A 55,417-nucleotide genomic window follows, 5' to 3' on the forward strand; every position below is an offset into this window, starting at 1 on the left:
TGCTTCATCGGAAAACTCGGCGGGTGGCGTTCGGGTATTTTGCCAAAATCAGGAAGTCTTTTTCAGAGTTTCCTTAGCACCCACGCCGACGATGGGCGCGAAGCGGTGCTCACACTGCTGGAGCCCGGCAGTTGGTTTGGCGAGATTTCCCTGTTCGACAACCAGCCCCGCACTCACGATGCCTGGAGCCAAGGCGACTGCCGCTTGCTGATGATCCCCAAGGCCGGCTTTCAGCAACTGCTCGCCGAGCAACCAGCGCTTTACCCACACTTTGTGCAGCTGCTGTGCTGGCATATCCGCCTTAGCTTTTCGTTATTAGAGGACAACGCGTTTCTCAGTCTGGATGCGCGATTGGCCAAGCGCTTATTGATGCTCGCCGAAGGCTATGGCCGCACTGAAGCCAATGGTTTGCGCCTGCAACTGCATGTTTCACAAGAAACCTTAGGGCTGATGCTGTCGAGTAGCCGGCAAAGCATCAACAAGCTGCTTAAAGAGTGGGAGCGCCAAGGCTGGATCAGCCTGCACTACGGCAGTTTGACCCTGCATGACACCGCCGCACTCAGCCAACTGGCGGCCAGCAGCACATTAGGTGCGGGGGGTTAAGCCAGCTGAGTGGCCAATTCGGCCAACCAGGCGGCGGAGTCTTCCACCGGGGTGACGCTTTCACTGGCGTCCAAACGCAGCATCGGCAGCGCTTCGCTCAGGCCGAGCTCGGCAAACAGTAGCTCATGCAACTGCTCACCACCGGCACAAAAGGTATCGCCGTAGGAGGCATCCCCCAACGCAATCACCGCCGCGGGCTTGCCCATCCACTGCGGAAAGCGCTCGCGCAATTCGCAAAACAGCGGCATCAGGCTGTCCGGCAACTCACCCATGCCCGTGGTCGACGTCACCGCCAGCAGGGCATCAGGTGCAAACGCCAGCAACTCATCCAGACTCACCTTGGGCTTGTGCCACGCCTCAAGGCCTGCGGCGTTGAGTTGTTCGGCAGCGGCGTGCGCTACCTCTTCCGCCGCGCCGTACACGGACCCGGATAAAATCGCGATTTTCATCTGCACCTCAATTGCGTCATGTAAGCGCGCTATTATGCCAAAAGCACTGCGCCGCTGATGCGTCGCCGCGTTATGCTGTTAACCAACACGGACACTGTTAAGGATTACCCCATGATCAGCGCCAAACTTCTGCAACGAATGATCAACGCCTCTAACGACGGCATTGTGATTGCTGAGCAAGAAGGCGATGACAATATTCTGATCTACGTAAACCCTGCTTTTGAGCGCCTGACCGGCTACAGCAGTGACGATATTTTGTATCAAGACTGCCGCTTTTTGCAGCGCGGCGACCGCGACCAAGCAGGCCTGCGCGAAATTCGCGCGGCGATTAAGGCCGGCCAGCCTAGCCGCGTGACCCTGCGCAATTACCGCAAAGACGGCAGCGCCTTCTGGAACGAACTGTCGATCACGCCGGTGTTTAACGAAGCCGACCAACTGACCTACTTCATCGGCATTCAAAAAGACGTCACCCGTGCCGTCAACGCCGAGCAGCGGGTCAGCGAGTTGGAAGCAGAAATTAGCGCGCTAAAGGCCCAACTGGCGAACAACCACTGATCCTGCGCCACGATTTTGCCAGCAAACTTTTGATCTGAAGCCCATCACAGTTAGCCCAAGCCCGCTTGTCGGCAGCTTGGGCGACATCGCATACTTGTACTCATTCTCAATTGACCCGCAGCTTCACTGCGTTGGATTTCATCATGGGCCGCCGCGGCTTGCTCGACGAAGACGAGCTGAATTTTCTGCTGGAAGTCATGGACACCCGCCTCCCTGACGGCATCCCCCGCCACCCTCAGTTCACCGTCAATGGCGGCGACGCCGGTAACGCCATGCTGGTGCGCTTGGCCGCCAGCTCTGAATTGCAGATGACGGCGCTGTTTCGCAGCCACAAACTGGTTTTCCCTCTGCACTTGGTACAAGACGAGTTCGGCAAACTGACCTTAGAGTTGCGCCCACCGCGCATCTACGAACAAGGCCCGACGACGCGCCAGTGGCGCTTGCAGCCCCATCTACCGCTGCGTTTGCTGAGTGTCGACGGCGAACAAACCACCCTGCACATCGAGCAGATTTCCCAATCGGGCGCGCTAATTCACGGCAGCAACGGCACCCCTGAGCACCTCAAAGCGTTTATCGAGCTGCCCAGCAGCAAACGCGTGCCGGTGTCGGCAGTCAAAGTGCGCGATATTGGTAGCCAGCAGGCGGCGTACTTGCTCAGCTATGACGAGCAAGAACAGGAAGATCAAATCAACAGTTTTATTTTCGACCAGCATCGCCAACAGCACCCCGAGCTGTCGATTGACGAACACCTGGCCGACATGGGCATCTCGCAGTTCTAAGCCCGCGCCGTCAGTGGCATTGACTCACGCGAATGACTCACGCAGCCACTCAGCGCGCCTAAGTATCCAGCTGCTCTTGCAGCCAGCGCTGGGTGCGCTGCGCCAAGCTATGCCATTGCGCGCCCAAACAGGCGATACCGAGCGCTTGCAAACGCGCTTCAGCCAGCTCGGCACCCGCACCGGCCAAGCCCAGCTCGCAATCAAGCGCCATGTTGAGTTTTTCTAATGGCTTATCCAGCCAGTCGGTCGCGAACGGCTTTTGCGCAAACACCACCGCCACTTGCGGCTTTACCCGCGCGCAGACCAAGGCCAATTCGGCCAACGGCTGCTCTGCGCTGAGCAACTGCACCGTTACGCCGGCCTCTTGTAACGCCAGCCCCGCCAGCAACCACTCCAGCTCATGGCTCTGCCCAGCCGGCGCGCAGAGTAAAACTTGGATCACCTCACCGCGCCGCCCAAGCTGCAAGCGCTGCAGCACGCGACCACGCAAAAAAGTGTCGAGCATTAGCCACTGACTGCGCTTGCCGTATTGCTCCTGAGCAATCAGTAATCGCTGCCACACCGGCAACAGCACCTCGGTGAACACCGCGAGCGGGCTGTACAAGGCAAATAACTGGCCGTAGTGACGCTCCAGCTCACGCTCAGAAAACCCTTCGACGGCTTGCAACACGCGCAATTGCCACGCCTCGTACTCGCCGCTGGCTTGCACCGGCTCGCTGGCCGGCTGGTTGTGCTTGGCCAGCAGATCGCCAATTTTGCTGACCGCCACGCCGCGTTCAATCCACGCCATGATGTTGCGCACCCGCTCAACATCTTCCATGCAATACAGGCGGTGACCGCTCTCGGTGCGCGTCGGCACAATCAGCGCGTAACGGCGCTCCCAAGCACGCAAAGTCACCGGATGAATGCCGGTTAAACGCACCACTTCACGAATAGGAAAGAGGTCTTGCTGGGGCGATGGCGACGAGCTCTTGGACGCAGACATAAACAGTACCCTGACACGGTAGGCCGATTGTAACCCAGCACAAACCGGTGTTGAATGTACAAATACTGTACAAGGATTAACCCATGCCTGCTTGGCCTTTAACCCTGTATTACGACAGCCACTGCCCTTTGTGTGCGCGTGAAATCGCGCATTTGCGCCAGCACGCCTCAACCGAGCGTCTTGTCCTGGCGGACATTCATGCAGACAACTTTGAGCAGCCCACCGACTTACCAGCCGGGGGCGACCTGAGCCAACGCCTGCACGCGCGCTTTGCCGACGGGCAGTGGCTAGAAGGCTTTGACGCCACTTACTGGAGTTGGCACGCCGCAGGCCTCGGCCACTGGGTGAAACCGTTAAGCTGGCGCTGGCTCAAACCGTTCTGGCGCGTAAGCTACCGCCTGTTCATCATTCTGCGCCCGCACTTGGCCTGGCTGCCGCACCCAGACGGCCAGCGACAATGCGCCATCGACGCGCAAAACACCTGTGCGAGCGACCAGAGAGAACCGCGTTAAGCGTCTGATTAACTCACCGTCACACGGCTGGACTGGCGGCGGCGTTACACTGAGTCAGTCAGTTATCGGCCAAAAAACTCGTAAAAAGTTGTACACATACTGATTTAGGTATAAATTTTAATCATTCATCCAGCGGATCAATCCATGAGCGCACCCATTTTGATCACCGGCGCCTCGCAGCGCGTTGGCCTGCATTGCGCCCAGCGGCTGATAGAAGATGGCCACGATGTCATCATCACCTATCGCCGTGAACGCGAGCAGATCACCGCCTTACGCGCCTTAGGGGTGCGCACTCTGCAAGCCGACTTCGGCAGCACCGCCGGCATCATGGCGTTTATTGATAGCCTGCACCGCGAAACCGCAAGCTTACGGGCCATCGTGCACAACGCCTCCAGTTGGCTAAAAGAATCCGCCGGCGATGAAGCGGCCATTTTCCAGCAGCTCTTTAGCGTACACATGCTCGCGCCGTACTTGATCAACCTGCATTGCCATGACCTGCTTAGCCGCGGCGAAGGCTTGCGCGACATCGTGCACATCTCCGATGACGTGACGCGCAAGGGCAGCGCCAAACACACCGCCTACTGCGCCAGCAAAGCCGGGCTTGAAAGCCTGACCCTGTCGTTTGCTGAGCGCTTTGCTCCGCACATCAAGGTCAATGGCATTGCACCGGCCTTGTTGATGTTTAATCCCTACGACAGCCCTCAGTATCAAGAGCAAGCCTTGGCCAAATCCGCCTTGGGCATCGAGCCAGGCCCCGAGCCACTCTATCTCGCCCTGCGCAGCTTGCTCGACAACCCTTACCTCACCGGCACCACAGTGCCGCTCAATGGAGGACGCCATGTCCACTAAACTGCCCAACGCGGCCACCCAAGCGCTGGCAGACCACTACCAGCACATCCTGCAAGGCATCGGCGAAGACCCCGCCCGCGAAGGTCTGCTCGATACGCCTAAGCGCGCCGCCAAAGCCATGCAATTTCTGTGTAACGGCTACGACAAAACCCTTGATGAAGTGGTCAACGGCGCGCTGTTTGAGTCGGACAACGACGAGATGGTGATCGTGCGTGACATCGAACTGTATTCACTGTGCGAACACCACCTGCTGCCCTTTATTGGCAAAGCGCATGTCGCCTACATCCCCACCGGCAAGGTGCTGGGCTTGTCTAAAGTGGCGCGCATCGTCGACATGTTCGCGCGCCGCCTGCAGATTCAAGAAAATCTAACCCGCCAAATTGCCGATGCGGTGCAGCAAGTGACCAACGCGGCCGGCGTGGCGGTGGTGATTGAGGCCAAGCACATGTGCATGATGATGCGCGGCGTGGAGAAGCAGAACTCGGTGATGAGTTCTTCGGTGATGCTCGGCGCGTTCCGCGAATCGTGCAACACTCGCCACGAATTTCTGCAACTGATTCACCGGAGTCACTGATGGCACGTTTGGAATCTGGCATGGCGCGCATCCGCATTAAAGATTTGCGCCTGCGTACCTTCATCGGCATCAACGAAGATGAGATCAAGAACAAACAAGATGTGCTGATCAACATCACCGTGCTCTACCCCGCCGAAGAAGCCGTCGCCGAAAACGACATTGAGCACGCCGTGAACTACCGCACCATTACCAAAGCGGTAATTCGTCATGTGGAGGAGCACCGCTTTGCTCTGCTTGAACGCCTCACCCAAGAGGTACTCGCCGTGGTGATGCAGCACCCGCAGGTGCGCTATGCCGAGGTCGAAGTCGATAAGCCGCATGCGCTGCGCTTTGCCGAGTCGGTCTCCATCACGCTGGCCGAGCACCGCTAGCAGGGTTGTTCATCGGCGGCGAGCGTTTTACCCTGCCCGCCGCACAGGAGACTTGCCATGACCGAACAACAACGCCTTGAGTTAGAAGCCGCCGCTTTTCGCCGCCTTGTCAGCCACCTGCAAACACGGACTGACGTGCAAAACATCGACCTGATGAACTTGGCCGGCTTCTGCCGGAACTGTTTATCCAAGTGGTACAAAGCCGCCGCCGACGAACAACAGGTTGAGCTCAGCCAAGAGCAAGCACGCGAGCTTATCTACGGCATGCCGTACGAGCAGTGGAAGGCGCAATATCAACGCGAAGCCAGCAGCGAACAATTAGCCGCCTTTGCCCAGAGCAAGCCCGAATGAGCGCGCTAAAGGCGTTTCGCCAGAGCCTAACCCGCGACCAACATCTGTTTGCCGACACTTTGGCGTTTATTGCCGAGCATTACGCCTACCAGCCACAAGCTTTCGATAACGGTGGTGTGCACAACCCTGCCGGCAGCAACGAAGGCTCGTGCAAGCTGCTCGGCTTGGCCACGCTCGAAGGCTTATCCACTGAAGAGTGCTTACGTGCCTTCGGCGAACATTACCGCGCCGTGCTGGCCAACCCCACAGGGGATGATCACGCCAATATTCGCGCGCTAATGCTGCACGGCTTAGCCGGCGTGAGCTTCGCCCAACAGCCTCTGAGTAGAAAGCCCGCTTAAGCCGTTACCCGCGCACGGGCCGGCATTTCACCAAGCACCGCCTATAATGAGCTTAAGCTCGTTATAAGGCTGTCTGGATGCCGCTACGCACCCGCTTATTGCTGCTGTTCGTCCCCCTGCTGCTGACCACTCTGGCGGCGGTTTGGTTGCTCGCGCAAAACACCTTGCTGGCCCGTTTTGATCGCTCTGATCGCGAAGAAATCAGCACGCGACTGGAGCAGCTCAATCGCCAGCTGTATTTCAACCAGCGACAACGACTGGCCATCGTGCGCGACTGGGCATGGTGGGACGACACCCTAGCCTTTATCGACAACCCATCAGACGACTACCTCGACAGCAACCTTGATGACAGCACGCTTGAGAACCTCAACCTGCACTTCATCTTATTTTTTAATGCCGAACGCCAACTTATCGCCAGCCTATGGCGCGACGTGGATGAACAAACCTTGCTGTCGCTCAATGAGCAGCCCACCACCCACGCTCAAACGCTACCCGAGCGCACGCTAAGTAAACTTAAGCAGCTCGGCCTGGATCAAACCCAAGCCGATAGCGAACAGGGCCACGCCCTGCACCTGGCCATCGGCAACAACGCGGTACTGGTCGTACAAGCCCCAGTGACCGACAACGACAAAACCGTTTCGCCGCGCGGCAGCTTGGTAATGGGGCGTTTTTTAGATCAGCAATGGCTAGAAGAGCAGCAAACGCAATTACGCACGCCCATTACGTTCAGCCAGTCAGCCCCAAGCGGCAGCGGTTATCCGCTCAACAACTCACTGCTCGTCACCCACTCCAGCAGCCTCAGTTATCCGCCGAGTAGCCTGCCTAACCAGCGCTTACTCGGCCAGCTCACGGTCATTGATGCCCAACAACAGCCGCAGTGGAATATGCACATCAACCTGCCGCGCACCTTGTACCTACAAGGCCAATCCAGTGTGCGCTTCTTTTTGATCAGCGCCTTTGTGCTGGCCGGTATTGGCTTGTGTATTGGCTTTTTGGCCTTTGAACACTGGGTGCTTAGCCCATTACGGCGCATTGATGACGGCATCAAGGACATCGCCAGCGCACAACTTAAACGCCTGCCACTGCACGGCAACGACGAGCTCACCAGCTTAAGCCACAGCATTAACCGCATGCTCGAAGAGCGTGAGGCCAACGTTGCACGCGAGCAGATGATCCTCGACAACATCAAAGACGGTTACTGCGAACTCGACCGCGACGGCCGCTTTGTACGTACCAACCCCACCCTGCTAAATTTATTGGGCTTTAACGAAAGCAATGTCGCCCAACACACCTGTTTTGATCGCTTACCCGACAGCATCCAACACACGGCGAAAAAGTTTTTTGCTTTAGCCATGCAGGGCGAGCAGAAAATCCCGCCATTCTCCAGCGAGTACATTCGCGGAGACGGCTCGCACGGGCACTTTGAAATTCGCTTAAGCCATATTCACGACCAAAACGGCGCAGTCTGTGGTCTGCGGGGTATTTTGCGCGACACCACACGGCAGGAGGCCTACCAAAAAACCCTGCTCGACATGGCCTACCGTGATGCTCTTACCGGCCTTGGCAACCGCAAAGCCTTCAGTGAGCAACTGAACAACCTGTGTCATACCGATGAGCACTTTGCCTTGCTGTTTATCGATCTGGATCAGTTCAAGCAGGTTAACGATCGCTTTGGTCACGACATTGGCGATCAACTCCTAAAAACCATGTCCAAGCGGTTGGCTGGCGCGTTACGCGGGGAAGACCAAGTGTTCCGCTTAGGCGGTGACGAGTTCACCGTGCTGCTACCCAGCACCCAACGCGATCACGCCTGGCAGGTCGCGCAGCGCCTACTCAGCAGCGCCGGCGAAGTGTGCGAGGTCGATGGCATTCGCATCGATTTTGTGACTCCCAGCATTGGACTCGCCCTCTTCCCAGACGATGCCAACGACAGCGAAACACTTCTGCGCGCCGCCGATCTAGCCATGTATGAAGCCAAGCTCTCGCGCAATCACGTGGTGCGCTTTACCACCGATCTGCGCAGCAAAAACAGCAGCCCTGAGGCACAACCCAAACCGTCCTAGGCGACAGCTTCCGTTACACTAGCGTCTTCGTCGTAACAGGAGTGCCGATGTGACCACCGCCCCTATTTCTGCGCCGCAGTACTTTATTGAAGGCTTTCGCTTCATGCTGCGCCCCGGCCTGCGCGCCTTTGTCGTGCTGCCCTTACTGATCAACCTGCTGGTCTTTGGCGGTCTGATTGCCGCCGCCTGGCACGAGTTTGACTACTGGGTTAATTACTTCATGCCCAGCCTGCCGGATTGGGCCAGTTTTCTGACTTATATCCTGTGGCCTTTGTTTGCCCTGCTGGTGCTGGTGATGGTGTTTTTCACCTTCACCATTTTCGCCAACCTGATCGCCGCGCCGTTTAATGGCTTTTTGGCCGAAAAGGTCGAAATCATGGCCCGTGGCGAAGATCGCACCCAGCCTTTTCGCTTCAGTGACTTAGCCCCCTTGGTGGGCCGCAGCATCGCCCGCGAATTGCGCAAATTGGCCTACTTTGCCCCACGCGCCATTGCCTTGCTGATCTTGTCGTTTATTCCCGGCATCAACCTGATTGCCGCACCGCTGTGGCTTGTGTTTGGTGCGTGGATGATGGCGGTGCAATACATCGACTACCCCTGCGATAACAATCAAGTCAGCTTCCCTGACATGCTGGCCTGGCTGCGCCAGCGGCGCATGGGTTCGCTGGGATTTGGTGGTGTGGTGTACGTCGCCACGCTGATCCCGCTGGCTAACCTGCTGTGCATGCCGGCCGCCGTCACCGGCGCGACCCTGTTTTGGGTGCGCGAAGAAACCGCCCCGGCCGCCGCATAAAGCCCCCAAGGCAGCACCCGCACGCTGTCATTTTTTGCTCACACCACTGTCATTAACCTGCCACGCGCAGGCCCGACAGTGGTGTGATGCAAACATCAGCCCCATCATCCTTAGCCATTGCCCTGATTTCCGAAACCTTTGCACCGGAGATCAACGGCGTGGCCCGCGTACTGCTGCATTTGTGTGAAGGCCTGCGGCAACGCGGCCATCGCGTACAGGTCATCCGCCCGCGCCAAGGTCAGGAACCGCGCCGCCAAGACGACACCTTATTGGTTCGCGGCGCGCCGATCCCGGGCTATCCCGACCTGCAATGGGGGGTGTCGGCCTATCATCGCTTACTGCGGCACTGGCGCAGACAGCGCCCCGATGTGCTCTACGTCGCCACCGAAGGGCCGCTGGGGCTCTCCGCGGTCCGCGCCGCCAATAAGCTGGGGATTCCGGTACTCAGCGGCTTTCACAGCAACTTTCAACAGTACACCGCGCACTATGGCTTGAATTGGCTCGGCGGCTTGTTGGCGCGCTATTTGTGTTGGTTTCACAACCGCTGCCAAAACACCCTCACGCCCAGCGAGCCCCAACAACGCTTGCTGCACCGTATGGGCATTCATAAGGTCGCCGTGCTGGGGCATGGGGTCGACGCCACGCACTTCAACCCGGCACAGCGCAAGCAAAGCCTGCGCGAGGAATGGGGCGTAGAGCAGAACACGCCTGTGTTGCTGCATGTCGGTCGTCTCGCGGCCGAAAAGAACCTCACCCTTTTACTGCGCAGCTATCAAGCACTGCGTGAGCGTGGCCACAGCCCCAAATTGGTACTGGTCGGCGACGGGCCGCTGCGCTCATCGTTAGAACGCGACTTGCCCGAGGCGATTTTTACCGGCGTGCTGCGCGGCCAAGCCTTGGCCGAGCATTACGCCAGTGCCGACATGTTTGTCTTCCCATCGTGCTCTGAAACCTTCGGCAATGTCTTGCTGGAGGCCATGGCCAGCGGTTTGGCCATCGTGGCCATCGACCACGCCGCTGCCAGTCTGCATGTTCAGCCGGAGCACAATGGCCTGCTGGCGCAGCCAGAAGATGAGCTCGGTTTTATTGAACACGTTTGTACGCTGTACGAATCCAGTGAAAGCCGCCGTCGCTTGCGTCTCAATGCGCGCAAACACGCGACGGCACAAGGCTGGCCCACGATCGTGGCGGCGTTTGAGCAGCACTTGCTCAGCCTATGTCAGCCCGCCGGCACCACGACACCTGCGCCATCCGCAGCCCAGGTGCCGCTGGGTGAATCACAGCGCGTGTGAGTCGCCGGCGAACGCGGCAACCAACGCGCCGGCGCCCAAGTTGATCATGCCGGTCATGCTGAGAGGCGCCAGATACAAGCTCACCCCACGCTTGGGGCACAGCTGCTCCAACGCTTGGTAGCTGGGCATGGCGCGCAGCTCATCCATATTGCCGGCATAGCTGATGCATAAGTGCGGGGCTTCCAGTGACACGCTGTCGACGCGCGCGGCCAAAAAGCTGAACAACTTATCCGCCGCTTTGGCAAAGCCTTTTCCACCGACGTGCACCTTCTCGATGCCGTTGCGCACTTCAATAATCGGTTTGACATCCAGCATCGAGCCTAGGCCAAGCGCCGCGCCTTTTAGCCAAATGGCCGCCCCTTTGCGGTTCTCGCCTTTCTTCAGCGCCTCATTGCGCAGGCGCTCCAAGTCATTGGGCAGGATGTAGACACCGATTTGGCTGCGCAGCTTTTCTAACAATGTGCGAATCGCGTTGGGGTGCGCACCCGCTTTGAGCAAGCGCACCGCTTCCGCCGCCAGTGCACCCTGACCACAAAAGACGGTTTCGCTATCAATCACGCGCAGGACAAAATCACCCTCCTGCCCTGCTTTGACGCGCTTTTCTTGCGCTTTGGCCATGACTTCGGTGGAGGCTTTAGCCGCTTGCTCGTATACCCCACTGCGGGCGGCGGCAACGGTCATGCAGTAGACCAGGTCGTAATGCTCGACCAACTCTTCCAAAATCCAAGGCTGCAACTGCTCGGATGAGACCGGCGAGGTATGACTGGCCGGCAGGCCACCGGCTTCAACGCGCGTTAAGAAAGCTTGCATGGTGTCGGGATTGCGCCGGTCAACCACCAGCTCGTCACCCAGGTGCAGATGAATCGGCATGACGCGAATGTCATGCTCACGCAGGAACTCATGGGGCAAATCACACGTGGCATCCACCACCAAACCAATGCGCATAGCTCACTCCTAATCCGCCTGCGGGCGGTCATTTTGTTGTTATGGGAGTGCTTTTACGCAAAAAAACAGGCGTAAAAGCCTGTCGGACAATGTGCCGCAATGTGAAACGCTTCACAAGCCAAACCGAGGTCGGGTACGGCACCCGCCTCGGCTATTTTCGGCTTACACCAGTGACATCAGCGCATCGCGCGAGAACGGTTTGATATCGGCCAAACGGTTTTCACGCACTTTAATCGCCCAGTCTGGGTCAACCAGTAACGCGCGGCCTACGGCCACCAAATCAAACTCTTGCTTGTTCAAACGCTCGAGCAAGCTTTCGATACCGGCCGGCTGCGCCACTTTGTCGGTATTGACCATAAACTGCAGGAACTCGCCATCCAGCCCCACGCTGCCGACGGTAATGGTGGGCTTGCCGGTTAGCTCACGCGTCCAGCCTGCCAAGTTCAGGTCAGAGCCTTCGAACTCGGGCTCCCAAAAGCGGCGAGTCGAGCAGTGGAAGATATCCACGCCGGCCTCAGACAACGGCTGCAAGAACTCACCCAGCTGCTCGGCGGTTTGTACCAAGCGGGCGGTGTAATCCTGCTGCTTCCACTGCGAGAAGCGCAGAATGATCGGATAGTCCGGACCAACGGCAGCGCGCACAGCCTTGATCAGCTCAATCGCAAAGCGCGAGCGGTTGGCCAAACTGCCACCGTAACCGTCGGTACGCTGGTTGCTGCCTTCCCAGAAGAACTGGTCGATCAGATAACCGTGGGCGCCGTGGATTTCCACGCCGTCCATACCAATGCTTTGCGCGTCTTTGGCGGCTTGGGCGAACGCGGCAATAACATCGTCGATGTCTTGCTGGGTCATGCCGTGCACAACGACCTTACCGTCTTTAAGTTTTTCCATCGGGCCGTAACCGGGCACGCTGGCATCCGGTTCGGTGCCCAGCTTGCGCACATTACCGACGTGCCACAGCTGCGGCACAATCTTGCCGCCTTCAGCGTGCACGGCGTCGACCACTTTCTTCCAACCGGCTAGCGCGTCTTCACCATAAAAACGCGGCACGTTGGGGTAGCCGTTGCTGGCTTGATGGTTGACCGTGGTGCCCTCGGTGACAATCAGGCCAACGCCGGCAGCTGCGCGGCGACGGTAGTACTCAATCACCTTGCTGTTAGGCACGCCGCCCGGGGAAAAAGAACGGGTCATCGGTGCCATCACCACACGGGTGGGTAGCTCCAGATTGCCAAGGCGGAAGGGTTCAAACAAAGCATCAACAGGGGCTGACATGCGTTCTCCAGTGCCGGCAGATGACCGGTCGTCTCAATGATGTGCCACGCACAAGCTTGTGGCGCAGTGGCATCGGTTAAGGGGTGAGTAAACGCTCCAAGCGCTGCACAAAAGCAGAGACAGGGGCGAGGTCGTTACTGACTTTCAAGCGGGTTAAAACACCCTGCCACGCATTAGCGATAAACAAGGCTAGATTGCTGCAATCCTCATCGGCGGCTAATTCGCCGGCGTGCTGGGCTTGTTGCAAACAAGCCGCTAACAAGGCCACCGACTCGGCCAAAATCTTATCGACCTGCTCGCCCAGCGCCGGCACCACGTCGCTCATCTCAAAGCTTAAGCTGCCAATAAAGCAGTGGTACTGCGCGCCGGTTTGCTGGGCAAAGTGCTGTTCTAAATCGCGGTAATAGGCCAGCACGCGCGCCACAGGGGTGAGGGCCGGATTGCTCAAGGCTTGTTGATAGCGCGCCAAGCGCGGGCGATAGATGGCTTCTAACGCGGCAAGGGCGAAGTCTTCTTTGCTGGCGAAGTAGTGATAAAAGCTGCCTTTAGGGATCCCAGCGGCTTGCACGATTTCCTGCACACCGGTGCCGTGGTAACCGCGACGGGTAATCACCGCCGCGCCTTTGGCCAGAATCAGTTCGCGTTTATCAAGTTTGGCTGTTTGCATACGGCGAGCATATGACCGGTCGTCTCGCTCGCCCACCACTATTGATTTAAGTGATGATGCAACCCTGCAGACTGGCGCATGCGAGTCGCCGCGCCGCCACCGTTTGCCGGCGGTTAGTGCTTGCTCTCAAGACGCAGCACGCCGTTGTCTTCTTTAAAGCTCACCCGCGACAGCCAGCTCATGCCCAACAACGCATCGGTGGGGAACTCGCCAGACAGCACCACGGCCTCCACCCCCAACACCTCAATGCCGCCGATCTTCACGCTATTGAGCTTGACCCGCCAGCCCGAGACGTTGCCGCCCGCCGTGCTGGCGACCATCGGCGTACCCGCGACGCGGTAATCGATACCTAGGCGCTTGCCTTGGCTTTCATTCATCGCAATCGAGGTCGCGCCGGTATCGACCATAAACTGCATGGTTTGCCCGTTAACCGCACCGGTAACCCAATAGTGGCCGTTGTTGGCGCGGGCCACGCTCAGCCCCGCTTTGGCCTCGCTAACGCTGGCGGCCGCGGTGGTATCGCGGCTTAAACCGAAGGTGCGTTGCACGCCGTCGATTTCCAGCACCGCCTCACGCGTGGTGGCACTGATCACCTTGACCCCTTGTGGCCCGGTTTGTCCGGCGCGCACCAGCTTGCGCTGACCGTCGACCATCAGCACAGCGGCATCATTAAACAGCCCGACCACCTGCACATTGGGTGCAGCATGTAGCGACATCGCTCCCACTGCCAACACGGCAGCCGCCATCCACGACTTCACATCAATCTCCTTGCGGAACCACTTTAACGAACGGAGCATACGGCCAATCCCAACGCTGATAAACCTGCTTGATCACACCCTCGGCATACAGCTGCGCCATGCGTTGATCGTAATAATCACGCAACGCGTGCCCTTCCTGGGTATCGGCAAAGGCCACGTAAAGCGGCACTTGCGCGACCTCATGCACTTGCAACTGGGCGGCTGACTCCGGTTTGGCGGTGGCCAAAATCTCTCCGACCTCGGCCATGCCATCAATGTACGCATCCAGCCGATCACGCAACAGCATGTTAAGCACCCCTGTGGTACGGGGGAACTCTTGGTAGCGCATCAGCACAGGCAAATATTGATCCATACGGTAGCCATGCAACGAGCCCACGCGCTGGCCTGTAAGCGCTTGCAACGAGGTAATCGCCTTGCTGCGTAGCGCCAGCGCGCCCAAACGATCGGCATCAAAAGGCCAATGCGGGTATAGCGCTTGCGGTTCTTCATTCAAATAAGAGCCGATCCATGCATGCTGGCGGCCTTGCAACACCAAGCCCACCGAGCGGGTGTAGGGCATGCTGTGCGGCTGAATCTCGGTGACACCGTTAAACACTTCGCGCAGTAAATCCCACGCCATGCCGGTGCCGTCGGCATGGGTTAGACCGGTCCAGACTTCGCTGGCGATATGGGTGACCGGCGGCAATGCTTGCAGCGCCGGATGCTCCGCACGCGCTAGATCAGCAGTGAGTAACCCGCCCACCACAGCCCCAGCTGCAGCAAGGCCCAAGCGGCGACCCCAGCGAGCACATCGTCGAGCATAATGCCCAAGCCGCCATGCACCTCGCGGTCGCACCAACTGATGGGCCACGGCTTGAGGATGTCGATCAAGCGAAATAGCGCGAACGCCGCCAACCAGACCAACCAATGCGCAGGTGCTAGCCATAGTGTGATCCACAGTCCAACGAATTCATCCCAGACGATGCCGCCATGGTCGTGCACGCCGAGGTCGCGTGATACCCGCTCGCACAGCCAGATACCAAAGATTGCCGCCAGTAAGATTAGCAGCCCAGCCAACCAAGGCGACAACCACTGCAAGGCAATGCCGAACGGCAGGGCCATTAACGTGCCCCAAGTGCCCGGCGCCTTGGGCATCGCGCCGGAGCCTAAACCAAACGCCAAGAAGTGCCATGGATTACGCCATACCGACGCCGGTGTAGTCTCAGTCATGCTGTCCCTGCGCAAAATGTTCATAGCCACCACCCTGCACCCACTGCCGTTCGCCGTGGTGAATCAGCGCCACTGCGGCCGTTCCGGCCAGCACACGGCCGACCACCTGCACGGCAAACCCTTCAGCCTGCAGGCCTTCAAGGCAACGCTTGGGCAAGGTAAACGCCAAGCGATAATCATCACCGCCACGCAACGCGTAAGCCAAGGCGGCTTCGCTGCCGTGCAACGCTTGCGCCAGCGGATCGACCGGCACCCGCGCGGCGTCAATCTCCAGCGTCACCCCGGAGGCGTGCGCCAGATGGCCACAGTCGGCCAATAAACCATCGGAAATATCAATCACGCTGCTGGCACGCCCACGCAAGGCACGGCCCAAAGCGATTTGCGGCTCAGGCTGCCAGTAGCGTTTGAGTAACGCCGCGGCCGCCGCTGTATCCGTGCGCTCACCCAGCACCCACGGCAACGCTGCCGCTGCCTGCCCCAGCACACCGCCGACGCACAGCAGATCCCCCATTTGCGCACCACGCCGACGCAGCGCCAAACCTTGCGGCACTCGCCCCAACACGGTGAGATTGATGCTTAACGCACCGCGTGTGGTGTCGCCGCCGACCAAGCGCACGCGATAACGCAAGGCCGCTTCGTTCAAGCCTTTGGCAAAGGCACTCAGCCACGCGTCATCGGCCTGCGGCAAACTCAGCGCTAAGGTAAAACCCAGCGGTCGTGCGCCCATGGCAGCCAAATCGCTCAAGGTGCAGCCCAGCGCCCGCCACGCCAACGCATACGGATCAGCGTCGAGCGGAAAGTGCACACCTTGATTGAGGGTATCGGTAGAAACGACCAGTTGCTGGCCGTGGGCGATATCGAGCACAGCGCAGTCATCGCCAATGCCCAGCACCAGCGCATCGCCTGGCGCCGCACAAGCGGCGCTGGCGAAGTGACGCGCAATCAGCGCGAATTCAGCCGCTGGCATTCTTAGCGCTTGGCGCCACGCAGCTCGGCACTGCGTAAGCGCGGTGCAAGACGATCAAGAATACCGTTAACGAATTTGTGACCATCGGTGGCGCCGTAAACCTTGGCCAGCTCGATGCCTTCGTTAATCACTACTTTGTAGGGCACATCAACACGGTTACGCAGCTCGTAGGTCGACAAGCGCAACACCGCCAGCTCAACCGGATCGACTTCCGCCATGGCGCGATCGAGGAAGGGCTCGAAGCACTCATCGATATCGCTTTTTAAGCGCGCCACGCCCGTGAGCAGCTCATGGAAGTAAGCACCGTCGACATCACTGAAGTCGTTATCGGTGCGGAACTGGGCTTCGATCTCAGTCACCGACTGCCCCGCCATGTGCCATGAGTACAACGCCTGCACCGCTAAGCTACGGGCTTTGCGGCGCTTGGCGATGGGCGATTTAGCGGCCTTAGGCTTGCCTTGTTCGCTCACACGGCCTCCAGCGCAGCGATAGCGCTGAGCATTTCCAGAGCAGAGATAGCGGCTTCAGCGCCTTTATTACCGGCCTTGGTGCCAGAGCGCTCGATGGCTTGTTCGATCGAATCGACCGTCAGCACGCCGAAGGAAACCGGCAGAGCGTATTCCAACGACACTTGCGCCAAGCCTTTGGTGCACTCACCGGCCACGTATTCAAAGTGCGGTGTGCCGCCACGAATCACTGCGCCCAAGGCAACAATGGCTTCAAACTTGCCGCTGGCAGCCAATTTCTTCGCCATCAGGGGCATTTCAAAGGCACCGGGCACACGCACCAGGGTGATGTCGTCCGCGCTCACGCCGTGGCGTACTAGGGTGTCCACCGCGCCTTCGACCAAGCTTTCGACAACAAAGCTGTTGAAACGGCCGACTAGCAGCGCATAACGACCCTTAGGGGCGGTAAAAGTACCTTCGATGGTCTTCAGGTTCATGGTTATCTCGTCACAATAAAGAGCGGGCAAGCCAGCAAGGCCTGCCACAGGAAAGGGTTATTCGCAGTCGACGTATTCTACAACTTCCAAGTCGAAGCCGGATATGCCGTTGAACTTCATCGGTGCCGACAGCAAACGCATTTTGCGCACGCCCAAGTCGCGCAGAATCTGCGAACCGGCACCCACTTCTTGATACGACGCTGGGCGCTTAGGTGTTTCGGCAACGCCGGTTTGCCGCTGCACGTGCGCCAGCAAGGCATCGCCGCTGAGCTGGTTGCCGAGCAACAGCACCACGCCTTTACCGGCCTCGGCCACTTTGGTCATCGCCGCGCGCAGGCTCCAGCGACCTTCTTGCTTGACCATCAGCAGGTCGCGCAGTGGGTCCATGTTGTGGACGCGGACTAAGGTTGGCTCTTCGGCACTGATCTCGCCCATGGTCAACGCGAGGTGAATATCGCCCTCGACGCCGTCACGGTAGGTGACCAAATTGAACTCGCCGTGTTCGGTATCCAGCGGCTGCTGATTAACCCGCTGCACGGTGCGCTCGTGTAACAAGCGGTAATGAATCAGGTCGGCGATAGTACCGATCTTGATGTTGTGCTCTTGGGCGAACACTTCCAGCTCAGGGCGACGCGACATGGTGCCGTCGTCATTCATGATTTCGCAGATCACCCCTGAAGGCTCGAAACCCGCCAGCCGCGCCAAATCACACGCAGCCTCAGTGTGTCCAGCACGCGCCAGCACGCCGCCAGGCTGAGCCATCAGCGGGAAGATATGACCGGGGCTGACGATATCGTCAGCGGTAACATCCGGCGCCACCGCGGCCTGCACTGTGCGGGCGCGATCGGCGGCAGAAATACCGGTGGTGACACCGGTCGCGGCTTCGATCGACACGGTGAACTTAGTGCCAAAGCCCGAGTTATTGCGCGCGGCCATCAGCGGCAGATTAAGCAGCTCGCAGCGTTCTTTGCTCATCGGCATGCAGATCAAGCCACGGGCAAAGCGCGCCATGAAGTTGATGTGCTCAGCCTGCACCGCCTCCGAGGCCATGATGATGTCGCCTTCGTTCTCGCGGTCTTCGTCATCCATCAAGATGACCATCTTGCCAGCGCGGATGTCTTCGATCAGTTCTTCAATACTATTGAGGGCCACAGGGCGGCTCCTTGGACAGGTCAGTCGTTAAGATTTGAGAAAGCCATGCTCGGCCAGAAAAGCTTCGCTGATGCCGCCAGCGGCGGAACCTTCAGCGGCCTTATCGCCCAGCAGCAAGCGTTCCAGATAGCGCGCCAGAAGGTCGACTTCCAAGTTGACCCGACGCCCCGGCCGATAGTCGGCCATGATGGTTTCCTTGGCGGTGTGCGGCACGATATTAAGATCGAACACCGCACCATCAACCGCATTCACCGTCAGGCTGGTGCCATCGACGGTGATGGAACCTTTGTGGGCAATGTATTTGGCCAGTTCTTTGGGCGCGCGCACGCGAAAGTGAATGGAGCGCGCGTCATCGTCGCGACTCACCACCTCACCCACGCCATCCACATGCCCGCTGACCAAATGCCCGCCCAAACGCGTGGTCGGCGTGAGGGCTTTTTCCAGATTGACCGTGCTGCCCACTTTCAAGTCAACAAACGCGGTACGGCGGATGGTTTCGCCAGAAACATCGGCCCAAAAACCATCACCCGGCAGCTCCACGGCGGTGAGGCACACGCCGTTCACCGCGATGCTGTCACCCAGTTTTACATCGCCTAAGTCCAGGGCATTGGTTTGCACATAGACGCGCACATCACCGCCTTTGGGGGTCAGCGCACGAAGGGTGCCTTGGGCTTCGATAATGCCGGTAAACATGTTTACTCCTTCAATGGTCGCGCGATGATCAGCTGATCGCTGCCCACCATGCGCCGTTCAGTAATACTCAGCCTAGGGCCGTCAGCCAGCTTGTCCAGCGGCCAATCGAGTAGCGGGCGCGCCGCGCTGCCTAACAACAAGGGCGCTTGAAACAGCCAATACTCATCCACCAGCCCCGCCTGAGCAAAAGCCCCAGCTAATCGCGGGCCGGCTTCCACCAGCACTTCGTTGATCTGTTCGGCGGCCAGCTGCGCCAGCAAGGCTGACAAATCCAACTGTTGCTCGTGCAACGCCACCGGCAACACCCGGTGCCCAGCTTCGCGATAAGCAGTCGTCGCGCTATCCGCGACCGCCGGCGCCGTTGCCAGCCACGCAGGGCCCGCCTGATAAAACGCGGCAGTTAACGGCACGCGCAAGCGGCTATCAATCAACAGGCGCAGCGGTGGGCGACTGAGGGCCAGCGCGCGGCCTTCTTCATCAAGCCCTAGCTCATCGGCGCGCACGGTCAGGCGGGCATTGTCGAGCAGCACGGTATCGGCACCGCTGATGATCAGCGACGACTGCGCGCGCAGGCGCTGTACCGCTTGGCGCGCGGCAGGGCCGGTAATCCACTGGCTCTCACCGCTGGCCATGGCCGTGCGACCGTCCAAGCTCATGCCCAACTTAACGCGCACCCAGGGTCGGCCCTGCTCCATGCGCTGGATAAAGCCCGGGTTCAGCGCGCGCGCGTCGGCCTCAAGCAAACCGCTCTCAACCATAGCCCCCGCGGCACGCAAACGCGCCAACCCTTGCCCTGCCACTTGCGGATTGGGGTCTTGCATCGCAGCCACCACGCGACTCACGCCGCCAGCCAGCAAGGCATCGGCACACGGGCCGGTGCGCCCATGATGGCTACAGGGTTCTAAGGTTACGTAGGCCGTGGCTCCGCGCGCACGCTCACCGGCTGCACGCAAAGCGTGTACCTCGGCGTGCGGCTCGCCAGCGCGGGCGTGCCAGCCTTCGCCGACAACTTCGCCGTCGCGCACCAGCACACAGCCGACGCGCGGATTAGGATGGGTAGAGTACAAACCACGGCGCGCCAGTTGCAGCGCGCGCGCCATGGCGGCGTGATCGGACAGGCTCATGAATGCTGGGTAGGTTCGCGCGACAGGCGCTCGATTTCTTCGCGGAATTCGTTCAAATCTTGGAAGCGCTTGTACACCGAGGCGAAGCGGATATAAGCCACTTCGTCGAGCTTCTGCAGCTCCTCCATCACCCACTCGCCCAAGGTCAACGACTTGACCTCGCGCTCGCCGGTGGCGCGCAGCTGATGCTTGATATGGGCGATGGCTTCTTCTAAACGCTCGACACTCACCGGACGCTTTTCCAGCGCACGCTGCAGGCCGGCGCGCAGCTTGTCTTCATCGAAGGGCTGACGCGAGCCGTCTTGCTTGATGATGCGCGGCATCACCAACTCGGCGGTTTCAAAGGTGGTGTAGCGTTCTTGACAGGCAAGGCACTCACGGCGACGGCGCACTTGCTCGCCTTCGGCCACCAAGCGCGAGTCGATCACCTTGGTATCGTGGGCACCACAAAAGGGACAGTGCATGGCCGTAACCGCATAAAGAACAGGGGGCGCCATGGTAGCGCAAAGCGCCGTGCAAGCCTACCCGCGCCCCTGCCCGTCAGTCGTTACAGGGCGCTGGCAGGGCCTTGATCCACTGTTCAATCATGGTCACCCCTTCGGCGTGCGCCAAACTACGGCCCAGCTCGGGCATCATCTCCCCCGGATCTAGGCTGGCCATGCGATAGCTGAGAATGGAGTCTTGCGGCCGCCCGGGACTGATCGCCACCGGCCGATCACCGGTGCCCTTACCCGCCGCAATCGGGGCTTTACACAATCCCAGATGCAGTGGGTCCGTGGTGACGCTATCGAGCCACAAGGCCGAGGTACGCGCCGCACCTTTGGGGTTATGGCAGTGGCCACAATTGATATCCAGATAGCTGCGCGCTTGCTGCTCAAGCGTTTCATGCGCGCGCGGCTCGGGCCAAAGCGCCGCTTGTGGTGGCTCAGCCGGCACCCCGACTAACAACCCACGCGCCTGCCAGTAGGCGAGTTGATTCTGCACACCCACCGCGTAGGGGTAGTCTTTGTTTAAATGCCGCGCTTTGGGCCCCAGCGGGCGCAACTCTTTATCCACATGGTTTTGCGCGTGACACCCCAAGCATTGGTTGGCATCCGGCACCGTGTACGTAAAGTGCTGCACCTGCCCGTGGCTATCGCGGGCGCTTAACGGCAACTCAGTACCAATCCACGCTAGGCGCGCTTCTTGCTGATCGGCATCCCACACGTAGGGCAACGCTACCCAGCCCTGCTCTTGATGCACCAACAGGCGCGTTTCAATCAGCTGCACTTGCGCCAGCGGCAGCTCATTGGCCAAGGCCGCTGGGCTGCGACTATCGCTGAGCTGCAGCGTGCCGTCGCCGCTCTTGGGGTAATAAAAGGTTTTACTCAGCACCGTGCCCACGGGGTAGTCAAAGTGCTCAGCCGCGTAATTGGCCTGCGTGCCCGGCGGCAACCACACCGTGCGCAGCTTGTGCGCGTAATCGCTGAATAGCGGGGTATTCAAGTCGTACGGGGTGACCGCTCCCTGCGGGCGCAGCACGCCATCGTCTAGGGTGAGCATGCCCCAGTCACTGAGTTGCTCGGGGTAGTCTTCGCCGTTGGGCAAATACAAAGGCTCGGCGGCCTGCTGGCAACCTGCCAACAAGCCAACCAGCAACACGAGCACACCTTTGCTCATCAACCTTGCTCCTGTGCGGCCGCGCTCGCCTCATCCGCAACAAACGGCAGCGCAATCGCGGGCAGCGGCGTTAACGTGCACTGGTGCGCGCTGGTGTCGGTTGATATTTGTTTAAAGCCATTGCCGGCGTCCACGTTCACCAACCCCGCTGCACCGTTATCCAAGCACAGGCGCAGCGCGGCCGGCAGCTGGCCGTTCTCCAACTTGGCCGGATCGACAATGCCATCCCACAGCACATCCGGCAGGCGGCCGTTTAAGCCAAACTCGGCAATACGCAGCGCTTTTAGCTCCAGATGATCGGGGCTATCGCCGCCACCGCTAAAGCGATTGCCGTGGATATAGATCGATTCAGGATACGGATCAAAGTTGTCCGCCTGCTTGCCTTGGCTGTCGTAACCGGCGCTGAAATAGCTGCTGATAATGACGTTGGCGGTTTGGTTATCGGCGATGTCGTTATCGAAAATCTCCACCCGATCGTTGGAGTTGATCAACACCCCACTGCCGGCCGGCACGCTGGCCACCACGGTGCCTTTAGGGGCGAAGTTGTCGTGATTATTGGCCACCACCTTGTTGTTAAACACCCGCGTGGTATGCCCCGGCTGCGGCAGATTAGGCATATTGAAGACGAGGATGCCGCCAGTGTTGTCGGTGGCCAGATTGCCGTACACATCGGCGCCGATGGTGTTCTCGATTTCAATACCGGCCACATTGCGCTCGGCACGGTTATTACGCACCACCACGTTGCGCGACTGCCCGACATAAATGCCGGCGTCCGAGGCCGCGTACACCACCGAATCTTCAATCAGAGTGTTTTCCGTCTGCACCGGATACAGGCCATAGGAGCCATTCTTGGTGTCCGGCCCGTTGGTCCACTCCACACGCACGCCGCGAATCACAATATTTTTGCCGCCGGTGATCTTCACCCCGTCGCCCTTGCTGTCTTCAATGGCGAGGTTTTCCAGCGTGAAATCCGAAGCACTAACCGTTAGCCCCTCAGCACCACTTTTTTGCCCCTTAAACGACAGCACACTTTTATCCATGCCAGCGCCGCGCAAGGTCACGCCATCCACGGTCAAGGTCAGGCTGCGGTCGAGCTGAAACGTCCCCTCGGGAACCTCAATCACCGCACCGGGCTTGGCGCGGATCAGCTGGGTTTGCAGGTCTTTTTGAAAATCAGCATGGGTTTGCGGCGCGTCTTCACCACAACCGGCGAGCAACAGCGCAGCCAATGGCGCAGCGCAAAACAGTAAACGAGGCATGATCGGGGCTCTCTTGTTGTTATGACTGCCACGAGCCTAGCCATTGCCGGTGTGGGTGGCTTACGGAAAGCTAAAAAAACACTGACGGATTTGTGCAAAGGGGCGGTTTTGCTGGGGTTTCGGACGAGTTTTAATTCAACCCCGTAGGCCGGGTTAGCCTAAGGCGTAACCCGACAAGCAGGCTGAAAAGGCTGCCGAAGCAACTTAAACGCACCAACCTAAAACAAGCATCGTGGCGTGGGTTTAGCGATAGTTGATTGCCAAGCTGATTTCTGCGCGTGCTGAACCTTCTTGTTTCGCCGTTCCTTGGCGACTTACTTTTGTCATTGCGACAAAAGTAAGCAAAAACGCTAGCCCCAACTATCCGGTCCAGCTGCGCTGGATGCCTTCGCTCCGGCTGGCTTTCGTGGGGCCACGACGAAGGGCTATCCCTAGCCCATCGCCGCTTGCGCCGCATCCTTGCGGCTTACCCCACGAAAGCCAGCCTACGCTCTGCCGGATAAAAGGGGCGATTGGTGTTAGCTGAACCAATGGTTGTCATGTTCGACACCCTCACCCAACCCTCTCCCTCAAGGGAGAGGGCTTAAAGCTGCATCAGTCATCAATGTGTGGAGCCAGGTCGTCCGAAGGCGCAAATCCCTTGGTGTTCGGCTGAGCAGAGGGTTTGCGCAGCGGGGCGCGAGACAGGGATGTCGAGCGAGTGGCGATGGGCCAGGATGGCCCTTCGCCGCGACCCGTGGAGCAGGCCCGGTGCGAAGGGAGTTTGGCCGCAGGCCAAACCCGGACACAGGGTGCCCTTCTTCTTTGGTTACTTTCTTCTTGGGCACGCAAGAAGAAAGTAACGCGCCGAGAAGGCGCAACAAGATGGTTCCGCTAACACCGTTAACTATCTCGTCAACGCCATCAATCCACCCGCCGCACCCGTAACTGCGGCTGCGGTTTAAACGCGCAATACCCCGGGCGCGGACCAACTTGTGGATGGTTACGGCAGGTTTCTGGACGCTTGTCGTACACCGTGCACAAGCGAGTTTTCTGATCCAAATACAGGCAATCGCCGTTGCTCACCCGGGCCAAGGTGAACAGCTTGGTGCGCGCCTGAAAGTGCTCGACCACCCCTTCTTTGAGCAAGCGCTTAGCAATGTTTTTAAGCGGCTCGCCACGTTCAAACTCATCGGCCACGCCCAAGCGAATCAAATCGCCCAAGCGCGCCTCTACCGGCAGGTTGCAACACGCTGCTTGGCAGCCTTTGCACAGGCCTTTTTCGTAGCGAATCCAGGTATCGGTGCGGTCTAAGTCCGCCCCGACCAGCAGCATTTTATTCATGGTCAACCTCGGTTAAGTCGGCGCGCATAATACAAAGCCCTGCGCAAAAGGCGAGCTAATCACGACCAGCGTGGTGGCGACGGTATTCGCTGGGCGTCTCTTGGCAGGCTTCGCGGAAGGCTTTGTTAAAGGTTGAGAGTGAGCCGAAGCCCACTTCCAACGCGATGGTAACAATTGGGGTTGGCACCGACTCCGCCTTGCGCAGCCGGCTACAGGCTTCAGCAATGCGGTAGTGATTAAGGAAGGCATTGAAGTGGCGAAAGCCCAGCTCGCGATTGATCAGCTGGCGCAGGCGGTATTGCGGCACGCTGACTTGTTGCGCCAAGGCGGCCAAGGTCAGGCCTTCGGTGCGATAGGCATGGCTTTCGGTCATGTGTTGCTGCAAGCGCAGCAGCAAGGGGTCGGCCTGAGCCTCGGCCGCTGTGGCCGGCTCCGGCTGAGCCAGCACTGGCGTCACCGGGCTAAACAGCCCTGCGGTATTGGCTTGCAGTAATTGCACGTTGCAGGCCAGCAACCATGCCGGCAACAACCACTGATTGAGCGTTTGCGCCAACTGTACGCCGCCGGGCAGCAGTTGCTCGGCCAGCACCACAGCGACAATCCACACGGCGCTGCTGCCGAGTAAAAACCAGCGCCAGCGGCGGCGCGCCTCCACCAAGTCATGCTGCCATTCGCGCGCCATCACCCATAGGGCGTGCGCCAGCAAGCCAAACTCTAACGTTTGCCCAAACAAGCCCAAGCCTTGCGCCAGCGACTGACCTACACCGCTAACATCAGCCATGCCGCGCGATAACCACGGCAACACCACCACCGCCAGCAAAGCGCCGGCGATAACACGCGGCGAGGGCAAACGCTCGGCAAAGGTGGCCAAGCAAAACAACCAGAACAGCGTGGGGATGGCCGCCCGCGGCGCGCTAAGCAGCCACTGCCAAGGCTCGGGCCACGCCCATGACAGGCGCAGCACTTCAACCGTCAACACCGCCAGCAAGGCAAAAAAACAGCGTGCGCTGCTTTGCTGACGAGCTTGCGGCCACAACAGCAACAGCAATAACAGCAGCTGCCCTAGGGCAAAGGCATGCAGCGCAGGCATCGGTTAACGCGCGCGCGGCTTGCCTTTACCGCCAGTGCCGCGAGCACCGCCTTTACCGGCGGGCTTGCCGGCCGTTTTGCCGGCAGGCTTGCGCCGTGGCGAATCGTCCAACGAGCGCGGTGGCAGGCCGGTGTGTTGGGTGAGCAACTTACCGCCAACTTTCTTACTGCCCACCGGTGTGGAGTTTTTCCGCCGGGCGCTTTGGTAGCCGCCTTCGCTGGCCGGCTGAAAGGTCGGGATCAGGTGCTGTTTGCCGTTACCGATCAAGTCGGCGCGGCCCATGTCCTTCAGCGCTTCGCGCAGCATCGGCCAGTTCTTCGGGTCGTGGTAACGCAAGAAGGCTTTGTGCAAGCGACGACGACGCTCGCCTTTGACGATATCCACGCTATCGCTTTTGTAGGTGACCTTACGCAGCGGGTTTTTGCCGGTATGGTACATGGCCGTGGCGGTGGCCATGGGCGAGGGGTAGAACGCCTGCACTTGATCCGCACGAAAACCACTGCGCTTGAGCCACAGCGCGAGGTTCATCATGTCCTCGTCGGTGGTACCGGGGTGCGCGGCAATAAAGTACGGGATCAGGTACTGCTCTTTACCGGCCTCTTTGCTGTACTTCTCGAACATCTGCTTGAAGCGGTCGTAGCTACCGATGCCCGGCTTCATCATTTTGCTCAGCGGGCCTTCTTCGGTGTGCTCCGGCGCAATCTTGAGGTAACCCCCCACGTGATGGGTGACCAGCTCTTTGACGTACTCCGGCGACTCAACCGCCAAGTCATAACGCAGGCCTGAGGCGATCAGAATCTTCTTCACCCCCGGCAGTTCGCGGGCATCACGGTACAGCTGAATCAACGAGGAATGGTCGGTGTTCAGGTTGTCGCAAATACCGGGGAACACGCACGACGGCTTGCGGCACGCGGCCTCGATCTCCGGACTTTTACAGGCGATGCGGTACATGTTGGCGGTCGGCCCACCCAAGTCAGAAATCACCCCGGTAAAGCCCGGCACCTTATCGCGAATTTCTTCGATCTCGCGGATGATCGAGTCGTGCGAGCGGTTCTGAATAATGCGCCCCTCGTGTTCGGTGATCGAACAGAAGGTACAGCCGCCAAAACAGCCACGCATGATGTTGACCGAGAAGCGAATCATCTCGTAGGCCGGAATCTTAGCGCCTTGGTAATTCGGGTGCGGTACGCGGGCATAAGGCAGGCCGAAGATGTAGTCCATCTCCTCCATCGACAGCGGAATCGGCGGCGGATTGATCCACACCTCGTGATCGCCAGTACGCTGCACCAACGCGCGCGCATTGCCGGGGTTAGTCTCCAGGTGCAGCACGCGGTTAGCGTGGGCGTAGAGCACCGCATCAGCCTTGACCTTCTCGTAAGTCGGCAGACGAATCACCGTCTTATCGCGCTCAAGCCGTGGGTGCGGTAACAGCTGCACCACCTTGGCGGCGTTTGGGTCGTCGACCTCGCCTTTGGCTTGCTCGATGGCGCAGGCTTGGGTGTCCTGCGTGTTGACATAAGGGTTGATGATCTTGTCGATCTTGCCCGGACGGTCGATGCGCGTGGAGTCGATCTCGAACCAACCCTCAGGAGTATCACGCCGGATAAACGACGTACCGCGCACGTCTTTAATCTCTTGAATCGCTTCACCGCGCGACAGACGTTGCGCTACTTCCACAATCGCCCGCTCGGCGTTGCCGTAAAGCAGCAAATCCGCCTTCGAGTCGACCAAAATCGAGCGGCGCACTTTGTCTTGCCAGTAGTCGTAATGCGCGATGCGGCGCAGCGAGGCCTCGATACCGCCGAGCACCACCGGCACTTCTTTATAGGCTTCGCGACAGCGCTGGGTGTACACCAAACTGGCGCGATCTGGGCGCTTGCCAGCCAAACCGCCTGGGGTGTAGGCGTCATCGGAGCGCGTTTTACGGTCGGCGGTGTAGCGGTTGATCATCGAGTCCATGTTGCCGGCCGCCACCCCAAAAAACAGGTTCGGCTTGCCTAGCTGCATGAAGTCGTCTTTTGAGTTCCAGTCCGGCTGCGCAATGATGCCCACGCGAAAACCTTGTGCCTCTAACAGACGGCCAATGATCGCCATGCCAAACGACGGATGATCCACATAAGCGTCGCCGGTGACGATGATCACATCGCAACTGTCCCAGCCGAGCAAATCCATCTCGGCACGGGTCATCGGTAAAAAAGGTGCGGCACCAAAGCACTCAGCCCAATACTTGGGGTAATCAAACAGCGCTTTAGCAGCAGGCATCGCAGGCATGACACAGGTCCAGCAAAATTCGGGGGCAGGCATTCTAGCGCAAAATCGCGCAAATTTTGATCAATACCTGAGTAATGCAGTCAAATAAATCAAGGTTTTACCCGCTCCAACCCCACACCTATACTGACCCGTACAATAACCACGCCCCGAGAGCTGCGGCCACGCCGCCACAATAGAATGCTGATTCGATCCCTCGCGCTCATCCGCCCAGCGCTTATGGTGATGCTGTTGGTGCTTGTATCACTGACGGCGCACGCAGCTTCTGTGTCGCTACACGATGCTGAAAGCGGCCAAGAGCTAAACCGCCAGCTGTCTCTCCTCGAAGACGCCGAGCATGCGTTCACCCTTGAGCAAGTTCGCGAGCAAACATTCACCCCCGCCAACGGCAAAACCAGCACCGGACAAAGCCGCTCAGCGTGGTGGTTAAAACTGGATATTGACCCGCGCGGCCAAACCCAGCCTTGGCTGTTGGTGGTGGGCGCCGTCACACTGCATGACCTCATCATTTACCTACCCGACGATCAGGGCCAGTACACCGCTCGCCATTCCGGTGAAACCGTATCGTTCGCCGCCGGTCGCGATATTGAATACCGCCGCCCCGTCTTTTCTCTGCCCAACCTTAAAATGCCTTACACGGTATATCTGCGCACTTACGACCCGGCCGGCAACTCGTTCCCGCTGCGCTTGTGGCAAATACAAGACTTAGAAGAAGCTCGCGCTCAAGAGAACATCGCGCTAGGGGTGATTTACGGCATCATTCTGGCCCTACTGCTGTACAACCTGTTCGTCCTACTGTCGCTGCGTGACCTAGCTTATTTCTGGTACGTAATGGCCACCGCCAGTGCCTTGATATTCATCATGAGCATGACCGGCCACGGCTTTCAGTACCTATGGCCCGAAACTGCAGTACCTTGGTATCTCGACCGCATCACCCTGCCATCGATTTGGGGCTTTTGCGCCAGTGCGTTTACCCAAGCACTACTGCAAACCAAACGCCATGTTCGCTGGGCTCATCACTTACTGAGCTATGCCTGCGTTATTTATGTATTAGCCATCGCCCTCGAAGCGTTAGGGCAGCGCTGGCTCTGCGGCTGGATGATTGCCTTCTTATCCCTAACCAGCATTCCTGCTGCCTTAATTGCCGCCTTTATTCGTTGGCGACAGGGGTTTTTCCCGGGTTTGCTGTATTTGTGCGGTTACGGTTTCGTTTTAACCAGCATCAGCGTGCTGTTAATGCGCGCTGCGGGGATCGTGCAACCCGGCGACAGTACCGCTTACATTTTCCCGCTGTCGGTAGCCTTTGAGACCATCTTGTTTAGCTTTGCGCTGGCCTACCGCATCCAACTACTCAAGCAAGAAAAGAGCCTCGCCCTCGAACAGGCCAACCAAGAAAAAAGCGCACGCCTGCAGCTGTTTGCCGAAACCCAAGAGCGCCTCGAAAAAGCCGTTGCCGAGCGCACCGCCGAGCTAGAAACCGCCAACCAACGCTTGCGTGACAGCGAAGAAGAGCTGCGCGAAATCGCCTTCACCGATCCGCTCACCCAGTTACCCAACCGGCGCTATCTACTGGCGCGCGCAGAAGAAGCCTTCGCCCACGCCGAGCGGCATGGCGAGCCACTGGCAATGCTGGTGATTGATTTGGATAACTTTAAACCGATCAACGATGAGCACGGTCATGACGCGGGCGACATGGTGCTAGAAACCACTGCCGTGCGCATGCGCCAAAGCGTGCGTCACGCCGATACGCTGGCGCGCTTAGGCGGGGATGAATTTGCCATTTTGATCGGCGGCAGCGACGCCGCCGACAAAGCGCGCGAGCTGGCCGAGCGCTTGCTGTCCACCCTGTCCAATCCGCTGCATTACAATGAGCATATTTTGCGCGTCACCCCCAGCATCGGCTTGGCGTGGTATCCGGCCCACGCGGAAAACTTTGACCGCCTCTACCGTGCCGCGGACAAGGCTTTGTATCGTGTCAAAGCCCACGGCCGCGCGGCCTTAGCCATCGCCAGTGAAACCAGCGTGCGCCGCCCTGAGCTAGCTTATTTAGACACCCTGAAAGCCCCTAAAGACTTAAGAGATTAAGCTTTCCGGGGCTTAATACCGGCGCGGTACACGGGCGGTAACTTTGCTGAGCAATTCGTAGCTGATAGTGCCGGCAGCCGCAGCCACTTCATCGACCGGCAACTGTGCGCCCCATAACTCCACGGCATCGCCAACGGCCACATCAGCCAGCGCCGTAACATCCACCGTGATCAAGTCCATCGACACGCGCCCTACCAATGGCGCGCGCTGGCCATTGATCACTACGGGCGTGCCGGCAGGGGCATGGCGCGGATACCCATCGGCGTAACCGCACGCTACCGTAGCGATCCGTGCCTGCGAGGTCGCCACCCAGCTGGCGGCATACCCCACACTGTCGCCCGCCGGCACATCACGCAAAGCCAATACTTGGCTGCGCAAACTCATCACCGGCTTCAGCCCCAGCTCACGCGCGGTTAAACCGACACATGGCGAGGCGCCGTACAGCATCAAGCCGGGGCGCAACCAGTCCATATGCCACGCGGGCAGGGTCAGCAATGCTGCCGAATTGGCCAGTGACAGCTGATCGAAGTTGCGCTCAGGCAGCTGATCTAAAAACGCTTCCAGCTGCACCTCATTCAACGGATGACCACGCTCATCGGCGCAGGCCAAATGGCTCAGCAAGTTCAGCTCCGCCACTTGCGTTGCGGCGCGCAGCGCGGGGTAGACCTCGGCCAACTCATCCGGGCTTAAACCTAAGCGGTGCATGCTGCTATCGAGCTTGAGCCACACATTGAGCGGTGCCTGCAACTCTGCCGCCAGCAGCCATGCCACTTGCTGAGCACTGTGCACCACCACATCCAAACGCCACTGCGCCGCTTGCGCGTACTCGTCGGCGCTAAACACGCCTTCGAGCAACAACACGCGCTGCTCTGCTTGCGCCAAAGCCCGCACGGGCGCGGCTTCTTCCAGCGAGCACACGGCAAAACCATCAACCATTGGCAGCGCACACACCACCGGCTCAACCCCGTGGCCATAGGCGTTGGCTTTAACCACGGCAAACAGCTGTTTACCCGGCGCACAACGCTGCGCCAGCGCTACATTGTGCGCCAGCGCGGTCAGATCAATATGAGCTTGAGTGGGACGCATCAGTCGTCGCCATAATCGGCATAGCTGCCGGGAGCCAAGTTTTCAAAACGGGTGTACTTGCCCAAGAAGGCCAAGCGGCAGGTGCCGATGGGGCCGTTACGCTGCTTACCGAGGATGATTTCGGCCACGCCTTTGAACTCGGTTTCGGGGTTATACACTTCGTCGCGATAGACGAACATGATCACGTCGGCGTCCTGCTCGATCGCCCCTGATTCGCGCAAGTCCGAGTTCACCGGGCGCTTGTTGGGGCGCTGCTCCAACGAGCGGTTAAGCTGCGAAAGCGCAATCACAGGGCACTTAAATTCTTTGGCCAAGGCCTTCAGGGAGCGGGAGATTTCGGAGATCTCATTGGTACGGTTATCGCCGGAGCTGCCAGGAATGCGCATCAGCTGCAGGTAGTCGATCATGATCATCGCCAGATCGCCCTGCTCGCGCACCACGCGGCGCGTACGCGCGCGCATTTCGGACGGCGAAATACCGGCGGTATCGTCAATCAACAACTTACGCTCGTTAAGCAGGTTGACCGCCGAGGTCAGGCGCGGCCAGTCGTCATCTTGCAGCTGGCCACTGCGCACCTTGGTTTGGTCGATACGCCCCAGCGACGACAACATACGCATGATCAGCGACTCGGCCGGCATCTCCAGCGAGTACACCAGCACCGCTTTGTCGCTACGCAGCACGGCGTTTTCTACCAGGTTCATGGCGAAGGTGGTTTTACCCATCGACGGACGACCGGCGACGATGACCAAGTCCGAAGGCTGCAAACCACTGGTCATGCCGTCTAAGTCGGTAAAGCCGGTGGACAAGCCGGTGATCGCATCTTGGGTGTTGAACAAGGTATCGATCCGGTCGATCGCCTTGGTCAGTAGCTCGTTGACATGCTGCGCGCCGCCGGTTTTAGGGCGCGCTTCGGCAATCTGAAAAATTTTGCGCTCGGCCTCATCCAGCACTTCGCCGGCACCGCGTCCTTCTGGGTTGAAGGCGCTGTCGGCGATCTCGCTGCTGATGCCGATCAGCTGACGGAACGTGGCGCGCTCACGGATGATATTGGCGTAAGCCTTGATGTTGGCGACCGACGGGATATTGCGCGCCAACTCGCCCAAATAGGCCAAGCCACCGACTTGACTGAGTACGCCGGCGTTATCCAGCTTCTCTGACAGGGTGACCACGTCGAACGGCTGCGACTGCTCCGCCAGCTGATAAATCGCGCGGTAGATCAGGCGGTGGTCGTGACGATAAAAATCGCTGTCAGACACTGCATCCGCAATCCGCTCGTAGGCGTTGTTATCCAACATCAAGCCACCAAGCACGGCTTGCTCAGCTTCGATCGAGTGCGGTGGCACCTTCAAGCTGGCTGTTTCGAGGTCGTATTGCTCAGGCAGGCTGATATCAGTCATGGCGTATCCAGTAAAAAACTCAGGTTAACGCAAGCTGCGACAGTGCAAGACGCACTTATTCACACAGCTAAAACAACAACGGGCACAACACCCAAAGGATGTGTGCCCGTATGTTACCCGTCCAAACTTGGACGAGAAACCGGCTTAGCCAGCGACGACGACAACCTTGATGGCAGCGTCAACGTCGGTGTGCAGGTGCACAGCAATGTCGTACTCGCCAACGTTGCGCAGTGCGCCTTCCGGCAAACGAATCTCTGCCTTCTCAACTGCGATACCAGCAGCAGTCAGAGCGTCAGCGATGTCGCGAGTACCGATAGAACCGAACAGCTTGCCTTCATCACCGGCGTTTGCAGTGATGGTGACAACCAGTTCAGCCAGCTCATCAGCACGCGCCTGGGCAGAAGCCAGCTCAGCAGCGGCAGCCTTTTCCAGTTCAGCACGACGGGCTTCGAACGCTTCCAAGTTGGCAGCGTTGGCCACGACGGCCTTGCCCTGCGGCAGCAGGAAGTTACGGCCGTAGCCTGACTTAACATTTACTTTATCGCCCAGGTTGCCCAGGTTGGCGATTCTTTGCAGCAGGATGACTTCCATGAGAGTCTACCTCTTTAATTTAACCTTCACCGTCCGCGGGATTCTGCGGCCCTTGCGGGCGCTTGCGTCCGCGAAAATCGATCAGACTGTCGGCAACGGCCAGCAACACGATCAGGGGTAACACCAGCTGCGTTAGCAGCACTAAACCGGCATACAAGCCCACCAGCCAAAACGTAGCCAAGCGCGCTTGTGCCTTAAGCCCGTGCAGCAAAGCTACACCAGCCACCACCAGCGGTATGGTGCATACCGGCAACAATATCGCCAGTTGCGTGTCGAGCTGCGGCCCTAACAAGGCCAACCCCAGCAGGCTTATTGCCGCTAACGGGTTCAGCCGTAAGGCCTGAAACTCCGTAGCGAAACCGCCCGGGTTATACAGCTGCGACTGCCACCAACGTGCCAGTAGCAAACTAAGCAAGGTCGAAACCTGCAGCATGGCTGCCATGATGCCGGCCAATACAGGGACAACAAACGCCTGCATTTGCGCTAACACCGCGACATCCGCATTGGGGTCTAACTGTTTCAGCATGTCCGCCAACAGCGGCTGTGCGACTTTAGCGGTCTCGGCTAGGGCATCGCCCATCGCCATATGAATCGCCCAAGCAAACAACAAGCCTAACGGCACACTCATCAACAGTACGCGCGGCCACGACACCGTAGCCCTGAGCACTTGGGCCAAAGCCGCCGTGCCCAGCAACACCAACAACAAGCGTGGCTCACCAAAGTGCCACCACACCAACGCCGGTAACGCGCCCCAAAACAGCAGGCTTAGGGCAGCGTTCACGCCACGGCGCAAAAGCACCAAGCCGACCGCTGCCGCACTTAGCCAAAAGAACAACGGTAAAACCGCCGCTCCCATCACCACCGCAGTGGCTTGCATGCGTCCGCGCATAATGAACTCAGCTACAGCGCGCATGCAGTATTACTCCTGAAAAACTTGCCGACCGCAGGCCTTAACGGCCGTGGCTGTCGGTGTACGGCAGCAGAGCCAAATAACGAGCACGCTTGATGGCGGTAGCCAGCTGACGCTGATACTTAGCCTTGGTGCCAGTAATACGGCTCGGGACAATCTTGCCGGTTTCCGAGATGTAGGCCTTCAGAGTGTTGAGATCTTTGTAATCGATCTCTTTGACGCCTTCTGCGCTGAAACGGCAGAACTTACGACGACGGAAAAAACGTGCCATAACTTAAATCCTCGCTCTGCTTACTCGTCAGCGTTGTCGCCGTCATCGGCGTCATTGCTGTCGTTATCATCATTGCCGTTGTTACGCACTTCACGGCGCTCACGGCGCTCGTTACGGCTTTCTTCGGCCTTCAGCATTTCGGACTGACCAGTAACGGCTTCGTCGCGGCGCAGAATCAAGTTACGGATAACAGCGTCGTTGTAACGGAAGTTATCTTCCAGCTCAGCCAGTGCCTTGTCGCTGCACTCAACGTTCAGCAGCACGTAGTGTGCTTTGTGTACGTTGTTGATGGCGTAAGCCAGCTGACGACGGCCCCAATCTTCTAAGCGATGCACCTTGCCACCATCTTCTTCGATGGTTTTGGTGTAGCGCTCAACCATACCGCTAACCTGTTCGCTCTGGTCCGGGTGAACCAGGAACACGATTTCATAATGACGCATAAGAGCTCCTTTCGGGTTTAACAGCCTGCCATGCGTAGGTCAGGCAAGGAGGTGAGTGAAACTTGCCGCGCAGACAGGAAAAAACCTGGCCCACGACCGACAAGGCCGGCAATTCTAGGCAAAGCGCGTCGGCGCCGCAAGCTAAGCCGCGCAGCAATAGCCCAGCGGCCGCGCCAGTCGTCGGTAATTACCGTTACAATTCGTTTCTTTTTATAAGTAATGGCGCCGTCATGACTTTTGCCCGCTTAGGCCTGCTCGACATTCTGACCACCACCGCACACGAGCTCGGCTACAGCCAACCTACGCCCATCCAGCAGCAAGCTATTCCAGCCGTACTCGCCGGCCGCGACCTGCTGGCCGCTGCGCAAACCGGCACCGGCAAGACTGCCGCCTTCGCCCTGCCACTGCTGCATACCTTGAGCACCGAAGGCGCGCGCGTCAGCGCCAATCATGTACGCAGCCTGATTTTAGTGCCCACCCGTGAGCTGGCCGACCAATTACTCACCAGTCTGCAGCGCTATGCACAGGGCCTGCCGCTGCGCATCCATGCGGCTTATGGCGGCGTGAGCATCAATCCGCAAATGATGAAGCTGCGCAAAGGGCTGGATATTCTTATCGCCACCCCCGGCCGCCTGCTGGATCTATACCAGCAAAACGCCGTGCGCTTTGATCAGCTGCAACTGTTAGTGCTGGATGAAGCCGACCGCATGCTCGACCTTGGTTTCGCCCAAGAGCTGCAAGCGGTGCTGGGCGCCCTGCCTAAGCAGCGGCAAACCTTATTGTTTTCGGCCACCTTTTCCGACGCCATCCGCCAACTCGCCTCCACGCGCTTGCACAACCCAATCAGCATTGATGTCAGCCCACGCAACAGCACGGCGCGCAACGTCAAACAGTGGCTGATCCCCGTGGATAAGAAGCGCAAGCCCGAGCTGCTACTGACGCTGCTGGAGCAACGTGGTAACAAGCCTTTGTTGGTGTTTGGCCGCACCCGCAAAGGCGTGCAACAGCTTGAGCAACAACTGATCGCCGCCGGCCTGCGCGCCGACTCCATCCATGGCGACAAGCCGCAGCCTTCGCGCCTGCGTGCGCTGGCCCGGTTTAAGAGTGGCGAAGTGCGCATTCTGGTGGCCACCGATGTCGCCGCCCGCGGGCTGGACATCCCCGACTTACCGTTGGTGATTAACCTAGACCTGCCCAACGTCGCCGAAGACTACATCCACCGCATTGGCCGCACCGGCCGCGCGGGCAATCAAGGCGAGGCGATTTCACTGGTCAGCGCCGATGAGGTCGAGTACCTCGCCGCCATCGAGCGCCTGATCAAGCAGACTTTGCCACGCGAAGAGGAGCCAGGCTTTAGCCCCGAACACCGCGTGCCCACCACCCAAGCTGGCCAGCCGCAGAAAAAGCCGAAAAAACCGAAAAAGCCCAAAGACAAAACCAGCGTCGGCAAAGGCAAGATTCATTTGGGCGAATTGTTTGAAGCGCCGCCCAAGCCCGCCCGCGCGATCCGCGGCAAACCACTGTTCAAAAAATAACCACTCGCCAACGCACAAACTTGCCTGACCGCTCACTCGACCGGTCAGGCCTGTGCAGCGCTCAACTGCTGATGCAACGTCAAGCAACTCGCCGCTTCGACCAGCTCACCGCTGTTTAGCCGCGCGATTTTATTCAGCAGATAACGCTCCACTTCTTGCGCTTGCCGCACCCGTTCACGCACCTCGGCCAAACGCGCTTCGAGCATGGCCCGCTGCTCAGCCAAGCCCAATCCCCCGGCGTCATAGCGGCGCATTTGCTCGGCGATCTCAGCCAAGGTAAAGCCAATGTACTTGGCCAAGCGAATCAACTCGATGCGCTCAATATTGTCCTGACTAAAGTCTTTGTAACGCCGGCTACCGGCTTGGCGCTCGCCACTGAGCAACAAGCCCAGTTGGTCGTAATGACGGAGGGTGTCTTTGGTGGTGCCAGTGGCTTTGGCCAGTTCACTGATTAGCATTGCGGTTTCCATCGTGCCGAACAGGGCTTGACTGTTGGGTTAACCCAACAGGTTAGAGTGGCCTAGACTGGATCAAATCATTGGCTGGCGCCAGTGCCGGCAATCCTGCCAAACAGGGCAGCACAACTAGATAAGCCACCGAGATAAGCCACCCAGATAGAGAGGCCACGCCGTGATCAGCTTTCACCTTAACGGGCAACGCGTTGATGCCGATGTCCCGCCTGACATGCCGCTACTGTGGGTCGTGCGCGACCATTTCAAACTCAAAGGCAGCAAGTTTGGCTGCGGCATGGGTCTGTGCGGCGCGTGCAGCATGCTGGTGGACGGACAGTCCACACGCACCTGTATTTTGCCGGTAGCGGCGGTAGCCAACCGCGCGGTGACCACCATTGAAGGGCTGGCCGACGCCGAGCAACTGACGACCTTGCAGCAAGCGTGGATTGCTCACAGCGTGCCGCAGTGCGGCTACTGCCAATCCGGTCAGCTGATCAGCGCCACGGCGCTGCTCAACAGCAACCCCGCCCCCAGCGATAGCGATATCGACACCGCCATGCAGGGCAATCTATGCCGCTGCGGTACTTATCCGCGCATCAAGCAGGCGATTAAAGACGCCGCAGGACAAACCACCAAGGCGTCAACCACAGCAGCGCAATCCGCGGCCGTGCAAACCTTCGATCCACGCCACGCGGAGGCCAAAGCATGAGCCAGCACACGAGCCAATCACGGCGTCTGTTTCTCAAGCAACTTGGCATTGTCGGCGGCGGCTTAATCGTCGGCGTCCCCCTGACCGCCTGCGCCACCACACCGGCAACCGACGCCGCCAGTAACGCAACCTTGCAGCCCAATGCGTTTATTCACTTAAGCCCCCATGGCGACGTGAACTTTTATCTGCCTCGCAGCGAGATGGGCCAAGGCACGTACACCGGCTTAACCACCCTGATTGGCGAGGAGCTGGACATCGACCCCGCCAGCATTCGCGTGCACCACGCCACCGCCGACAGCGCGTTTAACAACCCCGAATACGACCAGCAAATCACCGGCGGCAGCACCAGCATGAAGGGCAGCTACCTGCCGCTGCGCCAAGCGGCGGCCGAAGCCCGCGCGCTGCTGCTCTTAGCCGCCGCACAGCAACTGGGCGTGCCGCGCGAGCAACTGCGCACCGATAACGGTCATGTACTGCACGGCGAGCAAAAAACGCCCTACGCCGCGCTGGTCGCCGTGGCTGCCGAACTGGAAACCCCCAAAGACGTCGCCTTGAAAGAGCCCAGCGCCTTTAAATACATCGGCCAACAGCGCCCGCGTTTGGATGGCCGCGCCAAATCTACCGGCAGCGCCGAGTTTGGTTTGGATATCGACTTTGCCGGCCTCCAGCGTGCCGTGCTGGTGCGCTGCCCCGTAGCCGGCGGCAAAGTAAAAGGCGTGGATGACAGCGCCGCGCGCAGCATGACGGGCGTCACCCATGTGGTGACGATTCATAACGGCGTGGCGATAGTGGCCGAGCACTACTATCAGGCCAAACTGGCCGCCGCCAAGCTGGTTATCGACTGGCAGCTGCCAGAGAAACTCAGCCAGTTTTCCTCCGCAGAGGGCCAAGCGCAGTTCGCCCAAGCGCTGGAGGCGGAGCAATCTCACGAGGCCTTTACCCAAGGCGACGGCAGCAAGGCACTGAGCAACGCCAACCGCGTGCTGCGGGCCGATTACTGGGCCCCTTATCTGGCCCACGCCACCATGGAGCCGATGAACTGCACGGTAAAAATTGCCGACGGCGCGATGGACGTCTGGGTCGGCAGCCAATCGCCGGGCCTAGCGCAAGGCTTGGCGGCGTTCTATAGCGGCATCAGCAAAGACAACATTCGCATCCACAGCACCTTTTTGGGTGGCGGCTTTGGCCGTCGTACCGCCTCGGACTACGTCGGCGAAGCCGTGGCCATCGCCAAGGCCAGCGGCGTGCCGGTGCAACTGATCTGGAGCCGCGAAGACGATACCCGTCACGACCTCTATCGCCCCGCCGCCATGGCACGCTTTGCCATCGGCTTAACCGACGATGGGCACATCGACAGCTGGCAAGTTCGTCGCACCGGCCCCAACATCATGGCCTACACCGTGGACGAAGCGCTGGACGCCATGGCCCCGGGCTTCTTGCCCAACGGCATGGTCGACTGGATGAGCAAGGCCGGTCATAGCCTGTATGACGGCTGGAGTCTGGATCACTCCAGCGTCGAAGGCCTGTATGAAGACTACGACGCCAGCCACAAGGCGGTGGAGCATGTCACCGTTGACCCCGGCCTGCCGTGCGGCTTCTGGCGCAGCGTGGGGCACAGCTTCAGCGGCTTCTTCAAAGAATCGATGATGGATGAAGTGGCCGCCGCCACCGCGCAAGACCCCGTCGCCTTCCGCTTGCAGCACTTAAGTGGCAATCCACGCTTGGCCAACGCGCTCAAGGTCGCCGTCGAGAAAGCCGGCTGGCCGAATGCTGCCAGCGGCGAACGACGCTTGGGCGTGGCGGCGCACAACTCCTTTGCCAGTTCGGTGGCACAAGTGGCGGAGGTGTCGCTGGAGAATGGTGCCATCCGCGTGCACAAGGTCACCTGTGTGGTGGACTGCGGCCGCGTGGTTAACCCCGATATCGTCAAGGCACAGATGGAAAGCGGCATCATCTTTGGCCTCAGCGCCGCCCTGTTCGGCGAGATCACCTTGAAAGAAGGCGCGGTGCAGCAAAGCAACTTCCACGACTACCCGCTGCTGCGCATGCCGCAAACGCCAACGATTGACGTGCATATCATCGACAGCAATGAGCCGCCCACCGGCGTCGGCGAACCGGGCACCCCGCCGATTGCGGCGGCGGTGGCTAACGCACTGTTTGCCCTCACCGGCCAGCGCCTGCGCAGCCTGCCGTTGAAGCTAGCAAGCTAAGAAGGCCCAGCCATGCACGACTCGCAACTCACCGTTCTGCAAGGCTGCCTGCGCTGTTTACAGCAAGGCCATGCCGTCACCCTCGTCAGCGTGGCGGCCACATGGGGCACCTCGCCGCGGCAGGTCGGCTCGCTGCTGGCGGTGAGCAGCGATGGGCAGTTCTTTGGCAGCGTGTCTGGCGGCTGCGTGGAAGAAGACCTGATCGAGCGCCTAGTGCAGCGACCGGTGCCAACGCCGCAACTGATCCGCTACGGCGAAACCGCCACCGAGCGACACCGCTTTGGCCTGCCCTGCGGCGGCGTACTGCAACTGGTGGCCGAGCCGTTTAACGATATCGTCGAAGTGCAAACGCTGATCAGCGAACTCGAGCAGCGCCGCGCCGTGCTGCGGCGCACCTGCCTGAGCAGCGGCGCTGTCGAGCGCCACGCCTATCGCAGCCCACACACAGCCAAGCTCAGCAGCCACCACTGGTGCAACGTGTTCGGTCCGGTGTGGCACTTGGTGATTGTTGGCGCGGGCGAAACCGGCCGCTATCTGGCCGAGATGGCCGGCGCGCTAGGCTTTGCCGTCACCGTCAGCGATCCCCGCCCGGATTACCGCAACAACTGGCCACTCCAGCATTTGCCGTTAGCCGAAGGCTACCCGGACGATGTGATCGCCGGGCTCACCATTGACCCACGCACCGCGATTGTCACCGTGGCGCACGACCCCCGCGTGGACGACATGGCCCTGCTGCAAGCGCTAAAAAGCCCGGCGTTTTACGTTGGCGCCTTAGGCAGTCACGCCAACAACCAAGCGCGCCGACAACGCCTGCAAGAGCACCTAGGTTTTAGCGCTGACGAAGTCGCACGCCTCGTCGGCCCCGTGGGCCTGCCGCTGGGCAGCAAGACCCCCGCAGAGATCGCGCTTGCGATCATGGCGGAAATCACCGCGCTGAAAAACGGTATCGACTTGCGCGCGCAGCTGACGCCAGCGGCACAGACCACCGGCCCCGCGTGCAGCTTGGCTGCCAGCTAATGACGTCTCAATCGAAGGTCATCGGCCTACTACTGGCCGCCGGACAAGGCAGCCGCTTTGGCGGCGACAAGCTGTTACACCCGCTGCGCGACGGCACGCCCATTGGCCTGCAAGCGGCGCGCAATCTAGCGGCACAGGTGGATGAGTTGATCTGTGTGGTGCGCCCTAGCGATCACGCCTTACAGGCACTGTTCAATGCCGAAGGCTTTACCGTATTGCCTAATCCCGAGCACTTAACCGGCCTTAGCAGCAGCCTGAAAGCCGGCGTGGCTTTTCGCCCCGACGCCGCCTATTGGTTGATCGGCCTTGGCGATATGCCGTTTATCCAGCCCGCTAGCTACCTCGCCGTGCGTCACGCCCTAAACCAAGAGCTGACCCAAGCTGTTGACGAGCAACGCCTGCTCCGCACCTGCGTAAACAACCACCACGGCCATCCCTGCGCCTTGCCGCAACGCTGCCGCGCCGAGCTGATGAGCTTAAGCGGCGACAGCGGCGCGGCGCGACTGTTCAAGCAAGCCAAACAGAACACTGTGCAGCTCATCGGCATCGATGATCACGGTGTGCTGCAGGACATTGATCAAGCCTGCGACCTAATCCCAACACTGCCCTCGGCTGCCACTGCCAACACACAATAGCGTTATTGCTCCACAGACGGCAGCAACCCCTGCGCTCGCAAGGCGCTCATGACGATACTTTGGCGTAACGGCAAATCAGCGGCGCTTTGGGTGTCTAGGTTTAAAGCAAACAACCAAGTGCCGTTATCGCGCTGCAGATAACCAACAAACCAGCCCACACCGGGCTGAGCGCGGGTAAACCAGCCGGTTTTACCGTACAGCTGCCAGCCTGCGCCTTGTTCCAGCAACATCAGGCGCGCGAGGCTGGCGTAATCGGCGGGGCTGAACGGCGGCTGGCGCTGCACCACCGTTCGCAGAAAAGCCACTTGCTCCAGCGCACTGATGCGCAGCGAGCCATCCAGCCAGAACTGATCCACCACAAACGGCTGGCGCAACTGACCATAGCCGGTGGTTTGGATATAGCCGGGGTAAACCGCCGGCCCCAAAGCGCGCGCTAAACGCTGATAACACCACACACAGCTAACCCGAAAGGCGCTGTCCAATGTCTGGTCACGGTTCCACACGCTCATCTCATGCTCCGTGCCATCCCACGCGATACGACTGTCTGGCCCGCTGAAAACGCGCTCGTGCAGCGCAATCAGGCTATGCAGCACTTTGAACGTGGACGCTGCGGGATAACGCACGGCCGCCCGCTCAAGCTCATGCACCCAACGGGTATCACCATTAAGCGACTCAATCACCAACGTGCCACGAGCGTTGGCCGCGCTAAACGCCTGCGTCAACGCGCGGCTATCGGCCTGCACCGTGATCGGCAACAGCGCCAGAAATAGACTGACGGCAGATGCCCGCCACGTTTTTTTGCTCAGCATCATCAACACCATCACCCACCACCGTCGGCCATTGTTAAGCCGCCTAGCTTAGCTTGGCCGCCACGGTGTCGGCATACCGTACAATGGCTTTTTATTGTTGCGCGGACGTTTTTTGATGTCATTTTCATCCTTGGGTTTGCTCGATGCCTTGGTTAATACCGCTAACGAGCTGGGCTACCAAACCCCGACCGCAATCCAGCAAAAAGCCATCCCGATTGTGTTGCAGGGCCGCGACTTGCTCGCCGCCGCGCAAACCGGCACCGGCAAAACCGCCGCGTTTACCCTACCGCTGCTGCACAAGTTGAGCAGTGAAGGCCCCGCCGTTGGCAGCAACCAAGTGCGCTGCTTGATTTTGGTGCCCACCCGCGAATTAGCCGAGCAAGTACTCAGCAGTGTGCAAACCTATGGCCGGCAGCTGCCCCTCACGAGTTACGCGGTGTACGGCGGGGTGAGCATCAACCCGCAAATCCTTAAGCTGCGCCAAGGCATCGATGTTCTGGTCGCCACCCCTGGGCGCTTGGCTGATCTGCACCGGCAAAACGCCGTGCGCTTCGACAAAGTGCAACTGCTGGTGCTGGATGAAGCCGATCGCATGCTCGACTTGGGTTTCGCCCTAGAACTGGCCGAGATTCTTGCCGACTTACCGCGCAAACGTCAGAGCCTGCTGTTCTCCGCCACCTTCTCCGATGAAATCCGCACGCTGGCCAACAAGCGCCTCAATAACCCGTTAACGGTGGAAGTCAGCCCGCGCAACACCGCAGCGCAAACCGTTAAGCAATGGCTGATCCCGGTGGATAAAAAGCGCAAAGCCGAACTACTGCTGCATCTCCTCGCACAGCGCCCTAATACGCAGCTACTGGTGTTTGTTAAAACCCGCAAAGGTACCGAGCACGTTGGTCAGCTGCTGCGCGAGGCCGGCCTTAAGTGCGACACCATCCACGGCGACAAGCCCCAGCCGGCGAGAACGCGCGCCCTGCAAGCCTTTCGCGATGAAGCACTACAAGTGCTGGTCGCCACCGATGTCGCCGCGCGCGGCTTGGATATCCCCGACTTACCACTGGTGATCAACCACGACCTGCCGACGGTTGCCGAAGACTACATTCACCGCATCGGCCGCAGTGGTCGCGCTGGCAGTCAGGGCGAGGCGATCTCGCTGGTGTGCGCCGATGAAGTCGAGCAACTGGCCGCGATTGAGCAGCTGCTTAAGCAGACGCTGCCTCGCCAAGAGGAGCCCAACTTCAGCCCCGCTCATCGCGTACCGCTGACGCAAGACGGCATCGTGCAGGCGAAGCCGAAGACCAAAAAGCCCAAACACAACACCAACGACAGCATGATCAGCGCTGCGGCGCGCTTAGGCACATGGTTTGGTGAATCACCTAAACCGGCCCGCGCCGGACGCAGCAAGGCCAACGCGGCAAAGAAGCCATCCACGGCGAAGAACAAGCCCAAGCGCTGAGCAATGCGCTAACCTATGCGCACACGCAGGAAACGCCCCAGCGGGGTAGGAAGCCCATGATGAAACGCATCTTGGTCGCCAATGCCAAGGGCGGCTGCGGCAAAACCACCCTTGCCACGCAAATCGCCAGCCACTTTGCCGCACAAGACCTGCGCGTACTGCTGGCTGATTACGACCCGCAACGCTCGGCCAGCGATTGGCTGCGCAACCGCCCCACCGGTTGCGCGCCGTTAACGCTTCATGCCGCGTGGCGGCTGCCATTGCCCGAGCAAGGCTACGATGTCTTGGTCGGCGACATGCCGGCGGCCATCGCCCCGCAAGCGGTATGGCAGGTACTTAAAGCCGGCGACAAGCTGCTAATCCCTATCCTGCCCTCACCGAGCGACATCAAAGCCAGCCTGCGTTTTTTAATGGCGTTGAATCTGCCTGATTTAGCCGGTGCAGGCGTGGAGGTCGGCCTGGTCGCCAATCGCGTACGCAGCAACACCGAGTACACCCACACCCTGCATGACTTACTGGCAAAAATGCGCCTGCCTTTGGTGGCAAGCATCCGCGACACGCAAAACTATGTGCGCGCGATGGACCACGGCGTGAGCATCTTTGACTTACCGGCCCATCGCGTGCGCAGTGATCTGGCGCAATGGGATGCCCTGCTCGCTTGGCTAGACGAACCACAGCTCAGCGCCTTACCTGCCCACGCTTGAGACTGCCAGCACTGAGCGTTACCCGCTACGCGCCGCACCATTCGCCTTGAGACGCCCACCCTCAGAATCGTGGCTTGGGTGCATCCAGCAAGGGACTTGCTGAAAGTCCGCACCAACAAAGAGGCCAGCCTTAGTAAGGCTGGCCTCTTTGTTGACTGTTCTCAAAACGCTGCAATAAACGCCTGCGGTAAAAACCGTCGTGGTCGTTACGACTCAGCCGATGCTTTAGAAACCTCCGACTCAGCCTCACCTGCGGGCAGCAGTGGCGGCACCTCACGATCGACCCAGTGCCAGAACAGCTGATAGCCCAATCCCAGTAATACCGGCCCAATAAACAAACCAATAATCCCGCCACTCACCATGCCGCCCAACGCGCCCAGCAATACCACCGGCATCGGCACAGCCACGCCGCGCCCAAGCAGCAGCGGTTTAAGCACGTTGTCGGACAGGCCGGCCAAGACAATATATACCGTGAACGCAACGCTGCTTAGGGTCACGCCGTCGGTCGCGAAGACATATACCAGCACCGGCAAAATAATCAGAGTGGCCGGCAACTGCATGATGCCAAGGATCAAAATCCCCAACGCCAACAGCTCAGCCCCCGGGATACCTTTGAGCACAAAGCCCGCGCCCACCAGCACCATTTGCACAAACGCGATACCGACAACCCCGAGCGCCACGGCACGAATAGTGGCGACGCTGAGCGTGGCCAAGTCAGGGCCGCGCTCGCCGACCATACGCATCAAGATCCGCTCGGCGCTGCGCGCCCCGCGTTCGCCTTGCGCCATGATCAAGCCGGCAATCATCAAGGCGGCGACAAACACCAGAAAGGCTATTCCCGCCCCCGCTAACTGACCAAAGCCACGCAAAGCATACTCTTTGACTTGCGGCAAAATCGGCGTGAACACCGCCAGCAAATCAGCATGGGCACTGTGCCAAAACTGATACACCGGCTCACCGATCAAAGGCCACTGACGCACAGCCGCATTGGCCGCGGGCACCGCTAACTCACCAGCGCGTAAATGCCCCATCACGCCGTGCACCGAGGCAACCATGGAGCTACCGAGCAGCACGGCCGGCAACAGAAGCACCACAATGGCCAGCAACACCAACAACACTGACGCTAGCCCTTGCCGTCCAGCCAAGCGGCGAGCGAGCTTTTGCTGCAGTGGATACAGGGTGATCGCCAAAATCACCGACCACAACATGATGCTCATGAAGGGGCTGAACACCCGATAGCACAAGATCACCATCGCCGCGATCACGCCGGCGCGAATCAGGGTATCCAATAAGCGCTGACTCTCAAGCCACCATTGTTGGTTGTGCGTACTTGCCCCTCAATGCCTCGTCCATTAGCCCTGCCGCTGACGCACCACCTCAAACAAACACACGCCCGTTGCTACCGACACGTTCAAGCTGCTGACACTGCCTGCCATGGGGAGCTTGGCCAAGTAGTCGCAATGCTCGCGGGTCAGGCGGCGCATACCTTTGCCTTCAGCGCCCATAATCAGCACTGTAGGGCCGCGCATATCCAGCTCATAAATCATTTTGTCCGCTTCGCCGGCGGTACCCACCAACCACAAGCCAGCTTGCTTGAGCACTTCCAGCGTACGCGCCAAGTTGGTCACCGCTACCAGCGGGATCACCTCGGCAGCGCCACAGGCGACTTTGCGCACTGTGGCATTGAGCGTGGCCGACTTATCTTTTGGGATGATCACCGCATGCGCACCCGCCGCATCGGCTGTACGCAAACAAGCGCCGAGATTATGCGGATCGGTAACGCCATCGAGCACCAACAACAGCGGCGGACCATCGATGCGCTGCAGTAACTCCTCCAGCATCGCTTCGCCCCAGATTTGGCTCGGCGACACGTGGGCAATCACCCCTTGGTGGACACCATCGGCTTGCTCATCCATCTCACGCCGCTCGGCGTAGACGATATCGATACGATGCTCAGCGGCCAATTCATACAGGGCTTGCAGGCGATTTTCTTCGCGCCCGCTGGCCAAGATAATTTGCTTAACCCGCTTGGGGTGATGGCGTAACAAGGCCTCTACTGCGTGAACGCCATAGACCTTTTCCCACTGACTCATGCGCTACCTCGTGCCTTATTGCGTGGCGTCCCCGCACGCGGTGCGGCAGGCTTTTTCGCTTTACCTGCGCCGGTGTTGGCTTTTTTAGCCGCTGGCTTATTGGCGGCCTTGCTGCCGCTTTTTTTGCTGGTTTTCTTATTCGGCTTTTTGCCCGCTGGTTTTTTGCCAGCAGGCCGTGGGCTATCCGTCTTAGGCGCCGTGCGCTCGTCATGCCGCTGCTGGCTCTTGGCTTCATCCAGCAATGCCTTCCGCACGGCACGACTTTTCTTAACGTCACGCTCAGCTAACTGCCGCGCTGCCTCGGCCAACAACTCCGGCGAGGGCTCCGCGCCTTTAGCCTGTCGTGACCGGCGCTGACCGGTTTTGCCGCGACCACTGCCTTCGTTGGCTTGAGGCTCGCGACGGCGTTTAGGGTTCACGCTTTGCGCCGCTTCAGCCAGCTCAAAGTCGAGTTTGCGCTCGTCCAAATCGACGCGAGCGACGATGATTTCCACCTCGTCTCCCAAGCGGAAACTGCGACCGGTACGCTCACCGGCCAAGCGATGATGAACTGCATCAAAGTGGTAGTAATCGCCCGGCAGTGCGGTGACGTGAACTAAACCCTCGACATAAATCTCCGACAGCTCAACAAACAAGCCAAAGCCGGTCACCGCCGAGACGACGCCACTGAAGCGCTCGCCGACCTTGTCCTGCATGTATTCGCACTTCAGCCAGCTGACCACATCGCGGGTCGCCTCATCGGCGCGGCGCTCGGTGAGCGAGCACTGCTCGCCCAAATCCTCAAGGGCCGCTTCGTCGTAGGGATAAATGCGCGCCTTGGCTATGTTGACCGCCCCCGCGCGACGCACGTGCTTGGTCTCCACGTTGGAGCGCACGATGCTGCGAATTGCTCGATGCACCAGCAAATCTGGGTAGCGGCGAATGGGCGAGGTGAAATGCGCGTAAGCCTGATAATTCAAACCGAAGTGGCCTTCGTTCTCAGCGGTGTAGCAGGCCTGACTGAGCGAACGCAGCATCACGGTTTGGATCAAATGGAAATCGGGGCGATCTTGAATCGCCTCCAGCAAGGCTTGGTAATCTTTGGGCGTGGGGTCGCCCCGGCCTTTGTTCAGTACCAGCCCTAGCTCGGCCAAAAAGCCGCGCAGTTTTTCCAGCTTTTTCTCCGGCGGACTGGTATGTACACGGTACAGCGCCGGCAGTGCGTGCTTCTCCAAGAACTTAGCGGCGGCGACGTTGGCGCACAACATGCACTCTTCAATCAGCTTGTGCGCATCGTTGCGCTGAGTCGGGCGAATGTCGGCAATCTTGCGGTCGGCACCAAACACAATGCGTGTTTCGGTGGTTTCAAAGTCAATCGCCCCACGCTCGGCACGCGCCGTCAGTAGCGTTTGGTACAAGGCGTACAGCTGCTTTAGGTGCGGCATCAGATGATTCATCTGCCCGCGCAATTGTTTGCCTTCGGCGCTGTTGGGCTTTTCCAGCACCTGGCTGACCTTGGTGTAAGTCAGGCGCGCGTGCGAGTGAATCACCGCTTCATAAAAGGTGTAGCCGGTCAGTTTGCCCGTTGCCGAGATGGTCATTTCCGCGACCATGGCTAAGCGATCCACCAGCGGGTTGAGCGAGCACAAGCCGTTAGACAAGGCTTCCGGCAGCATCGGGATCACCCGCTCGGGGAAATACACCGAGTTACCGCGATTTTTGCCTTCTGCGTCTAGCGCGCTGCCTACCGGCACGTAATGCGAAACATCGGCGATGGCCACAAACAAACGCCAGCCGCCGCTTTTTTTCGCTTCGCAATACACCGCATCGTCAAAGTCGCGCGCGTCTTCGCCGTCGATGGTGACAAACGGCATTTGGCGCAAATCAATGCGCTTGGCTTTATCTTTTTCTGCCACTTCCGGCGCCAGCTTGGCCGCCTCAACTTCTACTTCTTTGGGCCAGACGTGGGGAATGTCGTAGCTGCGCAGCGCCACTTCGATTTCCATCCCCGGCGCCATGTAATCGCCCAGCACCTCTAAGACTTTGCCTTGCGCCTGCAGGTGGTTTTTCGGCCACTGCAAAATCTCCACCTGCACGAACTGGCCGTGCTTGGCTTTGCCTTGATTCTCGGCCAAGACCAGCACTTCGTGGTTGATCCGCGGGTTATCCGGCACCACGTAAGCCACGCCGCTTTCTGCGAAGAAACGCCCCACCACCACAGGGTGCGCACGCTCGAGCACTTCCACCACGACCCCCTCACGGCGGCCTCGGCGATCAAAGCCCGCCACGCGCGCTAAAGCACGGTCGCCATCAAACAGCTGACGCATTTGTGCTGGGCTTAAGAACAGATCATCACTGGCATCGTCAGGCACCAGAAAGCCAAAGCCATCCCGATGGCCTTGCACGCGACCGCGAATCAAGTCGAGCTTATCCACCGGCGCATAAGCACCGCGACGGGTATAGATCAACTGCCCGTCGCGCTCCATGGCGCGCAAGCGGCGGCGCAAGCCTTCCACCAGCTCTTCATCATCGTCGATACCCAGCTCTGCGCCGAGTTGCTCACGATTGGCCGGCGCACCGCGTTTCTCTAACCATTCGAGAATGTACTCGCGGCTAGGGACTGGACGTTCGTATTTTTCCGCTTCGGTAGCGGCATTAGGATCTTCAGCCTGCCAATCGGTCATTGGGCTGGCGGCTCCTTGGGGGGGTGTTTTTTTAGTCATGTGTCTATTGAAGCGCGAAATGGGGTTTTCATACACCTTCGAGCGGAAAATAAAATTTTTTTACGGTCAGGGGTTTACAGTTTTTTAAGTGGCTCGTATAGTTCGCGCCGTCAACCAAGCAGGCCCAGCCCGCTTGCTGACATGCCCAGGTGGTGGAATTGGTAGACACGCCAGCTTCAGGTGTTGGTGGCCTTACGGCCGTGGAAGTTCGAGTCTTCTCCTGGGCACCATTTTCGAAAAGCCCCGCTTACGCGGGGCTTTTCATTCAGCTAACAAACACGCATGGTGCGCTTGTTAGCTGCTACTGAGTTTGCCCAGGTGGTGGAATTGGTAGACACGCCAGCTTCAGGTGTTGGTGGCTTTACGGCCGTGGAAGTTCGAGTCTTCTCCTGGGCACCATGCATAAAACCCCGCCACGTGCGGGGTTTTATTTTGCCTACAAAAAAGCAGCACGCGCAGTAACGGCTTTCAGCAGGCACAAAAAAACCGCCCGCAGGCGGCTTTTTTGACTAACCAGCGTTACGCGTAGGGATGACGCAAAACGATGGTTTCTTCGCGGTCAGGGCCTGTCGATACGATATCGATCGGCGCACCGACGAGCTCCTCAATACGCGCAATGTAATTGCGCGCTGCCTGCGGCAAGTCTTCTAAGCGCTTGGCGCCAAGCGTGTTTTCGCTCCAGCCGGGCATTTCTTCGTATACCGGCACGAGGTTGTCGTAACCCTCAGCATCCAATGGCGCGTCGATCACATCTTGGCCGTCGCGCTGATAGCCGATGCACAGGTAGATCTTCTCCAGCCCGTCGAGCACATCCAGCTTGGTCAGACACAAGCCAGAAATACTGTTGACTTCAATGGCGCGGCGCAAGATGACCGCATCAAACCAACCACAGCGACGCGGACGGCCTGTCGTAGCACCGAACTCATGACCACGCTTAGCCAAGTAAGCGCCGTTGTCATCGAACAGCTCTGTCGGGAACGGACCCGAGCCCACGCGCGTGGTGTAAGCCTTGGTGATACCTAAGATGTAATCCAAGTACAGCGGGCCAAAGCCTGAACCGGTCGCGGTTCCGCCGGCGGTGGTGTTGGAGCTGGTAACGAAGGGGTAAGTACCGTGATCGATATCCAGCAGCGAGCCTTGCGCACCTTCAAACATGATGTGCTCACCGGCTTTACGCAGCTCGTGCAGCTTGGCGGTGACGTCAACCACCAGCGGCTTTAGCGCCTCGGCATACGCCGTGCACTGCGCGAGTGTTTCTTGCAGATCGATAGGCTCGCACTTGTAGTAATGCTGCAGGGCGAAGTTGTGGTACTCCAGCACTTCAGCCAGCTTGCTGGCCAAACGCTCAGGATTGAACAAGTCCGCTACACGCAAGCCACGACGCGCTACTTTATCTTCGTAGGCAGGGCCGATGCCGCGACCGGTCGTGCCAATCTTGGCATCGCCGCGTGCTTTTTCACGCGCCTGGTCAAGCGCCACATGGTAGGACAGAATCAGCGGGCAAGCCGCACTGATGCGCAGACGCTCGCGCACCGGCACACCTTTTTCTTCCAACTGCTGCACTTCACGCAACAAGGCATCGGGCGCCAACACTACGCCGTTGCCGATCAGGCACTGCACGCCGTCACGCAAAATACCCGAAGGAATCAGGTGCAGAACGGTCTTCTCACCCTCGATCACCAGCGTATGACCGGCGTTATGGCCACCTTGGTAGCGCACCACTGCCGCTGCTTGATCCGTCAGCAAGTCAACAATCTTACCTTTGCCCTCATCACCCCATTGGGTGCCCAGGACAACTACGTTCTTACCCATACCAATATCCCCGTCAAAGGAAGCAGCGGCCCGCAGGCCGCGTATAAATCATTCAGTCAGCGGCAACAGCTGCCATTGACCCGCCTGTTCAGTTAACTGGCGGTCGCAGCCCGCCGTTCGCGCGGCCTGCACTGCCTGCCCCGGCAGCGCTTGCACCACACACTCACCCGCAGCGCGCAACTGGCTGATTTGCTGCCAAAGCGTAGCTGAGGTGGTCGCCGGCGCCCAAATCGCGCCCACCTTGGTTGGCTGGCGCACTTGCCCCAAGCTGACCAAGGTTTTTAAGTCGGTAGAAAAGCCCGTTGCTGGGCGGGCGCGACCAAAGTCAGCGCCGATATTGTCGTAACGACCGCCCTGGGCAATCGCTTGGCCACAGCCTGGCACGTACGCGGCAAACACCATACCGGTGTGGTAGTGATAGCCGCGCAGCTCGCCCAAATCAAAATACAGCGGCAGACTGGGGAAGCGCTCGGTTAACAAGTTCGCCACTTGACGCACATCGGCCAACGCCTGCTGTACGGCCTGCGGCGCTTGCGCCAGCAGCGCTTCTGCCTGATCCAGCACCACAACGCCACCGCACAAGCCAACCAGCGCTTGCAGCATGCCCGCTAGCGGCGCAGCTACATCTGCCGTCAGCTGCTTAACAGCATCGCCGTCTTTGCGCTGCAAGGCGTCAAACAACTGCAATTCGCTATCGCCGCTGAGACCTGCCTCCGCGACCAAGGCGCGATAAATCCCTACGTGCCCCAGCTCGAGGTGTACCTGCTCAACCTGCATTTGCGTGAGCGTGGCCAGCATTAAGCCGATGACTTCAAGATCACTGGCGTAGCTGGCATCACCGTACAGTTCGGCACCGAGTTGAATTGGGCTGCGCGAGGTACTGAGCGCACGCGGCTTACTGTGCAGCACGCTGCCGACATAACACAGGCGGCTCGGCCCTTCGCGGCGCAAGGTGTGCGCATCAATGCGCGTCACTTGTGGTGTGATATCAGCACGCAGGCCCATCAAGCGCCCGGACAACGGGTCCGTAACTTTAAAGGTCTGCAGCTCTAAGTCTTGCCCGGCGCCTGTCAGCAACGAGTCTAAAAATTCGATATGCGGCGTGATGACCAGTTCATAGCCCCAGCTAGTGAACACATCCAACAATTGGCGGCGGGCCAATTCGATCTGCGCAGCCTCAGTCGGCAAGACTTCTTCAATGCCGTCCGGCAGTAGCCAGCGATCTACCCTGCTCATGCACGCTCTCCTCATCTAAAACTTACCCACGAACCCCATACAGGCTGGCAACGCCTAGCAACATGAGCACAAAACCGCCCACACGTAATTGCTGATCCGTTAGCTGCGCCACACTTAGCACCATGTTGCGCCAAGACTGTGGATTCAAAAACGGCAGCATGCCTTCCAGCACCAACATCAAACACAAGGCAATCGCCAACTCTTGCCACATAGGATCTCGCAGACGCAAAAAAGCCGGGAAATCCCGGCTGCCGAATGATACCACGTTTTATCCGGCGGTCACCCCAGCACGGCGATCCATGCTGGGGTGATGTCGTTATGGCTTGGCCTGCTTCAGGTAGCGGAAGAATTCGCTGTCCGGATCCAGCACCAGCACATCGCCTTTGTCCGACAGCGACTGGCGATAGGCCTGCAAGCTACGGTAGAAGGCATAGAACTCAGGGTTCTTGTTGTAAGCATCGGCGTATAGCGCGGCGGCCTTGGCATCACCTTCACCGCGGATTTCTTCCGATTCACGGTACGCCTCCGCCACGATAACGCGACGCTGGCGATCGGCATCGGCGCGAATCCCTTCAGCCTGCTCACGACCTTTGGCGCGGTGCTCGCGTGCTTCTCGCTCGCGCTCAGTCGCCATCCGCTCAAACACCGAGCGGTTGACTTCCTTGGGCAGGTCGATTGCCTTGACGCGCACATCCAGCACTTCAATGCCCAGTTCGCGACGCGCAGCCTTATCCAGCAAGCCGGTGATATCAGCCATCAGCGCATCACGCTCACCGGACACCACTTCATGCAACGTGCGCTTACCAAACTGGTCACGCAGGCCAGCATCCAGACGACGCGCTAAGCGCTCGTCAGCCACCAGCTTGTTACCCGAAGTCGCGGTATAGAAGCGCTCTGGGTCAGCGATACGCCACTTGGCATAGGCATCCACCATCACGGCTTTCTTTTCCAGCGTCAGGAAGCGCTGGGTTTGTGAGTCCAAGGTCAGCAGGCGGCCGTCGAACTTACGCACCTCGTTAACCACCGGAATCTTGATATGCAGACCGGGCGCCACGTTGGCATTTTCGATTTTACCGAAGCGCAGCAACACCGCTCGCTCCGTTTGCAGCACGATGTAGAAGCTGTTCCAGCCGATCAGGGCCAGCACAACACCGACAATCAGTACGCCTAGAGATTTGTTAGACATCAGCGACTCTCCCGGCTACGCAAGTTGCGGTCATTAAAGTCAGTCTGGACGCGCGAGGTGGTGCTGCGCGAAGAAGAGGATGTGCCCTCTTCGACAGCCGCAGACGGGCCGCGACGCTCAACCATCTTATCCAGCGGCAAATACAGCAGGTTGTTCTGCCCTTCTTTACCGGTGACCAGCACCTTACTGGTGTTGGCCAGCACTTCTTCTACCGTTTCTAGGTACAAACGCTGACGGGTGACTTCTGGCGCTCGCTGGTACTCGGTCAGCAGCTGGTTAAAGCGTTTGGCCTCACCGGTTGCGCGCGAGATCAGTTCGTCGCGATATGCACTGGCGTCTTCCAGAATCCGCTGCGCTTGACCACGCGCTTCAGGGATCACCCCGTTGGCATAGGACTCCGCTTGGTTCTTTTCGCGCTGCTCGTCTTCACGAGCACGGATCACGTCATCGAACGCATCCTGCACTTCACGCGGGGCAGCGGCGTTTTGAATGTTGACCTGGCTGACGGTGATACCGCTTTTGTAGGTATCCAAGAAGTGCTGCAGACGCTGGGTCACTTCAACCGCCATCTGCTCACGACCTTCGGTCAGCACCCCGTCCATGGTGGTCGAGCCCACCACGTGGCGCAGCGCACTTTCTGTGGCGTGCTGCAAGCTCACTTCGGGCTGATCAACATTGAGGACATAGTGTTCAAGGTTACTGACGCGGTATTGCACCGTCAGCGGCACCTCAACAATGTTCTCGTCCATGGTCAGCATCGCGCCTTGGTTGCTGTAAGCACGCTCGCGGGTGACGTTTTCTTGGAACTTAGCCTCAAACGGCGGGAAGTACATGTGCAAGCCACCGGGGCCGACCGTGTCGTTGTACTTACCGAAGCGCAGAATGACGGCCTGCTCTTGTTCGTCCAACACGTACACCGCGTTGTACACCCAAGCACCGGCGATCAGCAGCACGGCCAAGCCGAATACGCCGAAGCTGCCGGCATTATTGGATGAGCCGCCGCCGGATGATTTTTTCCCGCCACCGAAGATGCCATTGAGGCTTTCTTGCAGCTTGCGGAAGGCTTCGTCCAAATCCGGCGGACCTTGGCGATCCCCGCCATTGTTGCCGTTATTACCGTTGTTGCCACCGCCTTTACGGCCGCCGCCCCATGGGTCTTGGTTGTTCGAATTACCCGGTTCATTCCAGGCCATAGCGTTCTCCGTTGTCTGGCGCAGTGCGACGCACATTCGGTCGAAATGCTAACGATTGTCACGGCAGGGTAGCAAACCCCCAGCCTCTGAACACGTTACAAAGTATGTCGTTGAATAAACTCATCTGGACGCTCGCCTTCGCGACTGAGCAAGCGATTGAGGTCGCTGCGCGCCAAATTCACCTCAAGCAGCATGTCGCCCTGCTCGCTGTAATCTTCATGCTGAACGGCGCCGGCGTCGTGCAGCAAAGCACGCAAGCGGGCAAAGCGCTGCGGCAGGCACAGGGTCGCAATAAAGCGCTCCTCACCCAACAGCTGACGAATCGCCTCGCCAATCAGCTCGAGACCTTGATCAGCCTGCGCAGAAATCCACACCTGCTGCGGCCGGCCATCGGCATCGCGCTGGATTTGTGGCTCGACCGCCTCCAGCAAATCAATTTTGTTAAACACCTCAAGCATCGGCACCTTGTCGGCACCGATTTCGCCCAGCACATGCCCTACTTGTTGCATTTGTTCGGCGCGCTCATCGCTGTGCGCATCGATCACGTGCAATAACAAATCCGCTTCGGCGGACTCTTCCAGCGTGGCTCGAAAGGCCTCCACCAGCTTGTGCGGCAAGTGCCGAATAAAGCCCACGGTGTCCGCCAGTACCACCGGCCCAAGCTCGGGAATTTCGAGACGTCGCAAAGTCGGATCAAGGGTCGCGAACAGTTGATCCGCCGCGTACACACCCGACTCGGTCAGCGTATTGAACAGCGTCGATTTGCCGGCATTGGTGTAGCCCACCAACGACACCAGCGGCACTTCGGCTCGCTTGCGGCCACGGCGTGCTTGCTCACGCTGCGAGCGGACTTTTTCCAGCTTTTGTTTGATCTGCCGCACTCGCACCCGCAACAGACGCCGGTCGGTTTCGAGCTGGGTCTCCCCTGGGCCACGCAGACCAATACCGCCTTTTTGTCGCTCAAGGTGGGTCCAGCCGCGCACTAGGCGTGTGCTGACATGATCCAGCTGCGCCAACTCAACCTGCAACTTACCCTCATGGG

General features: G+C 59.2%; 57 protein-coding genes and 2 tRNA genes (1 of these 59 cut by a window edge). 22 read left to right on the plus strand and 37 right to left on the minus strand.

Annotated elements, in window-relative coordinates; translation table 11 throughout:
* Window positions 1–603 (plus strand): Crp/Fnr family transcriptional regulator (locus tag MKI83_RS12970; protein WP_241587081.1); only part of this gene is annotated, 603 nt, incomplete at its 5' end.
* On the opposite strand, the gene MKI83_RS12975 is transcribed toward MKI83_RS12970, so the two are convergent.
* A complete protein-coding gene (locus MKI83_RS12975; RefSeq protein ID WP_241587083.1) occupies window positions 600–1,052 on the minus strand; it encodes a flavodoxin in 453 nt (150 codons plus the stop codon). The two genes, MKI83_RS12970 and MKI83_RS12975, sit on opposite strands and share 4 nt — an antisense overlap.
* A 111-nt stretch (window positions 1,053–1,163) precedes the next feature.
* On the opposite strand from MKI83_RS12975, the gene MKI83_RS12980 reads away from it, so the two are divergent.
* Together MKI83_RS12980 and MKI83_RS12985 are read left to right on the plus strand one after the other, a co-directional pair.
* Window positions 1,164–1,607: a PAS domain-containing protein gene (locus MKI83_RS12980; RefSeq protein ID WP_241587085.1), complete on the plus strand. Its 444-nt coding sequence runs from the start codon at window positions 1,164–1,166 to the stop codon at window positions 1,605–1,607.
* 143 nt (window positions 1,608–1,750) lie between these two features.
* Window positions 1,751–2,386, plus strand: coding sequence for a hypothetical protein (locus tag MKI83_RS12985; protein WP_241587087.1), 636 nt, complete (start codon window positions 1,751–1,753; stop codon window positions 2,384–2,386).
* Between the two features lie 58 nt (window positions 2,387–2,444).
* On the opposite strand, the gene MKI83_RS12990 is transcribed toward MKI83_RS12985, so the two are convergent.
* Window positions 2,445–3,371, minus strand: coding sequence for a MerR family transcriptional regulator (locus tag MKI83_RS12990; protein WP_241587089.1), 927 nt, complete (start codon window positions 3,369–3,371; stop codon window positions 2,445–2,447).
* A gap of 83 nt (window positions 3,372–3,454) precedes the next feature.
* Here MKI83_RS12990 and MKI83_RS12995 point away from each other — a divergent pair, with 83 nt between their 5' ends.
* The 9 genes from MKI83_RS12995 to MKI83_RS13035 all read left to right on the plus strand — a co-directional run bounded on the left by MKI83_RS12995 (window position 3,455) and on the right by MKI83_RS13035 (window position 10,517).
* Entirely contained in the window at window positions 3,455–3,883 is a 429-nt protein-coding gene (locus tag MKI83_RS12995; RefSeq protein ID WP_241587091.1) for a thiol-disulfide oxidoreductase DCC family protein, read from the plus strand.
* A 144-nt stretch (window positions 3,884–4,027) separates the two neighbouring features.
* Window positions 4,028–4,732 (plus strand): dihydromonapterin reductase, encoded by a 705-nt coding sequence (gene folM / locus MKI83_RS13000; protein ID WP_241587093.1) that lies wholly within the window; start codon window positions 4,028–4,030, stop codon window positions 4,730–4,732.
* Window positions 4,722–5,306, plus strand: coding sequence for a GTP cyclohydrolase I FolE (gene folE / locus MKI83_RS13005; RefSeq protein WP_241587095.1), 585 nt, complete (start codon window positions 4,722–4,724; stop codon window positions 5,304–5,306). The genes folM and folE overlap by 11 nt, the downstream gene beginning before the upstream one ends.
* A complete protein-coding gene (gene folX, locus MKI83_RS13010; RefSeq protein ID WP_241587097.1) occupies window positions 5,306–5,677 on the plus strand; it encodes a dihydroneopterin triphosphate 2'-epimerase in 372 nt (123 codons plus the stop codon). Before folE ends, folX begins: the two co-directional genes overlap by 1 nt.
* A gap of 57 nt (window positions 5,678–5,734) precedes the next feature.
* The gene (locus tag MKI83_RS13015; protein ID WP_241587099.1) at window positions 5,735–6,028 is read left to right on the plus strand and encodes a DUF1244 domain-containing protein; all 294 of its coding nucleotides are present in this window, start codon (window positions 5,735–5,737) and stop codon (window positions 6,026–6,028) included.
* Window positions 6,025–6,369, plus strand: a complete 345-nt coding sequence (locus MKI83_RS13020; RefSeq protein ID WP_241587101.1) for a HopJ type III effector protein — start codon at window positions 6,025–6,027, stop codon at window positions 6,367–6,369. The genes MKI83_RS13015 and MKI83_RS13020 overlap by 4 nt, the downstream gene beginning before the upstream one ends.
* Window positions 6,370–6,446: 77 nt before the next feature.
* Complete coding sequence (locus MKI83_RS13025) at window positions 6,447–8,432, plus strand: sensor domain-containing diguanylate cyclase (RefSeq protein ID WP_241587103.1); 1,986 nt, start codon at window positions 6,447–6,449, stop codon at window positions 8,430–8,432.
* Between the two features lie 49 nt (window positions 8,433–8,481).
* Window positions 8,482–9,225 carry a sulfate transporter CysZ gene (cysZ, locus tag MKI83_RS13030; protein WP_241587105.1) on the plus strand — a complete coding sequence of 248 codons (744 nt, stop codon included), beginning with the start codon at window positions 8,482–8,484 and terminating at the stop codon, window positions 9,223–9,225.
* 86 nt (window positions 9,226–9,311) lie between these two features.
* Entirely contained in the window at window positions 9,312–10,517 is a 1,206-nt protein-coding gene (locus MKI83_RS13035; protein WP_241587107.1) for a glycosyltransferase family 4 protein, read from the plus strand.
* Here the strand turns inward: MKI83_RS13035 and MKI83_RS13040 are convergent.
* The 18 genes from MKI83_RS13040 to MKI83_RS13125 form a co-directional block, all read right to left on the minus strand.
* Window positions 10,503–11,462, minus strand: a complete 960-nt coding sequence (locus MKI83_RS13040) for a DegV family protein (RefSeq protein WP_241587110.1) — start codon at window positions 11,460–11,462, stop codon at window positions 10,503–10,505. The genes MKI83_RS13035 and MKI83_RS13040 overlap by 15 nt on opposite strands.
* A 162-nt stretch (window positions 11,463–11,624) precedes the next feature.
* Entirely contained in the window at window positions 11,625–12,734 is a 1,110-nt protein-coding gene (locus MKI83_RS13045) for an NADH:flavin oxidoreductase (protein WP_241587112.1), read from the minus strand.
* 76 nt (window positions 12,735–12,810) lie between these two features.
* Window positions 12,811–13,401: a TetR/AcrR family transcriptional regulator gene (locus MKI83_RS13050; RefSeq protein ID WP_241587114.1), complete on the minus strand. Its 591-nt coding sequence runs from the start codon at window positions 13,399–13,401 to the stop codon at window positions 12,811–12,813.
* A 113-nt stretch (window positions 13,402–13,514) separates the two neighbouring features.
* The gene (locus tag MKI83_RS13055; RefSeq protein ID WP_241587632.1) at window positions 13,515–14,147 is read right to left on the minus strand and encodes a retropepsin-like aspartic protease family protein; all 633 of its coding nucleotides are present in this window, start codon (window positions 14,145–14,147) and stop codon (window positions 13,515–13,517) included.
* Window positions 14,148–14,160: 13 nt separating this feature from the next.
* Window positions 14,161–14,901: a substrate-binding periplasmic protein gene (locus MKI83_RS13060; protein WP_241587116.1), complete on the minus strand. Its 741-nt coding sequence runs from the start codon at window positions 14,899–14,901 to the stop codon at window positions 14,161–14,163.
* Complete coding sequence (locus MKI83_RS13065) at window positions 14,874–15,368, minus strand: phosphatidylglycerophosphatase A family protein (RefSeq protein ID WP_241587118.1); 495 nt, start codon at window positions 15,366–15,368, stop codon at window positions 14,874–14,876. Before MKI83_RS13065 ends, MKI83_RS13060 begins: the two co-directional genes overlap by 28 nt.
* The gene (thiL, locus tag MKI83_RS13070; protein WP_241587120.1) at window positions 15,361–16,335 is read right to left on the minus strand and encodes a thiamine-phosphate kinase; all 975 of its coding nucleotides are present in this window, start codon (window positions 16,333–16,335) and stop codon (window positions 15,361–15,363) included. The genes MKI83_RS13065 and thiL overlap by 8 nt, the downstream gene beginning before the upstream one ends.
* 2 nt (window positions 16,336–16,337) lie before the next feature.
* Window positions 16,338–16,805 carry a transcription antitermination factor NusB gene (nusB, locus tag MKI83_RS13075; protein WP_241587122.1) on the minus strand — a complete coding sequence of 156 codons (468 nt, stop codon included), beginning with the start codon at window positions 16,803–16,805 and terminating at the stop codon, window positions 16,338–16,340.
* Complete coding sequence (gene ribH, locus MKI83_RS13080) at window positions 16,802–17,278, minus strand: 6,7-dimethyl-8-ribityllumazine synthase (RefSeq protein WP_241587124.1); 477 nt, start codon at window positions 17,276–17,278, stop codon at window positions 16,802–16,804. Before ribH ends, nusB begins: the two co-directional genes overlap by 4 nt.
* 57 nt (window positions 17,279–17,335) lie before the next feature.
* The gene (gene ribBA / locus MKI83_RS13085; RefSeq protein WP_241587126.1) at window positions 17,336–18,430 is read right to left on the minus strand and encodes a bifunctional 3,4-dihydroxy-2-butanone-4-phosphate synthase/GTP cyclohydrolase II; all 1,095 of its coding nucleotides are present in this window, start codon (window positions 18,428–18,430) and stop codon (window positions 17,336–17,338) included.
* A 27-nt stretch (window positions 18,431–18,457) separates the two neighbouring features.
* Window positions 18,458–19,123 (minus strand): riboflavin synthase, encoded by a 666-nt coding sequence (locus MKI83_RS13090; protein ID WP_241587129.1) that lies wholly within the window; start codon window positions 19,121–19,123, stop codon window positions 18,458–18,460.
* 2 nt (window positions 19,124–19,125) lie between these two features.
* The gene (gene ribD / locus MKI83_RS13095; RefSeq protein ID WP_241587132.1) at window positions 19,126–20,247 is read right to left on the minus strand and encodes a bifunctional diaminohydroxyphosphoribosylaminopyrimidine deaminase/5-amino-6-(5-phosphoribosylamino)uracil reductase RibD; all 1,122 of its coding nucleotides are present in this window, start codon (window positions 20,245–20,247) and stop codon (window positions 19,126–19,128) included.
* Window positions 20,244–20,711: a transcriptional regulator NrdR gene (nrdR, locus tag MKI83_RS13100; RefSeq protein WP_241587135.1), complete on the minus strand. Its 468-nt coding sequence runs from the start codon at window positions 20,709–20,711 to the stop codon at window positions 20,244–20,246. Before nrdR ends, ribD begins: the two co-directional genes overlap by 4 nt.
* Before the next feature lie 76 nt (window positions 20,712–20,787).
* On the minus strand, window positions 20,788–21,906 hold the full coding sequence (locus MKI83_RS13105; protein ID WP_241587137.1) for an SO2930 family diheme c-type cytochrome: 1,119 nt from the start codon (window positions 21,904–21,906) through the stop codon (window positions 20,788–20,790).
* Window positions 21,906–23,165: a parallel beta-helix domain-containing protein gene (locus MKI83_RS13110; RefSeq protein ID WP_241587139.1), complete on the minus strand. Its 1,260-nt coding sequence runs from the start codon at window positions 23,163–23,165 to the stop codon at window positions 21,906–21,908. The genes MKI83_RS13105 and MKI83_RS13110 overlap by 1 nt, the downstream gene beginning before the upstream one ends.
* A gap of 903 nt (window positions 23,166–24,068) precedes the next feature.
* Window positions 24,069–24,488 carry a YkgJ family cysteine cluster protein gene (locus MKI83_RS13115; protein ID WP_241587141.1) on the minus strand — a complete coding sequence of 140 codons (420 nt, stop codon included), beginning with the start codon at window positions 24,486–24,488 and terminating at the stop codon, window positions 24,069–24,071.
* Between the two features lie 55 nt (window positions 24,489–24,543).
* Window positions 24,544–25,578, minus strand: a complete 1,035-nt coding sequence (locus tag MKI83_RS13120) for a helix-turn-helix transcriptional regulator (RefSeq protein WP_241587144.1) — start codon at window positions 25,576–25,578, stop codon at window positions 24,544–24,546.
* A gap of 3 nt (window positions 25,579–25,581) precedes the next feature.
* Window positions 25,582–27,840 (minus strand): YgiQ family radical SAM protein, encoded by a 2,259-nt coding sequence (locus MKI83_RS13125; protein ID WP_272493065.1) that lies wholly within the window; start codon window positions 27,838–27,840, stop codon window positions 25,582–25,584.
* Window positions 27,841–28,026: 186 nt separating this feature from the next.
* On the opposite strand from MKI83_RS13125, the gene MKI83_RS13130 reads away from it, so the two are divergent.
* Entirely contained in the window at window positions 28,027–29,931 is a 1,905-nt protein-coding gene (locus MKI83_RS13130) for a diguanylate cyclase (RefSeq protein WP_241587147.1), read from the plus strand.
* A 12-nt stretch (window positions 29,932–29,943) separates the two neighbouring features.
* Here the strand turns inward: MKI83_RS13130 and alr are convergent, their stop codons facing one another.
* The 6 genes from alr to rpsF form a co-directional block, all read right to left on the minus strand.
* On the minus strand, window positions 29,944–31,017 hold the full coding sequence (gene alr / locus MKI83_RS13135; protein ID WP_241587149.1) for an alanine racemase: 1,074 nt from the start codon (window positions 31,015–31,017) through the stop codon (window positions 29,944–29,946).
* Window positions 31,017–32,414, minus strand: coding sequence for a replicative DNA helicase (gene dnaB / locus MKI83_RS13140; RefSeq protein WP_241587152.1), 1,398 nt, complete (start codon window positions 32,412–32,414; stop codon window positions 31,017–31,019). Before dnaB ends, alr begins: the two co-directional genes overlap by 1 nt.
* A gap of 144 nt (window positions 32,415–32,558) precedes the next feature.
* A complete protein-coding gene (gene rplI / locus MKI83_RS13145) occupies window positions 32,559–33,005 on the minus strand; it encodes a 50S ribosomal protein L9 (protein WP_241587154.1) in 447 nt (148 codons plus the stop codon).
* A 19-nt stretch (window positions 33,006–33,024) separates the two neighbouring features.
* A complete protein-coding gene (locus MKI83_RS13150) occupies window positions 33,025–33,918 on the minus strand; it encodes a hypothetical protein (RefSeq protein WP_241587156.1) in 894 nt (297 codons plus the stop codon).
* 37 nt (window positions 33,919–33,955) lie between these two features.
* A complete protein-coding gene (rpsR, locus tag MKI83_RS13155) occupies window positions 33,956–34,186 on the minus strand; it encodes a 30S ribosomal protein S18 (RefSeq protein WP_241587159.1) in 231 nt (76 codons plus the stop codon).
* A gap of 20 nt (window positions 34,187–34,206) precedes the next feature.
* On the minus strand, window positions 34,207–34,626 hold the full coding sequence (rpsF, locus tag MKI83_RS13160) for a 30S ribosomal protein S6 (protein ID WP_241587164.1): 420 nt from the start codon (window positions 34,624–34,626) through the stop codon (window positions 34,207–34,209).
* 230 nt (window positions 34,627–34,856) lie between these two features.
* Here rpsF and MKI83_RS13165 point away from each other — a divergent pair, with 230 nt between their 5' ends.
* The gene (locus MKI83_RS13165; protein WP_241587166.1) at window positions 34,857–36,161 is read left to right on the plus strand and encodes a DEAD/DEAH box helicase; all 1,305 of its coding nucleotides are present in this window, start codon (window positions 34,857–34,859) and stop codon (window positions 36,159–36,161) included.
* Window positions 36,162–36,205: 44 nt separating this feature from the next.
* Here MKI83_RS13165 and MKI83_RS13170 read toward each other — a convergent pair whose 3' ends face one another.
* Window positions 36,206–36,619 carry a MerR family transcriptional regulator gene (locus MKI83_RS13170; RefSeq protein WP_241587168.1) on the minus strand — a complete coding sequence of 138 codons (414 nt, stop codon included), beginning with the start codon at window positions 36,617–36,619 and terminating at the stop codon, window positions 36,206–36,208.
* Window positions 36,620–36,791: 172 nt separating this feature from the next.
* Here MKI83_RS13170 and MKI83_RS13175 point away from each other — a divergent pair, with 172 nt between their 5' ends.
* From MKI83_RS13175 to MKI83_RS13190, 4 genes are read left to right on the plus strand one after another with little or no spacing between them, the layout of a single operon-like run.
* A complete protein-coding gene (locus tag MKI83_RS13175) occupies window positions 36,792–37,322 on the plus strand; it encodes a (2Fe-2S)-binding protein (protein ID WP_241587170.1) in 531 nt (176 codons plus the stop codon).
* Window positions 37,319–39,532, plus strand: coding sequence for a xanthine dehydrogenase family protein molybdopterin-binding subunit (locus MKI83_RS13180; RefSeq protein ID WP_241587172.1), 2,214 nt, complete (start codon window positions 37,319–37,321; stop codon window positions 39,530–39,532). Before MKI83_RS13175 ends, MKI83_RS13180 begins: the two co-directional genes overlap by 4 nt.
* 12 nt (window positions 39,533–39,544) lie before the next feature.
* Entirely contained in the window at window positions 39,545–40,549 is a 1,005-nt protein-coding gene (locus tag MKI83_RS13185; protein ID WP_241587174.1) for an XdhC family protein, read from the plus strand.
* Window positions 40,549–41,184 carry a nucleotidyltransferase family protein gene (locus MKI83_RS13190; RefSeq protein WP_241587177.1) on the plus strand — a complete coding sequence of 212 codons (636 nt, stop codon included), beginning with the start codon at window positions 40,549–40,551 and terminating at the stop codon, window positions 41,182–41,184. The genes MKI83_RS13185 and MKI83_RS13190 overlap by 1 nt, the downstream gene beginning before the upstream one ends.
* A gap of 2 nt (window positions 41,185–41,186) precedes the next feature.
* Here MKI83_RS13190 and MKI83_RS13195 read toward each other — a convergent pair whose 3' ends face one another.
* Entirely contained in the window at window positions 41,187–41,993 is an 807-nt protein-coding gene (locus MKI83_RS13195; RefSeq protein WP_241587180.1) for a penicillin-binding transpeptidase domain-containing protein, read from the minus strand.
* A 115-nt stretch (window positions 41,994–42,108) separates the two neighbouring features.
* Between MKI83_RS13195 and MKI83_RS13200 the strand changes: the two genes are divergently transcribed.
* Both MKI83_RS13200 and MKI83_RS13205 read left to right on the plus strand, forming a co-directional pair.
* On the plus strand, window positions 42,109–43,449 hold the full coding sequence (locus MKI83_RS13200; RefSeq protein ID WP_241587182.1) for a DEAD/DEAH box helicase: 1,341 nt from the start codon (window positions 42,109–42,111) through the stop codon (window positions 43,447–43,449).
* A gap of 56 nt (window positions 43,450–43,505) precedes the next feature.
* Complete coding sequence (locus MKI83_RS13205; protein ID WP_241587184.1) at window positions 43,506–44,153, plus strand: nucleotide-binding protein; 648 nt, start codon at window positions 43,506–43,508, stop codon at window positions 44,151–44,153.
* 206 nt (window positions 44,154–44,359) lie between these two features.
* Here MKI83_RS13205 and MKI83_RS13210 read toward each other — a convergent pair whose 3' ends face one another.
* The 3 genes from MKI83_RS13210 to rnr all read right to left on the minus strand — a co-directional run bounded on the left by MKI83_RS13210 (window position 44,360) and on the right by rnr (window position 48,909).
* On the minus strand, window positions 44,360–45,406 hold the full coding sequence (locus MKI83_RS13210) for an AI-2E family transporter (RefSeq protein ID WP_241587635.1): 1,047 nt from the start codon (window positions 45,404–45,406) through the stop codon (window positions 44,360–44,362).
* Between the two features lie 99 nt (window positions 45,407–45,505).
* Window positions 45,506–46,246 (minus strand): 23S rRNA (guanosine(2251)-2'-O)-methyltransferase RlmB, encoded by a 741-nt coding sequence (rlmB, locus tag MKI83_RS13215; RefSeq protein ID WP_241587186.1) that lies wholly within the window; start codon window positions 46,244–46,246, stop codon window positions 45,506–45,508.
* Window positions 46,243–48,909 carry a ribonuclease R gene (gene rnr, locus MKI83_RS13220; protein WP_241587188.1) on the minus strand — a complete coding sequence of 889 codons (2,667 nt, stop codon included), beginning with the start codon at window positions 48,907–48,909 and terminating at the stop codon, window positions 46,243–46,245. The genes rlmB and rnr overlap by 4 nt, the downstream gene beginning before the upstream one ends.
* 182 nt (window positions 48,910–49,091) lie before the next feature.
* Between rnr and MKI83_RS13225 the strand changes: the two genes are divergently transcribed.
* Both MKI83_RS13225 and MKI83_RS13230 read left to right on the plus strand, forming a co-directional pair.
* A tRNA-Leu gene (locus MKI83_RS13225) sits at window positions 49,092–49,178 on the plus strand.
* A gap of 82 nt (window positions 49,179–49,260) precedes the next feature.
* A tRNA-Leu gene (locus MKI83_RS13230) sits at window positions 49,261–49,347 on the plus strand.
* Window positions 49,348–49,467: 120 nt separating this feature from the next.
* Here MKI83_RS13230 and MKI83_RS13235 read toward each other — a convergent pair.
* The 6 genes from MKI83_RS13235 to hflX form a co-directional block, all read right to left on the minus strand.
* Window positions 49,468–50,760 (minus strand): adenylosuccinate synthase, encoded by a 1,293-nt coding sequence (locus MKI83_RS13235; protein ID WP_241587190.1) that lies wholly within the window; start codon window positions 50,758–50,760, stop codon window positions 49,468–49,470.
* Between the two features lie 48 nt (window positions 50,761–50,808).
* Window positions 50,809–51,996 (minus strand): ATP phosphoribosyltransferase regulatory subunit, encoded by a 1,188-nt coding sequence (locus MKI83_RS13240; RefSeq protein WP_241587192.1) that lies wholly within the window; start codon window positions 51,994–51,996, stop codon window positions 50,809–50,811.
* 22 nt (window positions 51,997–52,018) lie between these two features.
* The gene (locus MKI83_RS13245) at window positions 52,019–52,207 is read right to left on the minus strand and encodes a DUF2065 domain-containing protein (protein WP_241587194.1); all 189 of its coding nucleotides are present in this window, start codon (window positions 52,205–52,207) and stop codon (window positions 52,019–52,021) included.
* Between the two features lie 105 nt (window positions 52,208–52,312).
* Window positions 52,313–53,182: a protease modulator HflC gene (gene hflC, locus MKI83_RS13250; RefSeq protein ID WP_241587196.1), complete on the minus strand. Its 870-nt coding sequence runs from the start codon at window positions 53,180–53,182 to the stop codon at window positions 52,313–52,315.
* Window positions 53,182–54,375, minus strand: coding sequence for an FtsH protease activity modulator HflK (hflK, locus tag MKI83_RS13255; protein WP_241587198.1), 1,194 nt, complete (start codon window positions 54,373–54,375; stop codon window positions 53,182–53,184). The genes hflC and hflK overlap by 1 nt, the downstream gene beginning before the upstream one ends.
* A gap of 95 nt (window positions 54,376–54,470) precedes the next feature.
* Window positions 54,471–55,417 carry the 3' portion of a ribosome rescue GTPase HflX gene (gene hflX, locus MKI83_RS13260; RefSeq protein ID WP_241587200.1) on the minus strand. 352 nt of this gene lie beyond the right edge of the window, so only the last 947 of its 1,299 coding nucleotides appear in the window; its start codon lies beyond the right edge, outside the window — the gene reads right to left on this strand; the stop codon is at window positions 54,471–54,473.

Source organism: Atopomonas sediminilitoris (assembly GCF_022601735.1).
Taxonomy (GTDB): Bacteria; Pseudomonadota; Gammaproteobacteria; order Pseudomonadales; family Pseudomonadaceae; genus Atopomonas; species Atopomonas sediminilitoris.

Bases quoted from the DNA above. Each gene is read 5' to 3' on its own strand.
- MKI83_RS13185 (WP_241587174.1), top strand. From the start codon at position 39,545: ATGCACGACTCGCAACTCACCGTTCTGCAAGGCTGCCTGCGCTGTTTA.
- MKI83_RS13200 (WP_241587182.1), top strand. From the start codon at position 42,109: ATGTCATTTTCATCCTTGGGTTTGCTCGATGCCTTGGTTAATACCGCT.
- nrdR (WP_241587135.1), bottom strand. From the start codon at position 20,711: ATGCACTGTCCCTTTTGTGGTGCCCACGATACCAAGGTGATCGACTCG.
- MKI83_RS13180 (WP_241587172.1), top strand. From the start codon at position 37,319: ATGAGCCAGCACACGAGCCAATCACGGCGTCTGTTTCTCAAGCAACTT.
- MKI83_RS13015 (WP_241587099.1), top strand. From the start codon at position 5,735: ATGACCGAACAACAACGCCTTGAGTTAGAAGCCGCCGCTTTTCGCCGC.
- MKI83_RS13050 (WP_241587114.1), bottom strand. From the start codon at position 13,401: ATGCAAACAGCCAAACTTGATAAACGCGAACTGATTCTGGCCAAAGGC.
- ribD (WP_241587132.1), bottom strand. From the start codon at position 20,247: ATGAGCCTGTCCGATCACGCCGCCATGGCGCGCGCGCTGCAACTGGCG.
- folM (WP_241587093.1), top strand. From the start codon at position 4,028: ATGAGCGCACCCATTTTGATCACCGGCGCCTCGCAGCGCGTTGGCCTG.
- MKI83_RS12980 (WP_241587085.1), top strand. From the start codon at position 1,164: ATGATCAGCGCCAAACTTCTGCAACGAATGATCAACGCCTCTAACGAC.
- MKI83_RS13035 (WP_241587107.1), top strand. From the start codon at position 9,312: ATGCAAACATCAGCCCCATCATCCTTAGCCATTGCCCTGATTTCCGAA.
- MKI83_RS13170 (WP_241587168.1), bottom strand. From the start codon at position 36,619: ATGCTAATCAGTGAACTGGCCAAAGCCACTGGCACCACCAAAGACACC.
- MKI83_RS13165 (WP_241587166.1), top strand. From the start codon at position 34,857: ATGACTTTTGCCCGCTTAGGCCTGCTCGACATTCTGACCACCACCGCA.
- MKI83_RS13210 (WP_241587635.1), bottom strand. From the start codon at position 45,406: ATGGTGATCTTGTGCTATCGGGTGTTCAGCCCCTTCATGAGCATCATG.
- MKI83_RS13205 (WP_241587184.1), top strand. From the start codon at position 43,506: ATGATGAAACGCATCTTGGTCGCCAATGCCAAGGGCGGCTGCGGCAAA.
- MKI83_RS13020 (WP_241587101.1), top strand. From the start codon at position 6,025: ATGAGCGCGCTAAAGGCGTTTCGCCAGAGCCTAACCCGCGACCAACAT.
- folE (WP_241587095.1), top strand. From the start codon at position 4,722: ATGTCCACTAAACTGCCCAACGCGGCCACCCAAGCGCTGGCAGACCAC.
- hflK (WP_241587198.1), bottom strand. From the start codon at position 54,375: ATGGCCTGGAATGAACCGGGTAATTCGAACAACCAAGACCCATGGGGC.
- MKI83_RS13150 (WP_241587156.1), bottom strand. From the start codon at position 33,918: ATGCGCGCTGTAGCTGAGTTCATTATGCGCGGACGCATGCAAGCCACT.
- MKI83_RS13090 (WP_241587129.1), bottom strand. From the start codon at position 19,123: ATGTTTACCGGCATTATCGAAGCCCAAGGCACCCTTCGTGCGCTGACC.
- rnr (WP_241587188.1), bottom strand. From the start codon at position 48,909: ATGACCGATTGGCAGGCTGAAGATCCTAATGCCGCTACCGAAGCGGAA.
- hflC (WP_241587196.1), bottom strand. From the start codon at position 53,182: ATGTCTAACAAATCTCTAGGCGTACTGATTGTCGGTGTTGTGCTGGCC.
- MKI83_RS13115 (WP_241587141.1), bottom strand. From the start codon at position 24,488: ATGAATAAAATGCTGCTGGTCGGGGCGGACTTAGACCGCACCGATACC.
- MKI83_RS13120 (WP_241587144.1), bottom strand. From the start codon at position 25,578: ATGCCTGCGCTGCATGCCTTTGCCCTAGGGCAGCTGCTGTTATTGCTG.
- folX (WP_241587097.1), top strand. From the start codon at position 5,306: ATGGCACGTTTGGAATCTGGCATGGCGCGCATCCGCATTAAAGATTTG.
- MKI83_RS13245 (WP_241587194.1), bottom strand. From the start codon at position 52,207: ATGTGGCAAGAGTTGGCGATTGCCTTGTGTTTGATGTTGGTGCTGGAA.
- rplI (WP_241587154.1), bottom strand. From the start codon at position 33,005: ATGGAAGTCATCCTGCTGCAAAGAATCGCCAACCTGGGCAACCTGGGC.
- MKI83_RS12990 (WP_241587089.1), bottom strand. From the start codon at position 3,371: ATGTCTGCGTCCAAGAGCTCGTCGCCATCGCCCCAGCAAGACCTCTTT.
- MKI83_RS13055 (WP_241587632.1), bottom strand. From the start codon at position 14,147: ATGGCGGCTGCCGTGTTGGCAGTGGGAGCGATGTCGCTACATGCTGCA.
- alr (WP_241587149.1), bottom strand. From the start codon at position 31,017: ATGCGTCCCACTCAAGCTCATATTGATCTGACCGCGCTGGCGCACAAT.
- rlmB (WP_241587186.1), bottom strand. From the start codon at position 46,246: ATGAGTCAGTGGGAAAAGGTCTATGGCGTTCACGCAGTAGAGGCCTTG.
- ribH (WP_241587124.1), bottom strand. From the start codon at position 17,278: ATGAACCTGAAGACCATCGAAGGTACTTTTACCGCCCCTAAGGGTCGT.
- MKI83_RS13065 (WP_241587118.1), bottom strand. From the start codon at position 15,368: ATGACTGAGACTACACCGGCGTCGGTATGGCGTAATCCATGGCACTTC.
- rpsR (WP_241587159.1), bottom strand. From the start codon at position 34,186: ATGGCACGTTTTTTCCGTCGTCGTAAGTTCTGCCGTTTCAGCGCAGAA.
- MKI83_RS12975 (WP_241587083.1), bottom strand. From the start codon at position 1,052: ATGAAAATCGCGATTTTATCCGGGTCCGTGTACGGCGCGGCGGAAGAG.
- MKI83_RS13240 (WP_241587192.1), bottom strand. From the start codon at position 51,996: ATGAGCAGGGTAGATCGCTGGCTACTGCCGGACGGCATTGAAGAAGTC.
- thiL (WP_241587120.1), bottom strand. From the start codon at position 16,335: ATGCCAGCGGCTGAATTCGCGCTGATTGCGCGTCACTTCGCCAGCGCC.
- MKI83_RS13025 (WP_241587103.1), top strand. From the start codon at position 6,447: ATGCCGCTACGCACCCGCTTATTGCTGCTGTTCGTCCCCCTGCTGCTG.
- MKI83_RS13045 (WP_241587112.1), bottom strand. From the start codon at position 12,734: ATGTCAGCCCCTGTTGATGCTTTGTTTGAACCCTTCCGCCTTGGCAAT.
- MKI83_RS12995 (WP_241587091.1), top strand. From the start codon at position 3,455: ATGCCTGCTTGGCCTTTAACCCTGTATTACGACAGCCACTGCCCTTTG.
- MKI83_RS12985 (WP_241587087.1), top strand. From the start codon at position 1,751: ATGGGCCGCCGCGGCTTGCTCGACGAAGACGAGCTGAATTTTCTGCTG.
- MKI83_RS13105 (WP_241587137.1), bottom strand. From the start codon at position 21,906: ATGAGCAAAGGTGTGCTCGTGTTGCTGGTTGGCTTGTTGGCAGGTTGC.
- dnaB (WP_241587152.1), bottom strand. From the start codon at position 32,414: ATGACTGATATCAGCCTGCCTGAGCAATACGACCTCGAAACAGCCAGC.
- MKI83_RS13110 (WP_241587139.1), bottom strand. From the start codon at position 23,165: ATGCCTCGTTTACTGTTTTGCGCTGCGCCATTGGCTGCGCTGTTGCTC.
- MKI83_RS13195 (WP_241587180.1), bottom strand. From the start codon at position 41,993: ATGCTGAGCAAAAAAACGTGGCGGGCATCTGCCGTCAGTCTATTTCTG.
- MKI83_RS13235 (WP_241587190.1), bottom strand. From the start codon at position 50,760: ATGGGTAAGAACGTAGTTGTCCTGGGCACCCAATGGGGTGATGAGGGC.
- rpsF (WP_241587164.1), bottom strand. From the start codon at position 34,626: ATGCGTCATTATGAAATCGTGTTCCTGGTTCACCCGGACCAGAGCGAA.
- MKI83_RS13125 (WP_272493065.1), bottom strand. From the start codon at position 27,840: ATGCCTGCTGCTAAAGCGCTGTTTGATTACCCCAAGTATTGGGCTGAG.
- MKI83_RS13040 (WP_241587110.1), bottom strand. From the start codon at position 11,462: ATGCGCATTGGTTTGGTGGTGGATGCCACGTGTGATTTGCCCCATGAG.
- MKI83_RS13190 (WP_241587177.1), top strand. From the start codon at position 40,549: ATGACGTCTCAATCGAAGGTCATCGGCCTACTACTGGCCGCCGGACAA.
- MKI83_RS13130 (WP_241587147.1), top strand. From the start codon at position 28,027: ATGCTGATTCGATCCCTCGCGCTCATCCGCCCAGCGCTTATGGTGATG.